General features: G+C 48.0%; 50 protein-coding genes (2 of these 50 cut by a window edge). 19 read left to right on the top strand and 31 right to left on the bottom strand.

Going from position 1 to position 57,671, the window contains the following annotated elements; genetic code table 11:
- On the bottom strand, positions 1 to 918 hold the 5' portion of the coding sequence (locus GC130_RS07480; RefSeq protein WP_151997660.1) for a sensor histidine kinase. The gene continues 198 nt to the left of window position 1, outside the view; only the first 918 of its 1,116 coding nucleotides appear in the window; its start codon is at positions 916 to 918; its stop codon lies off the left edge, out of view.
- A gap of 198 nt (positions 919 to 1,116) precedes the next feature.
- On the opposite strand from GC130_RS07480, the gene GC130_RS07475 reads away from it, so the two are divergent.
- From GC130_RS07475 to GC130_RS07460, 6 genes are all read left to right on the top strand, one after another.
- Positions 1,117 to 1,524 carry a GreA/GreB family elongation factor gene (locus tag GC130_RS07475; protein ID WP_193217800.1) on the top strand — a complete coding sequence of 136 codons (408 nt, stop codon included), beginning with the start codon at positions 1,117 to 1,119 and terminating at the stop codon, positions 1,522 to 1,524.
- A 65-nt stretch (positions 1,525 to 1,589) separates the two neighbouring features.
- A complete protein-coding gene (locus tag GC130_RS07470; protein ID WP_151997658.1) occupies positions 1,590 to 2,219 on the top strand; it encodes an MCP four helix bundle domain-containing protein in 630 nt (209 codons plus the stop codon).
- Positions 2,220 to 2,604: 385 nt separating this feature from the next.
- Positions 2,605 to 2,760 (top strand): hypothetical protein, encoded by a 156-nt coding sequence (locus GC130_RS28555; RefSeq protein WP_193217799.1) that lies wholly within the window; start codon positions 2,605 to 2,607, stop codon positions 2,758 to 2,760.
- A gap of 354 nt (positions 2,761 to 3,114) precedes the next feature.
- The gene (locus GC130_RS28550; RefSeq protein WP_193217798.1) at positions 3,115 to 3,285 is read left to right on the top strand and encodes a hypothetical protein; all 171 of its coding nucleotides are present in this window, start codon (positions 3,115 to 3,117) and stop codon (positions 3,283 to 3,285) included.
- 276 nt (positions 3,286 to 3,561) lie between these two features.
- A complete protein-coding gene (locus GC130_RS07465) occupies positions 3,562 to 4,554 on the top strand; it encodes an aspartate-semialdehyde dehydrogenase (RefSeq protein ID WP_151997657.1) in 993 nt (330 codons plus the stop codon).
- Entirely contained in the window at positions 4,551 to 5,735 is a 1,185-nt protein-coding gene (locus tag GC130_RS07460; protein ID WP_151997656.1) for a class I SAM-dependent methyltransferase, read from the top strand. Before GC130_RS07465 ends, GC130_RS07460 begins: the two co-directional genes overlap by 4 nt.
- Before the next feature lie 135 nt (positions 5,736 to 5,870).
- On the opposite strand, the gene GC130_RS07455 is transcribed toward GC130_RS07460, so the two are convergent.
- On the bottom strand, positions 5,871 to 7,148 hold the full coding sequence (locus GC130_RS07455; RefSeq protein WP_151997655.1) for a hypothetical protein: 1,278 nt from the start codon (positions 7,146 to 7,148) through the stop codon (positions 5,871 to 5,873).
- 232 nt (positions 7,149 to 7,380) lie between these two features.
- On the opposite strand from GC130_RS07455, the gene GC130_RS07450 reads away from it, so the two are divergent.
- The 3 genes from GC130_RS07450 (at position 7,381) to GC130_RS07440 (ending at position 9,038) form a co-directional block, all read left to right on the top strand.
- Positions 7,381 to 7,791, top strand: a complete 411-nt coding sequence (locus GC130_RS07450) for a hypothetical protein (protein WP_151997654.1) — start codon at positions 7,381 to 7,383, stop codon at positions 7,789 to 7,791.
- 194 nt (positions 7,792 to 7,985) lie between these two features.
- The gene (locus GC130_RS07445; protein ID WP_151997653.1) at positions 7,986 to 8,477 is read left to right on the top strand and encodes a hypothetical protein; all 492 of its coding nucleotides are present in this window, start codon (positions 7,986 to 7,988) and stop codon (positions 8,475 to 8,477) included.
- A gap of 87 nt (positions 8,478 to 8,564) precedes the next feature.
- Positions 8,565 to 9,038: an SRPBCC family protein gene (locus GC130_RS07440; protein ID WP_151997652.1), complete on the top strand. Its 474-nt coding sequence runs from the start codon at positions 8,565 to 8,567 to the stop codon at positions 9,036 to 9,038.
- A gap of 57 nt (positions 9,039 to 9,095) precedes the next feature.
- Here GC130_RS07440 and GC130_RS07435 read toward each other — a convergent pair whose 3' ends face one another.
- From GC130_RS07435 to GC130_RS07415, 5 genes are read right to left on the bottom strand one after another with little or no spacing between them, the layout of a single operon-like run.
- Positions 9,096 to 9,695: a hypothetical protein gene (locus GC130_RS07435; RefSeq protein WP_151997651.1), complete on the bottom strand. Its 600-nt coding sequence runs from the start codon at positions 9,693 to 9,695 to the stop codon at positions 9,096 to 9,098.
- A 52-nt stretch (positions 9,696 to 9,747) separates the two neighbouring features.
- Complete coding sequence (locus GC130_RS07430; protein ID WP_151997650.1) at positions 9,748 to 11,229, bottom strand: sodium:solute symporter; 1,482 nt, start codon at positions 11,227 to 11,229, stop codon at positions 9,748 to 9,750.
- A gap of 32 nt (positions 11,230 to 11,261) precedes the next feature.
- On the bottom strand, positions 11,262 to 12,188 hold the full coding sequence (locus GC130_RS07425) for a dihydrodipicolinate synthase family protein (RefSeq protein ID WP_226940399.1): 927 nt from the start codon (positions 12,186 to 12,188) through the stop codon (positions 11,262 to 11,264).
- 36 nt (positions 12,189 to 12,224) lie between these two features.
- Entirely contained in the window at positions 12,225 to 13,613 is a 1,389-nt protein-coding gene (locus GC130_RS07420) for a DUF3748 domain-containing protein (protein WP_201568546.1), read from the bottom strand.
- A gap of 20 nt (positions 13,614 to 13,633) precedes the next feature.
- Positions 13,634 to 14,809 (bottom strand): sialidase family protein, encoded by a 1,176-nt coding sequence (locus GC130_RS07415; RefSeq protein ID WP_151997647.1) that lies wholly within the window; start codon positions 14,807 to 14,809, stop codon positions 13,634 to 13,636.
- Positions 14,810 to 15,014: 205 nt separating this feature from the next.
- Here GC130_RS07415 and GC130_RS07410 point away from each other — a divergent pair, with 205 nt between their 5' ends.
- On the top strand, positions 15,015 to 15,890 hold the full coding sequence (locus GC130_RS07410) for an AraC family transcriptional regulator (RefSeq protein WP_151997646.1): 876 nt from the start codon (positions 15,015 to 15,017) through the stop codon (positions 15,888 to 15,890).
- A 66-nt stretch (positions 15,891 to 15,956) separates the two neighbouring features.
- Here GC130_RS07410 and GC130_RS07405 read toward each other — a convergent pair whose 3' ends face one another.
- From GC130_RS07405 to GC130_RS07385, 5 genes are all read right to left on the bottom strand, one after another.
- Complete coding sequence (locus GC130_RS07405; RefSeq protein WP_151997645.1) at positions 15,957 to 16,778, bottom strand: DUF4097 family beta strand repeat-containing protein; 822 nt, start codon at positions 16,776 to 16,778, stop codon at positions 15,957 to 15,959.
- A 7-nt stretch (positions 16,779 to 16,785) separates the two neighbouring features.
- The gene (locus GC130_RS07400) at positions 16,786 to 17,652 is read right to left on the bottom strand and encodes a hypothetical protein (RefSeq protein WP_151997644.1); all 867 of its coding nucleotides are present in this window, start codon (positions 17,650 to 17,652) and stop codon (positions 16,786 to 16,788) included.
- 11 nt (positions 17,653 to 17,663) lie between these two features.
- Positions 17,664 to 18,452 carry a HEAT repeat domain-containing protein gene (locus GC130_RS07395; RefSeq protein WP_151997643.1) on the bottom strand — a complete coding sequence of 263 codons (789 nt, stop codon included), beginning with the start codon at positions 18,450 to 18,452 and terminating at the stop codon, positions 17,664 to 17,666.
- 4 nt (positions 18,453 to 18,456) lie between these two features.
- Positions 18,457 to 19,023 carry an RNA polymerase sigma factor gene (locus GC130_RS07390; protein WP_226940398.1) on the bottom strand — a complete coding sequence of 189 codons (567 nt, stop codon included), beginning with the start codon at positions 19,021 to 19,023 and terminating at the stop codon, positions 18,457 to 18,459.
- Between the two features lie 82 nt (positions 19,024 to 19,105).
- Positions 19,106 to 20,755, bottom strand: a complete 1,650-nt coding sequence (locus GC130_RS07385; RefSeq protein WP_151997642.1) for a S41 family peptidase — start codon at positions 20,753 to 20,755, stop codon at positions 19,106 to 19,108.
- Between the two features lie 158 nt (positions 20,756 to 20,913).
- Between GC130_RS07385 and GC130_RS07380 the strand changes: the two genes are divergently transcribed.
- Positions 20,914 to 21,735 (top strand): NAD(P)-dependent oxidoreductase, encoded by an 822-nt coding sequence (locus GC130_RS07380; protein WP_151997641.1) that lies wholly within the window; start codon positions 20,914 to 20,916, stop codon positions 21,733 to 21,735.
- A 14-nt stretch (positions 21,736 to 21,749) separates the two neighbouring features.
- On the top strand, positions 21,750 to 23,768 hold the full coding sequence (locus tag GC130_RS07375; RefSeq protein ID WP_151997640.1) for an alpha amylase C-terminal domain-containing protein: 2,019 nt from the start codon (positions 21,750 to 21,752) through the stop codon (positions 23,766 to 23,768).
- 95 nt (positions 23,769 to 23,863) lie between these two features.
- Here GC130_RS07375 and GC130_RS07370 read toward each other — a convergent pair whose 3' ends face one another.
- From GC130_RS07370 to GC130_RS07310, 13 genes are all read right to left on the bottom strand, one after another.
- Positions 23,864 to 25,165, bottom strand: a complete 1,302-nt coding sequence (locus GC130_RS07370; protein WP_151997639.1) for a hypothetical protein — start codon at positions 25,163 to 25,165, stop codon at positions 23,864 to 23,866.
- Positions 25,166 to 25,270: 105 nt separating this feature from the next.
- Positions 25,271 to 27,967, bottom strand: coding sequence for a prolyl oligopeptidase family serine peptidase (locus GC130_RS07365; RefSeq protein WP_151997638.1), 2,697 nt, complete (start codon positions 27,965 to 27,967; stop codon positions 25,271 to 25,273).
- A 74-nt stretch (positions 27,968 to 28,041) separates the two neighbouring features.
- Positions 28,042 to 29,211 carry a DUF4249 domain-containing protein gene (locus GC130_RS07360; RefSeq protein WP_151997637.1) on the bottom strand — a complete coding sequence of 390 codons (1,170 nt, stop codon included), beginning with the start codon at positions 29,209 to 29,211 and terminating at the stop codon, positions 28,042 to 28,044.
- A gap of 19 nt (positions 29,212 to 29,230) precedes the next feature.
- On the bottom strand, positions 29,231 to 30,424 hold the full coding sequence (locus tag GC130_RS07355) for a DUF4249 domain-containing protein (protein ID WP_193217797.1): 1,194 nt from the start codon (positions 30,422 to 30,424) through the stop codon (positions 29,231 to 29,233).
- Positions 30,425 to 30,442: 18 nt separating this feature from the next.
- Positions 30,443 to 31,516: a DUF4249 domain-containing protein gene (locus GC130_RS07350; protein WP_151997635.1), complete on the bottom strand. Its 1,074-nt coding sequence runs from the start codon at positions 31,514 to 31,516 to the stop codon at positions 30,443 to 30,445.
- The gene (locus tag GC130_RS07345; protein ID WP_151997634.1) at positions 31,513 to 32,721 is read right to left on the bottom strand and encodes a DUF4249 domain-containing protein; all 1,209 of its coding nucleotides are present in this window, start codon (positions 32,719 to 32,721) and stop codon (positions 31,513 to 31,515) included. Before GC130_RS07345 ends, GC130_RS07350 begins: the two co-directional genes overlap by 4 nt.
- The gene (locus GC130_RS07340) at positions 32,718 to 33,878 is read right to left on the bottom strand and encodes a DUF4249 domain-containing protein (RefSeq protein ID WP_193217796.1); all 1,161 of its coding nucleotides are present in this window, start codon (positions 33,876 to 33,878) and stop codon (positions 32,718 to 32,720) included. Before GC130_RS07340 ends, GC130_RS07345 begins: the two co-directional genes overlap by 4 nt.
- 66 nt (positions 33,879 to 33,944) lie before the next feature.
- A complete protein-coding gene (locus GC130_RS07335) occupies positions 33,945 to 35,111 on the bottom strand; it encodes a DUF4249 domain-containing protein (protein WP_151997632.1) in 1,167 nt (388 codons plus the stop codon).
- The gene (locus tag GC130_RS07330) at positions 35,108 to 36,841 is read right to left on the bottom strand and encodes a hypothetical protein (protein ID WP_151997631.1); all 1,734 of its coding nucleotides are present in this window, start codon (positions 36,839 to 36,841) and stop codon (positions 35,108 to 35,110) included. The genes GC130_RS07335 and GC130_RS07330 overlap by 4 nt, the downstream gene beginning before the upstream one ends.
- A gap of 4 nt (positions 36,842 to 36,845) precedes the next feature.
- Entirely contained in the window at positions 36,846 to 39,608 is a 2,763-nt protein-coding gene (locus GC130_RS07325; RefSeq protein WP_151997630.1) for a TonB-dependent receptor, read from the bottom strand.
- A 2-nt stretch (positions 39,609 to 39,610) separates the two neighbouring features.
- The gene (locus GC130_RS07320) at positions 39,611 to 40,345 is read right to left on the bottom strand and encodes a hypothetical protein (protein ID WP_151997629.1); all 735 of its coding nucleotides are present in this window, start codon (positions 40,343 to 40,345) and stop codon (positions 39,611 to 39,613) included.
- 202 nt (positions 40,346 to 40,547) lie between these two features.
- Positions 40,548 to 41,468, bottom strand: coding sequence for a hydroxypyruvate isomerase family protein (locus GC130_RS07315; protein ID WP_151997628.1), 921 nt, complete (start codon positions 41,466 to 41,468; stop codon positions 40,548 to 40,550).
- Positions 41,469 to 41,508: 40 nt separating this feature from the next.
- On the bottom strand, positions 41,509 to 44,568 hold the full coding sequence (locus tag GC130_RS07310; protein WP_151997627.1) for a PVC-type heme-binding CxxCH protein: 3,060 nt from the start codon (positions 44,566 to 44,568) through the stop codon (positions 41,509 to 41,511).
- 110 nt (positions 44,569 to 44,678) lie between these two features.
- On the opposite strand from GC130_RS07310, the gene GC130_RS07305 reads away from it, so the two are divergent.
- Positions 44,679 to 45,671, top strand: a complete 993-nt coding sequence (locus GC130_RS07305) for an FAD:protein FMN transferase (RefSeq protein ID WP_151997626.1) — start codon at positions 44,679 to 44,681, stop codon at positions 45,669 to 45,671.
- A gap of 59 nt (positions 45,672 to 45,730) precedes the next feature.
- Here the strand turns inward: GC130_RS07305 and GC130_RS07300 are convergent, their stop codons facing one another.
- The 3 genes from GC130_RS07300 to GC130_RS07290 are packed head-to-tail and all read right to left on the bottom strand — an operon-like array spanning position 45,731 to position 48,710.
- Positions 45,731 to 47,074, bottom strand: coding sequence for a Gfo/Idh/MocA family oxidoreductase (locus tag GC130_RS07300; protein WP_151997625.1), 1,344 nt, complete (start codon positions 47,072 to 47,074; stop codon positions 45,731 to 45,733).
- A gap of 48 nt (positions 47,075 to 47,122) precedes the next feature.
- On the bottom strand, positions 47,123 to 48,100 hold the full coding sequence (locus GC130_RS07295; RefSeq protein ID WP_151997624.1) for an SUMF1/EgtB/PvdO family nonheme iron enzyme: 978 nt from the start codon (positions 48,098 to 48,100) through the stop codon (positions 47,123 to 47,125).
- A 7-nt stretch (positions 48,101 to 48,107) separates the two neighbouring features.
- Complete coding sequence (locus GC130_RS07290; RefSeq protein WP_151997623.1) at positions 48,108 to 48,710, bottom strand: YceI family protein; 603 nt, start codon at positions 48,708 to 48,710, stop codon at positions 48,108 to 48,110.
- A gap of 126 nt (positions 48,711 to 48,836) precedes the next feature.
- Between GC130_RS07290 and GC130_RS07285 the strand changes: the two genes are divergently transcribed.
- From GC130_RS07285 to GC130_RS07265, 5 genes are all read left to right on the top strand, one after another.
- Entirely contained in the window at positions 48,837 to 49,259 is a 423-nt protein-coding gene (locus tag GC130_RS07285) for a hypothetical protein (RefSeq protein WP_151997622.1), read from the top strand.
- 79 nt (positions 49,260 to 49,338) lie between these two features.
- Positions 49,339 to 52,266, top strand: a complete 2,928-nt coding sequence (locus GC130_RS07280; RefSeq protein ID WP_151997621.1) for an FAD-binding and (Fe-S)-binding domain-containing protein — start codon at positions 49,339 to 49,341, stop codon at positions 52,264 to 52,266.
- Between the two features lie 37 nt (positions 52,267 to 52,303).
- Complete coding sequence (locus tag GC130_RS07275) at positions 52,304 to 52,540, top strand: UPF0175 family protein (protein WP_151997620.1); 237 nt, start codon at positions 52,304 to 52,306, stop codon at positions 52,538 to 52,540.
- Between the two features lie 145 nt (positions 52,541 to 52,685).
- Complete coding sequence (locus tag GC130_RS07270) at positions 52,686 to 53,036, top strand: DUF3368 domain-containing protein (protein ID WP_151997619.1); 351 nt, start codon at positions 52,686 to 52,688, stop codon at positions 53,034 to 53,036.
- Positions 53,037 to 53,099: 63 nt separating this feature from the next.
- Positions 53,100 to 53,957: a class II glutamine amidotransferase gene (locus GC130_RS07265; RefSeq protein ID WP_151997618.1), complete on the top strand. Its 858-nt coding sequence runs from the start codon at positions 53,100 to 53,102 to the stop codon at positions 53,955 to 53,957.
- Position 53,958: 1 nt separating this feature from the next.
- On the opposite strand, the gene mnmD is transcribed toward GC130_RS07265, so the two are convergent.
- The 3 genes from mnmD to GC130_RS07250 are packed head-to-tail and all read right to left on the bottom strand — an operon-like array spanning position 53,959 to position 56,380.
- Complete coding sequence (gene mnmD / locus GC130_RS07260) at positions 53,959 to 54,636, bottom strand: tRNA (5-methylaminomethyl-2-thiouridine)(34)-methyltransferase MnmD (RefSeq protein ID WP_151997617.1); 678 nt, start codon at positions 54,634 to 54,636, stop codon at positions 53,959 to 53,961.
- Positions 54,636 to 55,145, bottom strand: coding sequence for a 2-C-methyl-D-erythritol 2,4-cyclodiphosphate synthase (gene ispF / locus GC130_RS07255; RefSeq protein ID WP_151997616.1), 510 nt, complete (start codon positions 55,143 to 55,145; stop codon positions 54,636 to 54,638). Before ispF ends, mnmD begins: the two co-directional genes overlap by 1 nt.
- A complete protein-coding gene (locus GC130_RS07250) occupies positions 55,142 to 56,380 on the bottom strand; it encodes a pitrilysin family protein (protein WP_151997615.1) in 1,239 nt (412 codons plus the stop codon). Before GC130_RS07250 ends, ispF begins: the two co-directional genes overlap by 4 nt.
- A 158-nt stretch (positions 56,381 to 56,538) precedes the next feature.
- Between GC130_RS07250 and GC130_RS07245 the strand changes: the two genes are divergently transcribed.
- Positions 56,539 to 57,671, top strand: partial view of a thiamine pyrophosphate-dependent enzyme gene (locus GC130_RS07245; protein WP_370455760.1) — the 5' portion only. 874 nt of this gene lie beyond the right edge of the window; only the first 1,133 of its 2,007 coding nucleotides appear in the window; the start codon lies at positions 56,539 to 56,541; its stop codon lies off the right edge, out of view.

The following is a 57,671-nucleotide window of genomic DNA, read 5'->3' as shown; positions in this document are numbered from 1 at the left end:
TGTGCCGCTATCTTTTACTTCCAGAAGTATATTTTTTGCTTTGTGGCTTGTGCTTACGGTTATCTTCCCCTCACCAGAGGTGGCATGCACGGCATTGGTGATGAGGTTTACAAGTACCTGGCTCATCTGCACAGGGTCTGCCTCAATCAAGGGGAGGTTCGGATCCAGCCGCTGGATAATATTGATGCCCCGCTCCTGAAAGCGAACATCAATGAAGTACAGTGTGTTGGCGATGGTGGTGTTGAGATTGACCTCCACGATTTGCTGGGGCATTTGCCGGGAGAAAATCATCAGCTTCTTTATTATCTCACGGGTATACAACGATGCCTTGATGATTCGCTCAAGGTCTTGCTGCTGCTGAAAGTTCAGCTCCCCTCCTTTTTTAAGCAACTGAGCGAAGCCGAGTATTTTACCAAGTGGTTCGTTCATCTCGTGTGCGATGCCTGCTGTGAGCTCGCCTACAAATGCCAGTCGCTCGGCATGCTGCAGGTGCGTTTTTAGCCTTTGTTTATCCTCCTCCGCCGCCGCCCTGCGGATAAACGACAAAAGCTCACTGGCCACAATCTTGAGCAGGTTTTCTTCCTCCGGCAAAAAAGCGGAGTGTTTGTCGGTGAGTCCTTCGCCTTCCCTGTAGCCGACCTTGATAACGCCATAATCGGCATCCCCCACTTTCAGGGGCGACGACAAATGCCACCTGCACGCTCCGAAGCGGGACGTTGCGTAGGTTTTCTTATTCACCTTGATTTGAACCTCAGCAAGCTGGGGATACTGCATGGCCTCCGGCAAAATCTGCAATGTTTTTGTGAGTATGGCCTTCAGGTCGTTGTGCTGCTCCCAGGCAATTCTGGAAAGCTCATAAAGGCAGTTCAATTCCTTTACCCGTTCTTTCAGCTGAAAATCTGTCGATTGCTCATTCATAGGTTCTGCTCAAAGCTAGAAATACTTCGCCACAATTTACCCGTCCTTCTGTTGGAAACACGTATTTGAAGCGAGGAATAATTCCCCAGTGGGTATTTTTTGCTCACCATCAAGATATTGAAACTACACTACGGTAGAATAAAGGGGGTTTTATCGTGGCACGCTTCGTGCATGATACATCGTCAATATATTGAAATTATGGAAAAGAGAATTGTAACGATCAGTGATTACGAACGATTGATGTCTCACAGGTACTACGCACTGTACCGTGCAAAAAAGCCAGAGGTGGTGGAACGCTTCCTGATAGATTTGATGGAGGCTGAGCTGGTTGAGCCATCACAAATCCCGGAGGGTATCGTCACGATGAACAGTATTGTGCTTTTAAAAGAGATTGGTGCGGGACGGCAAATCGAACTTAAACTTACGTATCCAAACGAATCGAACGAGCTGGAGCGAAAGATAGCTGTGTTTTCCTCTATTGGCACTGCTCTGCTGGGAAGGCAGGTTGGTCATGTAGTGTCCTGGCAAATACAGGGGAAATCAGCTGAAATGGAAATTCTCCGGGTTACCCGTCAACCTGAACCTGTCGAATATTTTTACCTGTAAAAAGCTCAAAAGGCGGGTGGGTGAAAATCGAAACCATTTGAGTTAAACCATTAAACTAATATGTTATGAGGTGGCAAAAGATACTTAGTAAAAAAAGCAATGTTGGTCTTGCCCTGGTAGGGGTGCTGGTCGTCATGCTTTTACTCACATTTGTGCATAAGAGGCATCTTTCCGAGGTTCAGGCCGCCATGTCGTCCATTTATATGGACCGGTTGGTAGCAGAAACTCACTTGTATCAGCTTTCGCACAAGATTTTTGAAAAAAAGATGCTGATCGACCGCAACGACGACCGTATGCTGGAACAAAGCATACTGGCAAATGACACTATTCAGCAACTAATGAATAAGTACGAGGCCACCTACCTCACGGCAGATGAATCAGTACAGTTGTTGAAGCTCAAGGACTATATCAGGCTATCTCAGCAGTTTGAGAACCAGTTTATTAGCGGTGCGTCGCCCATACAAAGGGACGCACTGAGCCTGGAGCTGGCCAAACATTACGACTCGATACTGGCAAGCTTAAATGGTTTAACTCAGCTCCAGCTTCATGAAGCCCAAAAACTTATTGACGAGTCGAACCGCATTGTTGCTTCCGGCAACATGACTTCTCATCTGGCGGCCGGTATGCTCGTTGTTTTGGGCTTATTGATCTATGCAACGTTGTCCCCGGCCCGACTTCGCCTGGAGCATACCTAGGGGTGGCATAGGAAGCTTAATTTCATGTATGGGAAGTCCTTCATTCAGGGGAGCTTACAGAAGGACACGCAATAAGTGATGGAGTTTGCCGCAGAGGAAATCCTCCGATGCCAAAGGCTTCGGCGGACAAAGGCCACCTACGCCAAAGGCTTCGGCGGACAAGGAGAAGCGCAGAGCGTGAGTCCCGTAGGGACGGAATAGCGGTAAGCCCCGGAACCCATGCCAATGTTCTGCGAGTGCCGTAGGTACGGCATTTGAAATCCGATGAAGACGAGAGTCTACCCTCGAAGCCTGCTCAGAAGGTCGCTCTTCCTAACCTCTCTCGTTTTTAGTAGATTTGACTAACCGAGCCTAAATATTCATTCACCCAAAGAAATTGTAGGTTATGAAAGCGAAGACTAAGGCCCAAGAAAAGGACTTTGATACCGTAAAGACCTTCAGGGGGATTAAAGACAAAATCTCACAAGAGATTAAAGGGATGACCTATGAGCAATTGATGGAGTACTTTGAAAAAACAAAGCTGAAGGCTCCGAAACCTTAATATATTCCAGTACCTGGCTCTTCGGAAGTTGAAAATCGGTTAGATTCCTTCCGGCGGGTTTGTGCCTTGGTCTCCACGCTTATGGCAAGCTTGCTGAAACGAATTGGGAGGCACCCCAGTAGCAATGAAGTTTACCGCAGAGCGAAGGAGGGACACAGAGCAAGAGTCCCGTAGGGACGGAACAGCGGTAAGCTCTGAGTCACATGCGAATGTCCTGCGAGTGCCGTAGGTACGGTATATAAACCCAGGTAAGTGGGCCTGCCAGTCGAAATGCGGTTGCGAGCGTGGCCCTTTGTGATCTGTAGCCTGCCGATTGAGACTATTGGTCACCTCCACCCTCACCAAACCAACGTCATGCCGATTCCGAGGAACGAGGGAGGCATCCCCTTGATGATGGCAGGAGGTGTAATAGGCTCGGCTATAGGTCATGGAGATTTCTCCGTTTCACTGCGAAGTGACGACTGTTATGGAGGTGGTGGCGCATCCTCTGCTTTGGTGGTGAATGCAATCATCTCCTCTGCGTGAGGGATAGCAGCGGAAAGCCCGGAATCGCCCCTTTGGCGGTGAGGACTTGCAGCGGATAGCCCGACCCCCGCCAAACGGTTTTTGTGACTTTCAAACGGAATGTTGTTGGCGGGGGGATTTCTCCGTTGCACTACGAAATGACGTGGGGCTGGGAGCTTAGGTGCGTCAGCAACCACAAAAAATCACCCGATATTTCCCGCATTATCATGGCCCAAACTCGCTGGGCTTTAATGATTTCTTTTACTTTTGCACCTCAGTATTCAAAAATTACATACAATGAAATTAGCGGTAGTAGGGGCCACAGGGCTTGTGGGCTCCGAGATGTTGAAAGTGCTGGAAGAAAGGAACTTCCACTTTGATGAGTTGTACCTGGTAGCGTCCGAACGCAGTGTGGGCACCCAAATAAAATACAAGGGCAAGGACTACAGCGTGATTGGGATGCAAACGGCGGTGGACATAAAACCGGATATCGCTATTTTTTCGGCCGGTGGCAGCACGTCGCTGGAGTGGGCGCCTAAGTTTGAGGCGGCGGGCAGCATTGTGATCGACAACTCCTCGGCCTGGAGGATGGACCCCTCCAAAAAGCTGGTGGTGCCGGAGATCAATGGCAGCACCCTGCGCATCGACGACCGCATTATTGCCAACCCCAACTGCTCCACTATTCAGATGGTGATGGTGCTGGCACCGTTGCATAAGAAGTATGGCATTAAAAGAGTGGTGGTGAGTACCTACCAGTCGGTGACGGGCACGGGCAAAGCGGCCGTGGATCAGATGATGGCCGAAAGGGCCGGAAAATCAGAGCCGAAGGTATACCCTCACCCGATAGATATGAATGTGCTGCCTCACATTGACGTGTTCCTCGACAATGGCTACACCAAAGAGGAGATGAAGATGGTGAAGGAAACCACCAAGATTATGGGCGATGACAGCATCAAAGTGACGGCAACTACGGTGCGGGTGCCTACGGTAGGCGGCCATAGCGAAGCGGTGAACGTGGAGTTCGTGAAGGACTTTGACCTGGCTGAGGTGCGTGACCTGATGAGCCACACGCCGGGCGTGGTGCTGCAGGATGAGCCATCGAAGAATATTTACCCGATGCCGATTTGGGCGCATAACAAAGACGAGGTGTTTGTAGGCCGGATCCGCAGGGATGAGTCGCAGGCGAACACGATCAATATGTGGATTGTGGCGGACAACCTGCGCAAGGGAGCTGCTACGAATGCGGTGCAGATTGCTGAGTACCTGGTGGAGGCCAATCTGGTGTTTTGATTGAAGCGCTGAGCCAACCGGACGTTCAGGCTTTTTTGAAGGCCCATGCTACGGACAGTCCGGCGAAGCTTGCTTTGCAAAGGCACCTGCCTGGGGGCGTAAGTGCGTCCCTGCTGGCATCACAACTGAAGGCCCGACAAAAGGCCAAAGACAAATTGCCATCCTGGCTGAGCCGTGATGGCATTATTTTTCCCCATGGTGTAGCGCTGGAGCAGTGCTCGTCGGAAACAACGGCCCGGTTCAAAGCGGCTCGCTGGGCGGGCCAGTCCTTCGCCGACCTGACCGGGGGCACGGGCGTGGACACGTTTTTTTTCTCCCAGTCTTTTGAAAAAGGGGTGTATGTGGAGGCCGACGCCGAAAGGTGTGCGCTGGCCAGCCACAATTTTAGTGTGCTGGGCGTTGGGCATCTGCAGGTGGTGCAAAGCACTGCCGAGGCTTTTCTGGCTGGCACTACTGACCATTTCGACCTTATATATATCGACCCCGACCGCCGGGCGGGCCACAAGCGGGCCATGGGCTTTAGCGACAGTACCCCCGATGTGGTGCAGTTACTGCCGGAGTTGTTGAAACGAGCAGCCACGGTGCTGATCAAGGCCTCGCCGATGATAGACATCCGCCAGGGTATTCGTGACCTGGGCGCCGTGCGCAAGGTGACGGTGCTGGCGGTGAACAACGAATGCAAGGAGGTGCTGTTTGAGTGCGGAGCGGCGGCGCAGCCGTTGCAGATTGAGGCGGTTCATTTGCTGCATGGGCAGGAGCAGCGGTTTGTGTTTGATCCGGAGGAGGAGGCGACTGCCGAAATGACGTTGGCTGGTGTGCAGGCCTACCTTTACGACCCCAATGTGGCCATTACCAAAGCCGGAGCTTTTAAAACAGTGGCGGTCCGGCACGGGCTGGGCAAGCTGCATGTGAATACACATTTGTATACTTCTGACACACTCAAGCCTGACTTCCCCGGCCGGACGTTTCGGGTGCTGGAGGTGCTGCCTTTTTCGTCGAAGGGACTGAAGAGCTTGAAGCTGCCTTTTGCCAAAGCCCATGTGATGAGCAAGAACTTTCCCCTGGAGGCGGCAGAGTTACAAAAGCGCCTGAAGCTGAAAGAGGGCGAGGAGGGTTTTGTGATGGGAGTAACGGTGGGGAACGGGGAAAGGGTGTTGGTGGTGGCGGAGCGGGTGAATTAAGTCGAGTGTGGAGACACACACGAGGACTTGTGGGCGGGTGTGAAGACACACCCGAAAACATCAGTTGAGCGGCGAGAGGCCGAAATGAGGAACTCACAAGCTTGCTCGACTGGGGGCCTTGGGGGATGGGAGGGGCTAACGAACCCTGACACCAAAGCCTACCAAAAAGTCTTTCCTGTTCATTTTAAAACTGAGATTGCTCTTTATCTGGCTGTCATCAATATTATCGTACCGGCCAGCGTCACCAAATACATTCGCTTGCATCTGAGCAAAAATACCTATATGCCTCCCAAGCTTTCCTTCCAGACCAGCAGCAGCCAGAAAACCAGGCTGAGGGCTTGCCGGCTCAAACTCGTAATATTCTTCATCGTAGTAGCCTTCATATTGTACGTACCGTTTTCGACTAACATCGCCCCCGTATTTCATTGATCTAAGAACCATGCCCGCCCGGATATATGGTGTGATTTTACTTTTTGAGAATAGCTCATAGTGGATTACCAGAGGGATTTTTGTCATTTTTCCGTCGATAACTACATCATTAACAGCTTCCGCAATGTTTCCATTTGGGAAAACATATGGTACGTTATGCAAAAACGAATAGTCAAATTGCGAGAAGTTCATCCCTATCTCTACCATCAACCTCTCGCTAATTCTCGGAAGTAATATACCGATGGCAAAACCGGTTTGGCGAATCGAACTTTCTATAGGGCCACTGCCTAGCAAGGTTTCGTCCCCTGTGGTGTTACCTGAATAATCGAATTTCATCTGCATCTGCCCAAAGTCGGTGTACACAGAAGGCGCAAGCCTGAAAATAGGTTTCTTTTTGAAAACTACCTCGTAGTCTGATCCTCGGCAGGTGTTGTATTGTTTAGTCAGAGCGATGAGTTTATCACGATTGACATTTGTAGATGAGGGAGAAAGCTTAATTTCTGGACAATCTTGAAACAAATAGTTGAGAATACCATAGTGCACAAGGTTGGCTTTTGCATTGGTATATACACCATTCTGTTCCCGTATCATCGGAGTTGCCTCAAGCACTATGTAGGAGAGCGTGTCCTTTTTGAAAATGAAATGCTCTTTGTACATATATAAAGAGGTTTGCCCAACTACCAGCACCTCTATAAATTTCTTAGGCCGGTCAGGATCCACCTCCGTGATACTTTCGGAAACGAAAAAGTTGAGACCTTCAATGCTAAAACCTGAAATATCACCAGGTTCATACTTTACAGCCTTATCTCCTACTTCGGCCTTGAACTGGCACTGAGAGAAGTTGAGGTAAAAATCCTTCTCGTTGATCTTTCCTTTGATGGTATCTCCCGCCAGAGTGACTATAAATCCATCAGTGAAGCTTTTTTGGCTGAAAAGTGGAAATGACAGAATTGATAGAATCAGTAATAGCAGCGGCTTTTTCATGTAATTTCAAATTGAAAGGCCAATAATAGCTATTGTAAGATAATTTTTGTCTTGAGAAGGCTGCTTTTTTTGACTTTCTTATGCAGTTTTTTGCCGGCCACTTTCTGGTCATAGGGTGTTACCTAACCGAAGAGGGAAATTTTTTCGGAAGGGTGACTGTGGGGAGTGGAGGGTAACGCAGCCGTTGCAGATTGAGGCAGTTCATTTGCTGCAGGGGAAGGAGTAGCAGTTTGTGTTTGATCCGGAAGAGGAGGCTACTGCCGAAGTGACGTTGGCTGGTGTACAGACCTACCTTTATGACCCCAATGTGGCCGTTACTAAGGCTGGAGCCTTTAAAACAGTGGCAGCCCGGTACGGACTCGGTAAGCTGCATGTGAATACGCATTTGTACACTTCCGCCAAGCTGGTGGAGGACTTCCCCGGCCGGACGTTCAGGGTGTTGGAGGTACTGCCCTTTTCTTCGAAAGGGCTGAAGAGCTTAAGGCTGCCTTTTGCCAAAGCCCATGTGATGAGCAAGAACTTTCCACTGGAGGCGGCAGAGCTGCAAAAGAGGCTGAAGCAGAAAGAGGGGGAGCAGGGTCTTGTGATGGGAGTAACGGTGGGGAGTGGGAAAGTGTTGGTGGTGGCGGAGCGGGTGAATTAAGTTGAGTGTGGAGACACAAACGAGGACGGTGATTTGTGGGCGGGTGTGAAGACACACCCAGAAACGGTAAAGCGGCGAGACGCCGATAGAAGAAACTCACAAGTCTGCCGGCCGGGGGAGACCCTTGCGAGATGGGGAGTGCCTACGCATTGAATTTGCTTGTATATTTATCCGATAAACCTTTCATAATCAAAATGAAAAAGGTCTGGCTTCTGATTTTCGTATGTGGTTTTCACAGTTTTTTTTCTTGCTCGCAGAGCGAGACTGGATCTGACAACCCAAATTATTTCAAAGTCATCAAAGACCTTGATTACAAGAACCCGTTGAAACAAAGAATTACCAGCTCTATCGAAGCATTTTGCAATGAATTTGGGCGGCCACCGCTGGACGTTACTGAACTGTTAGAATTTTGCGTCGAGGCAGATTATGCAGATGAAGACATGATCCTTGATGATTTTAAAATCAACCTTCTTAGAGTCAGAGAGGACTATAACGGCTTTTTTGTAGTTTATTTCATAGGACCAGACTTCGTTGACAATCAATGCGAAAAAATTCTTTTTCAGGAGGACATTGACAAGCTGGACTTTGACATGTACCTTAAATTCAAAGGTGATATTATTTTGGGAGGCATCGAAAATGAAGTTATTCAGTTGTATCGTGAAAAATTCTTAAAAAGTGGAGGATAACTAGAAACAGAGTAGCGTCTGCTATCTTGAGGCTTAGGGTAGACTACCCGCTGTCGTTGTGTGCTAATAATTGTTCAACTTTCGACAATGCCAACAATAACGCTAAAGTTAGAGATAGGAGCTCCAGTTCAAAGATGCTTTGACCTTTCGAGAAGTATAGACCTGCATAAAATATCCACCAGTCAAACGGGCGAGGAAGCGATAGCGGGCGTGACTTCGGGCCTTATTGGTTTGGGTGAAACAGTGACCTGGAGGGCGAGGCACTTTGGCATCAGGCAAACGCTGACAACAAAGATCACGGAATTTGAATCACCGAATTTCTTTGTGGACGAGATGCTGGAGGGTGCTTTCAAGAGATTTCGTCATGAACACCACTTCAGGGATGTTGATGGAAAAACTGAAATGCGGGACTGTTTTGATTATGATTCGCCACTTGGCATCCTTGGGAAAGTATTTGACTCGATTGTGCTTAAGAGGTATATGCAGAACCTTTTGGAGCAACGGAATTTGATCATTAAGGAATATGCGGAGTCGGATAAATGGATGGAAGTGCTGGATTAGCGGGTAAGAGTCAGTTATCATGTGTGAAGACACATACGATAACTGTAGGGGGTCACCTTAAGCTTTATTCTTCTTTATCATCTCCAACTCGGTCACATCAAGCAGGTCCTTAGGTCGCCCGCAGAGTGTCTTTTCTTTGATCAGGTCGTTGATATGGATGACAGTTATCGGCGTCTCGTCGAAGTGCCCTTTTCTTGCTTTGGCATAACATGCCTCAAAATCCTCTGGCTTGAAAGCTTTGGTGTAGCCCATAAAATCAGCCACAAACCTGTCATCGCCAATGCTGATTGTTGACCTGCCTGGTATCATGGGCACGGTTAAGTAGTTTTCTGCTCCTGCGACATCAATGGCTTTCAGCGCATTTACGAGGCGTTGTTTGTTCTCAGGCACCTCTTGCACCCATAAGTCCAGATCCTGAGTGGTTCTGACAAAGCCATGGTAAACTGTAGCAATTCCGCCAACGAGCATATATTTCACCTCATGATCATAGAGGCTTTGTAGAAAAGCCTTTACCTCTTTGCTCGAAATATCCATAAACGCTTTAGGGGGGTTCTCTGGATTAGACTGATAGACTGTTTTGGCGACAAAATTCAGCTTGGCAAACCTGGTTAGGTTGCTACTTGCTTCCGAGTCGGTTGCTGCTGGTATATGTGCCATCAAGTAAATTTAACCAGAAAATGTCCGGATGTGCTATTTTCTGGACTGATTGTTAACGTTCTTTCTTCACAAGAGCTGTCAACCCAAACCCCACGCAAAATATTGCCGTCGTACTCAAAATGATGGTCAGGTTGGCATGAAAGGGGCTTTTGAAGGCCAGCCAGCCGTCGGAGGTGAAGAATACAGGGGACAGGCTCAACCACATAATCACGAGCACACCTACTACCACACCAATAGCCGCATGCACACTTTTGGCTCTTTTGGAGATCACGCCCAAAAGGAAGAGTCCGAGGACACCTCCGCTGAAGACGGATGACAGCGCCCACCACGCATCAAGCGCACTGGTCACGCCATTGAGGGCCAGGGCCACAAAAATGCTGGTGCCGCCCATCGCAAAGGAGGCAGTGAGCAACACCCGCATCGACTCTTTTTGGGAAGGTGTTCTGTTGAAGAACTTCTTATAGAAGTCGGACAGGATGACCGTGCCGGAGCTGTTAATGCTGGTGGAAACCGTACTCATGCCCGCTGCAAAAATGGAGGCGATGAGCAGTCCGGTGACGCCGGCAGGCAAGCCCGTGACGATGAAGTAGGGAAATATTTTATCACCTGCACCTTGCAGTTCGGTGGGTAGCAGGTCGGGCTGAGCCTGGTAGTAGGCGAACAGGGCCGTGCCGATAAAAAAGAAAAGCAGGGACACTGGTACGTACAGGAGGCTGCCCAGCCAGGTCGATTTCTCCGCTTCTCTTTGGGTGCGGGCACTGAGGTAGCGCTGCACGTAGTTCTGGTCGATGCCGAAGTTTTGCAGGTTGATGAACAGCCCATAAATCAGCAGCAGCCAGAAGGTGGACGTCGTAAAATCGAAGTCGAAGCTGCCCAGGCTAAACTTGTTGGCTTCGGAGGCAATGGTGAACACCTGTCCCGGTCCATCCGGCATAGAAAACATGATGACGAGCAGGCTGGCCAACGCACCGCCAATCAGGATGATGCCCTGGATGGCGTCCGTCCAAACGACCGCCTCAAAGCCACCGAGGGTAGCATAGACAATCACGCTGATGCCTGTCACCACAATGATCAGTGGAATGCTCCACCCAAGCAGGGCATTCATGGGCAGGGCCAGCAGGTACATGATGGCACCCATGCGGGCCAGCTGTGTGAGGAGGTAACAAATGGAGGCGTAGGTGCCAGCCCAGGGGCCAAAGCGCTGCTCCAGGTAGTAGTACGCCGACTCGCTTTTTAGCTTGCGGTAAAGCGGCACGAAGTACTTCACAGCGACAATGGCTGCCAAAGGGATGGAAAGGCTGAAGACAAAACCGTTCCAGTTGCCCATGTAGGCGTTGCCGGGCAAGGCTAAAAAGCTGATGCTGCTGACAAACGTGGCAAAGATGGACATGCCAATCGCCCAGGCCGGTAATCTGCCGCCACCCAGGGTGTAGTCTTCGGCGGTTCGTTTCCGAAACGAAAACGAGATGCCGAAGCCGATGATCAGCAGCATGTAAACGAAGAAGATGGCCAGGTCAATAATTGGCAAGTCCATGGTAGGTAGGTGTTAGTTGAGCGTTGGTATGGTTAAAGTAAGTCTCTTTTCTTAAGCGTCAATTTAAACTGTTCAATGATAGGCGTCACATGTTTTGTTTCAGCGGCATCGAAGGCAGCCAGTGGCGGAGCCATGTGGCTATGGCAAATGTTCATCAGGGATAAGGCGGTTTTGATGCTCTTCAGGTAGCTGGAGCTATACATGCCCACACCATAAAGGCTGTTGCTGATCTCCATCACTATGGCCTGTAGACTGGCCACCGTGGCAAAGTCTTTTTGTGCGGCAGCCTCGTACAGCTTCACAAACAGCTTTGGAAACATATTTGCTCCTCCGCTCACGCCTCCGCGGCCCCCCATCAACACCGACTCGGCCATGGCTTCCTCCGGCCCGACCAGCAAGGTGAAGTCAGGTTTTGTTCGCAGCGACTGATACAAGGACTGAAAGTAAACCGAGTTGGCAGAGCTGTCTTTGAGTCCGATGATATTGGGGTGCTCGGAAAGGCGTACGGCCGTGCCTACCTCAATGTGCACTTTGCACAGCCCTGGCATATTGTAGAGGAACAGGGGCAGTGTAAGGCTTTCGGCCAGCTTTTGGTAGTAATTGAAGAGCTCCTTTTGGTTCAGGTTGAAATAATAAGGTGGTGCGGCTACTACTGCCGACGCCCCGGCCGCATGTGCTGCTTCCGCCAGACTGAGGCTCTCGGTCAGCGAGGTGTCTGTAATGCCCACCAGCACAGGCACTCTACCCGCCGCTGCCCGGCAAGTTTCTTTGATCAGCTGATGCCGTACCGCATAGCTAAGGCTTGTCGATTCACCGGTGGAGCCCAGTATGAACAACCCGCTGACTCCCCCTGCTATCAAATGCTCCACCACTTTGTTGAGGCCTGTCAGGTCGAGGCTCATGTCTTCGAGCAAAGGCGTCACCATGGGTGGAATGATGCCAGTGAGGGGTTGTTTCAATTTTTTGTTCCCAGTCATATAGTTGCTATCAAAAAGTTATTTCAAAATGAATACCTGGTACCAGGTGCCGCCAGCGGTTACCACCTTTCGGTTGTAAGCCAGCACATGCCCTTCGTTTGACCAGTTGATGTTTTCGAGATCAGTGCTGTCGTAGCTCCTGTCAGGTGATACCTTCGATGTTTCGCCTGTTTGAATATTGGTGAGGTACACGTCCTGGTTGTAGCCGTACGCTAAATATTTTCCATCTGCACTTATGCTGAACGAGGTGTCAAGGGAAAAGCCATTGTGCGTGATTTGCCTTATTTCTCCGCCGTTTGGTGAAACAGCATGAACTTGCACGAAGCCGTTGTCATCTTTCATAGGGAAGAAAATCAGTGAGCCATCGGGCAGGCAGCGCAGCCATTGACGGGGGCCTTGTACGCCTGGATTTTTCCGGTCGGTGGTGTAAGTGACCCTTCTTTGCCTGACACCTGCCGGGGGAAAAGGACGTTGTGTGGTGGTACCTTCCAAAGGCCTTTCACGATCAGCCATTGCCAGGTTGGTGTCCAGGTCTACAATGAATACTTCTGCCACGAGCTTGCCATTGGCAGCCCTTGTGTCACCCAAAAAAGCCAGCGCCTTGCTGACATGGCTACCGTCCGCTTTCACATAGCCATTTGTTCCGATCCAGCCTTCTTCATAGGCTTTTTCTATTTCGTCGCTGCCTGGCCGGGGACTTTCGGTGGTTTCGCTGACGATCACTGAAAACATGGTACCACCAAAGCTTTCGGCTGTTTCACTTTCTACTGCCACCGGCCCCTTGTCGATCATGACACCGATATTTCTCAGGTCTTTTTTTGAGGAATCCGTTTTGGACAGCTCTGCGATGACGTCGTCGTTATACGTAAAGCTGACCCATCGGCCGTCGCCACTGTAAGAGTGAGCGTGCGTACCGCCTCTCAGCGCCCCCGGAGTGAAGGGCGGAACTACGTCACGGGCGTCCTTTCTGACAAGCTGGTTGTTCTTGCCGAGGTCAACAGCCAGGCCGGTGCGCCGGGTAAAGTCGTAAGGCCTTGTGGCGTCGTGGTTGCTTAGACCATGGATGAAAAGGACTTCATTTCGCTTCGGACTGAAAGCAACAGCACCTACTCCGGGGCCGAACGCATTAGCGTTCGGGGCACTATAGACTTGCTTCACTTCTCCATGGGCAATATTGACCATTTCAACAGAGGAGTTCAGCCCAATTAGGGAACCGTCGTTTCTGTTATCGTACACCAGCCATTGGTCGTCTGGCGAAAAGGCTTGTCTTTGATTTAGATAATGGCCTTTGGCGTCGGAAGTAAGTTGATATTCTTTCAGGTTCATATTGATTTCAGGTGTCCTGGGCGATCCGCAGGCGGCCAGCGTTAAAGCTACTCCCAGAAAATATAACCGGCTGCGTATCATGGCTGTCATTTTTGCAAGGCTTACTTCTTCCTGAATTTCTTGATCCTGTGAAAGGTTAGAAAGTTGGCGTCGTGGCTTCTGTGAGCCCCTCCCTGCCCATCATCGTAGGCTGTTCTCGACAGGAAGATGATGTCTTTACCGTCAAACTGCCAGTCGACATACTGGAAACCATGGTTCACCGGGTCTTCATGTTGAAGGAGGACTTTCCTCAATGTCCAGTCGTGCAGATTTTCGGAACTGAAGAGTGCCTGGGTATTTCTCAGGCTGGCCGGGTTCTTTCCCTGGTTGGCAGCTTTTACTTCAGCGGGCACATCATTAGCAATTGTCCAGTATAATTGACTTTCTGGGTCAAACCGAATGGCGAACTTTTTACTCCCTCCGGGAAAGGGAACAAAGCCGGTTGCTTCGTCAAATGTTGCCACTTTTCCGTCGTCGCTAATAGAAATAAAAGCAGCTTTTTCTTCCAGCGTAGAGCGGTCGTCGACCCGTAAAATATCCAATATTTTTCCTTCGGGCGACACAACGGCATTGCCTTCCAGCCAGCCTCCAAAGTTGCCTTCGAGGTAGGTAGAGTCGTAGTAGAGAGTATTGCTAAACGTCCAGTTGTCGGCTACCAGTGGGTCTTGTCCCACAGGAATCGACATCATAAAGGCCCCGTAACGCTTGCCCCATTGTTTGATCGGGCCCATGGCGCTTTCCATGCCTTTCCACAGCCGTCTATTGTGTTCAATCACGGGAACGGGGGCATTGTGGTATTCGCCTTCCAGCAGCAGTCCGGTTTTGTTGTCGACCGGTTCAGTCCATGTGGTGCCGTTGTCGGCCGATGTTCTGATGATGGTGTGGCCGTGGTGCCTGTCGGTGCCGATGAAATACAACTTGCCCTCGCTCACAAAAAGCTTCGACCAAAAGGCACCGTGAATTTCGGTCACAAATTTCCACGATTTCCCTCTGTTCGTTGACCGGTAAATCCTGGAGTCGGCTTTCACATGCTCGTTGGAGCTGGGGCCAAAAAAGTCGTGAGAGGCAAGGTAGTCACCATTTGGCAGCACTGCCAGGCTCGGGGAGCCGATGTATTTTCCCGATGAGGCGGGACTATGAGCGACAACAACGCCAGGCACCTTCGATACATCAGGTGCCTGGGCTGTCACCAAACTACATATGAGAACAAAGAGAATTACTGTACTAATTCGGTGCATCTTTCAGTGTTGCTAGTCGCCTTTTACAAAAGGAAAGTGTACGCTTACGAAGATCAGTCTTTAAATCGATCAACCACTGTCTGCTTTTACCAATAAATTGTATGATTTTAACATGTTGCTGTTTTAAATCTGATAAAAAGTGACAACTTTATACTTAAATAGGCTAGCCGCCATCGTTTGGCAAGCAACGAGCAGCATAGTATTTATGAAACCTCATTTTCACAAAGTACCCATCGGTGCTGAGGACTCCTTTAGCATCAGACACGATAGCCGGCCCAACTTTGGTACCTTGTGGCACTACCATCCCGAGCTCGAACTGCACTATATCGTGAGGGGAGAAGGAACACAATACATTGGCGACAATGTGACCAACTTTGGTAGTGGTGACATGGTCTTTTTAGGACAAAACCTGCCCCACACCTGGCGCTGCAAAGAAGCGTATTTCGCAGGGGATGAAAATGTGCAGGTGGAGGCCTATGTGCTGCATTTCCATCCAACTTGCTTCGGAAAGGACTTCCTTTCGTTGCCGGAAGCCTACCTTATTCCGAGGCTTTTTGAGAAAGCGAAGAAGGGGCTCAAGATTCACGGGGAAAGCAAGGCAAGACTGATTGAACTATTGGACGATGCCGCTCATGCCGAAAGCCTCGACAGGGTGATCTACCTGCTATCCATTCTCAAAGTGCTGTCAGAAACTGACGAATTCGAGACCATCGCACCAGCCTACGCCTTCAGCCACCTGTCCAGCGAGTCAGAAATGGTGCGGCTGGAAAAAATTTACTCTTACGTGCTGGCACACTACAAGGAGAAAATCACCCTGGAGGAGGTGGCATCGCTGGCCAACCTGAGCACCACCTCCTTTTGCAGGTATTTCAAAACGATGACTAAGAAAACTTTTTCTGACTTCCTGACAGAAATACGGATCTCCAACGTTTGCCGGGCGATTATTGAGGACAAGCTGCCCACAGAGGTGATCTGCTTTGAGTGCGGCTTCAACAACGTCTCCAATTTTTACCGGCATTTCAAAAAGGTGACTGGCATGACGCCTTTTGAGTATAAAAAGAAATACCTGGCGGAGGGATAACGCCAGTTTTTACAAAAAAGCCCGGCACCATGTTGGCGCCGGGCTTTCGTCCCGCTTTTATCTCTACTACTTCTTCCTGATATACACGTCACCCTGCATGGTCTTGAAAAGGTATTCCTTTCCGCCGCCATTGATTTTGCCAAATACCCAGTCTTCGATAGATACTTTATATACCCCATTGGACGAAGACTTGTCCACCTTTGGTGCCGACTTCTCAATCACCATGTCGAAGTCGCTGAAGATGTCACCCCTGTCGGAGCGCATTTTGGCCGTCGCCTTCACGGCTGCTGGGAATGTCACATCCACGTCGCCGTTTAAGGTGGTAAAAGCCATTTGGGCTTCTGGGTTTACACTTTCAAGCGTCACTTTGATGTCACCATTCACGGTATTGAGCACAGTTGACCCACCCACCTGCGTCATAGTGATTTCACCATTCACATTGCTGATCTCGTGGGCGCCGGTAACCCCTTTCACGTCGATGTCGCCGTCGTTCACTGTTGACAGTTTGAGGTCGAAGTTTTTCGGCACTTTGATGTTTAAAGTCATCGTAACTGCCCAGGAGTTGGTGGAAACTTTTACTGTGTTGCCTTTCTCGGTTGCCTCCAGCTCCATGGGGTTGCTGCTGATGCGTTTCATGCCAGTGGGTGTTACCACGCCCCGGTCGTCGTTTTTACCACCACCGGATACTGCCTCAATGATCACGTCCTTGCCGTCGTAGGCGGCCACATTGATGGACCCGTTGACCAGGCCTACCTCAAGCTTACCTTTTTCACCAGGTGAAGAAAGTGGAATAGCAATGGTTTCTTTGTTTCCCTCCTGTGCTTTGGCTGGCAGGGAAATGGCCGCCACTAACAGGCCGATAAATGATAATTTGATTAACTTTTTCATTGTCCAATTATTTTGATTTTTTGACATAAATATCTCCGTTGAAGGTTTCGAAGGCCAGCAGATTGCCGCCCTTGCCCACCTTGATGTTGTTTTTCTGTGTTAGCTTGTACCTGGTGCTGCCATTTTTCTCAGTCACCTCTTTGGTCCATGCGGGTGGCATTACTTCCAGCCTTTCCATATCAGTATAGAAAGAGCCATTGAAGCTTTTGAAGGTAATGTCGGCATCGGGCTCTCCTGGGTAGTACACGTTCACATCGCCATTGAGAGAATAATAGCTGTTACCACCCACGGGAGCTTTGGTATGTCGCACCAGCAGCTCCCCGTTAATGGTTCTTGCTTCCACGCTTCCTCCCATTTGTGTGAGGGTAACATCACCATTGACATGATGCGCCGATACGTTGCTGTTCATTCCATCGATGGCAATAAAGCCGTCGTTCACCGTGCGCACGTGCAGATTCACGCCTCTTGGCACCTTCACTTTGAAGTCGAAGCTGAATTTATAATCGACGTCCTTGCTCCAATTCCAATGGCAGTTGCATGGACCTTCAATTCTTTCGTTGTGAATGAAAGGTGCCTTATTGTAGAGTACCAGGGCAGAGTCATCCTCCAAAATACCGAGGCTCATTTCACTCTTCCCTTTTTCGAGCAATGTCTGTGTCTTTGCTGAAATGGTGAGCTCCGCCGTTACCATAATTTCCTGCCCGTCGTAGCCTTCAATTTGCAGGGAGCCGTTGATGTTGTAGATCTCAAGCACATTGTCCGGCGAAGGCGTTGCAAACTTCAACGTTTTCTCAATTTTTATTTTTTCTGTTTCAGTTGCCTGGGCATAGCCGAAGCAGCCAACCAGGAATATGATTAACAATAGATTCTTCATTTGATTAGTATTTAAGTCAATACCTCAATGCTCTGTTGTACTTTTTGCCGCACAATGTCATTCAGGTCGTCTTTCTCTAAAAGCCCTTTGAGGGCCTCCACCGCTCCTTTTTCGTTGAGCGCTACCATGGCCTCCGCCAGGGCAATCTGCACCATGGGCGACGATTGCCTACTGATGGAGCTCACCAAAGCTTGCCGCACTTCGGGATATCGCCCGAACCTCGCCAAAGCCTCTACGGTGACCATTCGCACATTCACATTTTCATCGCTATTCAATGTTTGAACAAGTGCCTCGATAACCCTGCTGTCTGCCTCTGGCAGCTCTGATGATAAGCTCACAGCCCTTAGCCGGTCCTGAACGGCTGGTTTCTCAAGCAATGTCAGCATCATCATTTCCTTCATGTCTTTCATTTCGCTGGAAAGAGAGCTGATTTCTTGTTTGTACTCACCAGAAGGTGACAGCACGTATCCAAAACCACCCCCGACGGCGAAAATGAGCATGCCAAGTGCCAGCCTTCGCCACGACAAGACTTCCAAAATACTGGCCCAGTTCACAGTCCCTCTTGGTGCCGTTGCCTCTTTACGGAACTCACTCAGGGTAGCGTAGAAACGCTCATCCATCGTGGCTTCCGGCTCTGGTGTGGCAGGGAGTTCATCCATGGCCAGCCAGATTTTCTCAAGGCCTTCCAGTTCCGATAGCTGTGCCGGGTCGGCCTGGCTCTTAAAGCTTTCCCACTCTTGCAAAGTGATGGACCCATTCATGTAGTCCATCCATTTCTCTTTTAGTTGTTCCTGGCTCATGACGTTATACCTTTTCCAGCTTTAAATAAACCTCTCTCAATTCCTGCAGCACCCTGTGCATCCGCACCTTTACTGCCCCTTCAGTGATCCCGAAGATGTCAGCCACCTGCTCGTACTTCATCCCCTGATATTTAGTGAGGATGAGCATCTCCTGCTTTTCAGGCGCCAGGTGTTTGATCGCTTTTTGCAAAAGCTCGAGGTCTTGCGATTTGGCCATTTGAGAATGCGCATTCTCATCCACCTTGAGCTTTCTTTCCCAGGGCTCCATGTCGTCGGTGTAAGAAACCTTCTTTTGTTTTTTGAAATGGTCGGCGTTTACATTCCTTGCCAGGTGATACATCCAGGCAGTAAACCGATGACTGCCGGAGGTGTCCTCCGTAAAGGTGTAGCGGTACTTGAGCATTCGGTAGAAGACATTGTGCACAAGGTCTTCGCTCACCGATCCGCTGCCGGTTAGCTTATAAAAAAAGCCAAAAAGATTTCTGTTGTGTCGCTCATACAGCAAAGCCATCTTGTCAAGATCGCCGGCCTTGACTTTCAGCATGAGCGAGTTGTCGTCCAAAGCATTCAAACCACCTGGGGTTATCGATTCATGTTCGGCGGGAAAACCTTGGTCGGAGAGAAAGGTTACATAGAATTACCTAAAAAGTTTTTCAGCCTAAAATTCTTTTGTACTCAGCAGGGTTATTCAGCACCTGAATCGCCTTTTGAATATCCGGATCGTCGGGGAAGGTCACTTCGATGAGCCCTTTTTGCAGGTAGTAGCGGGTAATGATTTCCTGCTCCAACAGCCCTTTGATGTCGTCTTTGAACTTGGTGAGGTCTTTTTCTTTCAGCGCATTGATTTTTTCTTCCAGGGATCCGAGTTGGTCTTCAAGGCTGGCGTAGGTCTTGTCTCTCTTGGCTGCGGCAAGCAGGTGACGATAAGCCCTGTCCACGGAAGTTTCGTAAGAAAGCTCCTTTTTACGAACCCAACTTAGAAAATCGTTGTAGTCGGAGTCGCTTAGCTGAAACTCTCTGGCGGCCGAAATTTGTGGATGCTGGTAATGGTAAAGCGTGGCATACTGGAACAGATAGCCTTTGGAAGACAATACAAGTGCGATGCTTGGATAGTCTTCTACCTCAACCACCACGTCAGGATCCAACCCGTCGCCATCATATACCACCCGGCCATTTCCGGTTTTGAATGCTACTTTCAAAGAATCAGGCAGCTTGTTGACAGTGCCATCGGCATTGCGGTGAGCATAGTCCAATGCCTGAATACATCTGCCGCTAGGGATATAGTATTTGGCGGTAGTGACTTTGAGCTGGGCATTGTAGCTCAGCGGGCGTGTGGATTGTACGAGTCCTTTTCCAAAAGTCTTTTCGCCAATCAAAACGCCTCTGTCGAAGTCCTGAATAACGCCAGCCACAATTTCGGAAGCCGATGCGCTGCCGCTGTTGGTAAGAATGGCCAATGGGATTTGAGTGTCCACCGGCTCATCCAGTGTCTTATAAGTTCTGTTGAGGTCGGTGATTTTGCCTTTTGTGTCAACTATTTTTTTGCCCTTGGGAAGAAAAATATTCGAAATATTAACTGCCTCGTGCAGTAGCCCGCCCGGGTTGTCTCTTAAGTCAAGAATAATAGAAGTGGCGCCTTCTTTCTTCAATTTGATCACCGCCTTTTTTACTTCGTCCCCGGCATGTGTTGTAAACTCAGTTAATTTGATCAGCCCAATATTCTCATTCACCATGCCTGAGTAATACACATTGTCAATGGTGATTTTTTCACGATCCACCTGAAACACCATTGGCTCCTTTTTGCCGTATCGGTTAACGGTGATGCCAAAGTTTGTTCTTGACTGCCCTTTGAGCAGCTTGCCCAAATCGAAGCTTTCTTTTTGTTCTACTTCAATGCCATTGATGCTCAGAATTTGGTCACCTATTTGCAAGCCAGCTTTGTGAGCAGGGTAACCTTCCTGCAGCATGATGATGGTGTGGTGTCCTTCAAGAAATTCTGTGCTTGCACCTATGCCCCCGTATTCACCGGTTGTCATGGTGCGGAAGTCTTCTATGTCGTCTTCAGGAATATATACTGTATAGGGGTCGAGGCTTTCCAGCATCGCATCAATACCTGTTTTGATCAACCTGTTTGGGTTCACATCATCCACATAGTAGGTGTTAATTTCCTTGTAGATGGAAGCAAACAAATCGAGATTTTTGGCTATTTGAAAAAATTTGTCGCTGTAGCTGGAAAAACCAAACCAGCCGATGGCCAGTACTAGCAGCGTAGGTATAAAGAGGCGTCTTTGAAATTTACTCATTGTGCGGGCGTTTTGCGAGCGTCTACTTGAACGAATTATTTATTGAAGCAACGTTGCGGAGTTATTCTTTACAATCATTCTTAAATTATGAATAATTCCCTTAATTTAAACAATAACGTTACCCCTTTCTAAATGATGCAGATCGAACCCATAAATATATGACATATTTTAAGAATAAAACAGTTTTTATCACCGGTGCCAGCAGAGGAATTGGCCTCGCCATAGGCAAAAAATTGGCCAGTGAAGGTGCCAATATTGTAATCGCAGCCAAAACAACCGAACCTCATCCGAAACTGCCAGGCACTATCTATACTGCAGCCGAGGAAATCGAACAGGCGGGAGGTAAGGCTTTGCCGTTGATGGTGGACATCCGCTTTGAAGACCAGGTGCAGGCCGCGGTGGAGAAGGCAGTGGAGACGTTTGGCGGGATCGATATACTGATTAACAACGCCAGTGCCATTAGCCTTACACCAACGCTGGCCACCGAAATGAAGCGATACGACCTCATGCATCAGGTAAATACCAGAGGCACTTTTTTGATGTCGAAGACGTGCATTCCCTACCTCAAAAAGGCAGAGAACGCACACATCATGAATATGTCGCCGCCGCTCAACATGGAGGCTCGCTGGTTTGCGCCTCACGTGGCCTACACCATGGCCAAGTTTGGCATGAGCATGTGTGTGCTGGGCATGGCCAAGGAGTTTAAAAAGGATAATATTGCTGTTAACGCTTTGTGGCCCCGAACAACCATCGCCACCGCTGCCGTGCAGAACTTGCTGGGAGGTGATCAGATGGTGAATCAATCGAGGAAACCGGAGATACTGGCCGACGCTGCTTATTATATTTTAAGGAGAAAGTCATCAGAAGCCACCGGCAATTTCTATATTGACGATGAAGTGTTGAAGGCGGAGGGCATTACCGATCTCGCTGGTTATGCTGTCGACCCTTCTGCCAACCTCATGCCTGACTTCTTTATTTAAAACACCCCGCAACTATGGCCAAAAAGACTACCACTCCGATACTTGTTAAAAATGACCCCTGGCTGGAACCTTATGCTGAAGAGGTGAGTAATAGGATCGAAAGGTTCAATGCAGCCATGGGGGATATCAAAAAAGCTTCCGGCTCTTTGGATCAATTTGCCTCGGCCTACGAGTATTTTGGCCTTACCTACGACGACAAGGCCGACGGCTGGTGGTATCGTGAGTGGGCGCCTGCCGCCCATGCGCTTTCAGTGGTGGGCGACTTTAACGGATGGGACAGAGAGGCGCACAAGCTGAAGAAAAACAAGGAAGGCATTTGGGAGATTTTCATTGCTGAAGAAAAGAAGGGCGAGAAATTTCAGGACGGCACTAAGTTTAAGGTGCACGTGAAATCTGAGGCAGGCGAAATGGATAGGATTCCAGCCTATGCCACCTACGTTGTGCAGGATCCTACCACTTATGATTTCTCTGCTTGCGTTTATAAGCCAGCAAAAAAATTCAAATGGTCGGATGCCAAGTTTTCATCGGTGGCTGCCAGCAAGTGTCCGATTATTTACGAGTGCCATGTGGGCATGGCTCAGGAGAAGGAGGGAGTGGGTACGTACCGGGAGTTTGCTGAGCTTACTTTGCCGAGGATCAAAAAGCTGGGCTACAACACCATACAAATGATGGCCGTGCAGGAGCATCCTTACTACGGCTCCTTTGGCTATCATGTGAGCAACTATTTTGCACCCACCAGCCGCTTCGGTACACCGGACGACTTGCGCTATTTGGTGAACAAGGCGCACGAAATGGGCATAGCAGTGATCATGGACATTGTGCATTCTCATGCCGTGAAGAATATTGCCGAAGGACTCAACAAGCTCGATGGCACCCAAACACAATACTTCCATGAAGGGGGCCGGGGCTTTCACGAGCAGTGGGATTCCATGCTATTCAATTATGGCAAATGGGAGGTGAAGCAGTTTTTGTTGTCGAATGTGAAATACTGGCTGGAGGAGTTTCATTTTGATGGATACCGCTTCGATGGCATTACGTCGATGCTCTACTTCCATCATGGCAACGTAAGCTTCGACCACTACGACAAATATTTCGCTGCTGGGGTCGATTGGGATGTACTCACCTATCTACAGTTGGCCAACGAAATTATCCACTCCAAAAAAGGCACTATTTCTATCGCCGAAGACATGAGTGGCATGCCTGGCCTTTGCCGACCGACGAAAGAAGGCGGCCTTGGTTTCGACTATCGGCTGGCCATGGGCATTCCTGACTATTGGATCAAGTTGCTGAAGCACAAAACCGATGAAGAGTGGAATATCCACGAGATGTGGAGTACGCTGCAGAACCGACGGTTTGGGGAGAAAAACATCGCCTATGCCGAGTCGCACGACCAGGCCCTTGTGGGTGATAAGTCGCTCGCCTTTTGGCTGATGGACAAGGAGATGTACACCCACATGCACAAGGAACTTCCAAGTCTGATCATCGACAGGGGCATTGCGCTGCACAAAATGCTACGGTTGTTTACTCTGTCTTTGGGCGGTGAAGGCTATCTGACCTTTATTGGTAATGAGTTTGGGCACCCTGAGTGGGTCGACTTCCCGAGGGAGGGCAATGGCTGGAGCTACAAATATGCCCGCAGGCAGTGGAGCCTTGTGGATCATGCCGATCTGCGCTATCAGTACCTCAACAGTTTTGACGAAGCCATGGTGCACCTGGCTACTGCGGAGGCAATTCCCGACAGCCTACCGGCTCAGCAGCTCAATATGGATGATACCAATAAGGTCATCATTTTTGAGCGCAAGAACCTGATCTTCCTGTTCAACTTTCATGGACAAAACTCAGTGCCAGACTATAGGTTCAAAGTGCCGCAGGGTGGTGACTACAAAATCGTGCTCAACAGTGACCATGCCAAGTTCGGAGGTTTCGGAAGAGTGGACGACAAAATGACTTATCCAACAGTGAACCTGTATGGAGAACACTTCCTGAGTGTATATTTACCGGCAAGGGTTTGTTTGGTGATGAAGAGGGTGTGAGGAGGTAAATGGTAAACAGTGATTGGTTGGTAGTCAATACGGAAATTGATAACCGATCACTCGCCTGTTGTAGGAGAGGATAAAAATGATGTTGACTATCTTTTCTGCAATACGACACTTTCCTTTACCCAGCAACTCAGGGTTATTTTATCTCCTTCCTGCATTCCTTCTTCGAATATCTCTCCTATAGAAGGGAACTGGCTTTTCGCTTCCTCCATTCCTTTTGAGTTGCCTGCCTTCCGGTACATGTCGTACGCTGCGATGAAAACCGCCCTGTCTTTCACCCGGCTCACACCTTCTTTGCAGTCTTCATAGCTATGGTAGTAAAGGTTGCCTATCAGGTTGTAGGCTTCAGGCATTTCCTCCTGGTATCCGAGTGCCTTTCTCGCATGTGTTCGAGCCATCGCCTTTTGTTCCTGAGCTGCATAAATCCGGGCAATGTCCAGCGACGTCTCAGCCTTTTTTTCATTTTCATCGGTGAGGTTTAGCGCCTCGTTGTAGTATTTTAGTGCAGCTTCATGATCATCGTCAGCAGCTCTTTTTGCCGCCAGAATTCTGGCAAAACCATAGGATGGAGCTTCGTCCTGGATGATTTTGGCGGATTCAAAGAAGAGAGGACTGTTTGTGCACTTGCCTGTGAGCAAAAGATGAAAAACCTTCTTTGCCATCTTCAGGTTCGAGGGATCTTCTTTCAGTTTACTTCCCAGGGTATTTTCCACAAAACTGCAATCCAGCGGAACAATTTCGATGAGAATCTGGTCAATCGTTTCCTGTATTTTTATCAACCACTCCGATGGTTCCTTGGCAATCTTTGCCTCAAGAATTTCGCTGATCCTGTCATAGTACTCTAGTACCTCTTCGTCGGAAATTGCACCGCCAGTCAATTTCGACCTTTTTAGCACGTCCATAAAGGCGATCAGATTATTGTCAAATGCTGCCACTCCATTTAGGCTGTTTGCCTTATCAAACAATTCAATCAGCTGCGGGTATTTCGCTTTGTTGTCCTTGTAGAATTTGTAGGCTGAAAATGCCTTTCGGTTGAGCACGTCTCCTTCATGGTTGAAGTACTCTATGCGTTTGTCGTAGATGGCCAATACCTTTTCCTGGTAAGACACCTTAATTGCTGCGTCCTCCGCTTTTTCTGCCAGGTCTTCATAAGTTTTGGCAGCACCAATGTAAAGGCCCACATTCAAGTTCGCCACTTCTGTAAGCAGCCACTCAAGGTATGGCAGTGCTTCCTCAGAATTGCCCAGCTTTGACAGGTCGGAATAGAGCGCATAGTACTCTTTTGCTTTGGCAGCTTTGGTTGAATCTTCCGGCCAAATCCATCCGGGTTGGGCACTTAATCGGGTACAGCAAAGAAAAAAGACGAACAGCAGGAGGGCTTTGGTAGTCATAACAGGAAATGATTGGTAGGTGATGTGTAATATAATTTAATCCTACAGGCGATCATTTCCAAACTTGTACGGTGATAGCCCTATTTAAGCGGAAAGCGGGCGTATTTACTCCCTCACCACCCTGAACCCAACACTCCTCTTGTCTACAGCCATTGCCCCAGCCTTTTCATCGGCAAAATCATAGGCACCAAAACCGTAGGTAGTTCCATCGGAAGCATATTCAGCCACGTTGCCGCCGAGGTCGTAGATTTCAGCTTCTTTTACTTTGGAGGCTGGGAAGGAACCTGCCTCTTTCAGGAGGGAGCTTTTTACTTCAGCTAACTTTGCTTTGAAGTCGGTCAGGTCGTCGATGGTGATGTCGTAGCCTGCCCAGTAGTTGAGCGTATTTTCCTTCGCAGCCGACTTGAGCGCCAATTCATGCAGCTTTTTGGCTTCACCCGTTGAGGGCAACCGGTAGGTTTGGCCGGTTTGAGTGCTTAGCCAGGAGACGTAGCCCTTCGCCTGCTCCAGACTCACCACCGCCGGGAAATTGTCCTGCCCGGCCGGGAAGCTGAACTCGGTGCTGTAGGCTTTGAACTGTGCATTGGTCACTTCAAATTTGCCAATGGCTATTGAATCTTTTTTCGTCGCAGCAGTTTCGGGTATCAGGCTGCCCTTCGCCATTTCGCCGTAGGCTCCGTTTGTCGTTTTTGCCTTCTCTTTGCTGATCAGCTGCGCCAGCGGGCTGCCCTTTTTGAAAGCCTCATTGGTTTTGTCTGGCTTGCCCCACAGGTATTTGTCGAACCAGGCAATTTCTTCGGTCATTTTGCGCTGCTGATGGGTAATTTTCTGCAAGCCATGCGGCTGTCCGGGGAACCAAAGGAAGCGCACGTCGGCCTGCCCTATTTGCTGGAGGGCCCGGTAGTATTCCCAGCTCTGGTCCCGGGGTACGGCCCTGTCTTCGCTGCCGTGGAAAATGAGCGTGGGTGTTTTCACTTTCTCCATTTCAAACAGCGGCGACTTTAGGATGTAGGCTTCGTTGTAGGTTTTGCCATTGCGGTTGTCCCATGGCGCACCACCAAAATAGCTCTGATCGAATGTGACGCCGAACTGACAATTGCCATAGTCTGAAGTCCAATTCACATCGCCAGCACCTACTGCAGCCACTTTGAACAGGTGGGGATGCTCAACAGTGAGCATAGTGGCAAGAATGGCGCCGTTCGACCAGCCCATTACTGCCATGGAATCTTCGTAGATATATCCCTTTTCGTTGAGCAGTTTAATGCCATTGATGATGTCTGGCAGTTCGTATTCGTAGTAGTGTCCTTTGATGGACTCGACAAATTTCTGTCCGTGGTTGGATGAACCATGGTAGTTGGGTTTGAGGGTAAACACGCCCTTCTCGGCCATCAGGTGAGGATAATATCCCCAGCGATCGGCCCATCTATCCATGTCCACACCCGACGGGCCACCGTGAATAGCTACGATGAGCGGGTATTTCTTGCCGGCTTTGTAGTCGGTTGGGTAATAGAGAATGCCTGTTACTTCCTCCTCCAGGGCACCTGTCCAGGTAATCACTTCCGATTTTGTCATCGGCTTTTTCGCCAGGTGTGTGTTAAGTTTGGTTAGTTCCTGACCAACGACCAGCGAATTGCCCTTCTTTCCTTTGACAACTTCCGCTACCCGAACTTGGGTGGGAAGAGACGCTGTGGAGTATCCCACTAATAGCTTTGCCCCATTTTTGGCCGCCGCTACCACACTCAAATGATCGGTGTAGTTGCCTGCACTGATGATTTCCTTGCTCCAGTTGCCCTCGTTTTTGCTATAAAAAGCCAGCCCATTATAGGCGCCTTTTGCCAGTGAGCCTATCACGAGAGACCCAGCCACATCGTAGCCTGCACCTAAACCCCAGTCGTGGCCGAGGTTGATTTGCCTAACGCTATTGGTCGAGAGCGTATAAAAATGCAACAGGTCGATGCCAGCTCCCTGCCATTCGGGATCGGACGAAAGGACGCTTGTGAAATAGAATCCGCTGTTGTCGGCAGCAAACTGGAAGTTGCCCTGGGTTTGATAACCTGTAGTCAGTATTTGTTGACTCGTTTTGTCAGAGAGGTTCCAAAGGTGGTGTGTGGGGGAAGGCTTGCCATCCACACCATAATGAGGCGACATTGTCTGCGAGGTAACTACCCATTTGCCATCGGGCGAAATAGCGTAGCTGTTGATGGGGAATTGGTTGTCAGTTACCCTTTGTACTTTTTTCTTGTCCGTATCGAACGTGAATAACCTGCTTGGCTTCACATGCAGGGAGTCTTCAATTACCTGCACATTGTCTTTTTTCTTTTCTATTTCGGACTCATAAAGCGTCTTGCCTTCTTCGGCTTTGAAAATCAGGGTTGTCGCATCCAGCCTTTTTAGCTGTGAAATGGACACGTCAAAAGAGTCGACTACGTACGCCTCTCCACCAAGTAGCGACAAAGCCCACAGGTTTTTGCCCTTGGCTTTGGAGGAAAGAAAGTAGATGGTTTCTCCATCGGCAGAAAAAACAGGATTGCTTTCCGACTCGTCGCCTCTGGTAAGCTGCACTGTTTTAAAGTTGCCATCCTTGTCTTTGCTATTAAGCCGGGTAAGATAAATGTCGGACACGAAGCTGTCTTTGTCGGGATCAGGCCTGCGTTTCACCCAAGCCACCAGGTTGTTGTCGTCAGAAAAAATTGCGTCGGAAAGAGACTCCTGATTGACCACATCATCCACTGTCCACTTTTGGGCGTAGGAAAAATGTGCGGCAGACAATACGGCAATTGCCAGGCCAAATAGCTTCTTCATTTTCAGGTTGGGTTAATTGAGGGTAGGAAATTACTAATTGCGCCCGAAATTCGGCAAAGAAATTTTTGCGGTGGTTAGCGAGGCCAGAAATCAGGCTTGGTAAGCGTACCGTAAAGGCGGCAGTCGGCACATTCCGGTGGTGCCCATAGTAGGCCTTCTGCATCAACGATCATGTAACCCCACTGTATGAAAAGGTTGAATTCATCCTTGAACACATCACCCTCTTCCCGAGGGGTAAATGACTTTGTCTCAAGGATGCAAGACTCAAAAGGGTATGTTAAATGCCTGACTTCGTCTCTGCTAATATAGATTCTTTTTTGGGACACAGCGCTGGCATCAAAATAACCTAATACTGGCTCGTCAGGATTGTCAATATTCTTTATGTTTCCCACCAACTGATACGGTTGAGGGTCGAAGAGAGTGCCCAGGCTTTCTGTGGTTTTCCTTACCTCATTCCAATATCTAAAGCCATCCTCGCTTAGGGTCTGCTGCCTTACAAGGATGCTGTAGAGTGATTTGAGCCGGAACGACTCGGTGCTTACGTAATTTACCTCGAACTGACTTACCCGATCTTCTGTTAGATTGGCGGTGGATGTTACGAGCACCTGACCTGAGGTGTCAGTTTTGAAGCAAAGATTGATTTCAGGATTGCGACGAACAAATTCTGGAGGGTTTACTGCAAAATCCCATTCATAGTAGGAGGGGTAATACGGGCGAACTTCGTAGGTTTCTAGCCAGGAATACCTATAGTACCTTGACCTCGCTTGCGGGTCATGTGTGTCCACCATAATTCTTACACCATCGAGCGTATCTCCAGCATCAGTCAGGCGGATGTCTCTTTCAAAATAAACGCTGTCAATAGGAGGCGAAGGTTTCAAAGTGACCATTTCCGACTCATATTTTTGATTGGATGCAGTGACAATACTTAAGGAGTAGTTTTTTCCAGCGCATCCAATAAAATCAAGTGGGTTGCTTTGATACTTACCTGCTGCAATTTCAGCAAAGTCAAAAGCGGCGCCTTCTTCGTCTTTTACCCGTACAGCGGCATTACTTACAGGAACTGCTCCTGTGGCACCTAGTGGGGCAGTTCTGCTTACAGTAATGAGGTAGGGCTCATGAGCGTCAGAGATGTTTCCCTCCACTACCAGCACACTTTCAAAGTCTCCTGTTTCTGGCTCAAAAGGTTCTACACAGCCCAACAATGTGAGAATAAGAAGGCTGATTAAAAAAGTGTTTCCTTTCAACGTTGAACGTGTTTATCATTTACCAAAAGTCCGGCTTCTCTAACGACCCATAGACTCTACAATCGGCACACCGCCTGGGAGCCATTAGAACATATTCAACCGGGTAAGGCCCTAATACAGATATAAGGTAATTCCTTTGCAAATTGAGAGGGATGTCCTGAAGGGCCACCGTATCAAGCGAGTTCGGACAACCGGTGGACGGAAACGATAAATCTCTTAATTGAATTCCGTCAACAAACAACCTCATTTGTGAAGACTGCGCCGCATCAAAATAACCAACTATGACCTCATCAGGGTCGTCCAAATTTCTAACATTTCCACGGAGCTCATACGGCAGTGGATCAAATAGTGTCCCAAGGTTCTCGGAATTTTTTTGGAGCTCAGACCAGTAGTGGAATGCATCCTCATCCAGTGCAAATTGCTCAACCAGTATGCTGTATCTTTTTCTTAGCTTATAGTCGGCCGTGCTCACATAGTTAATTTCGAACTCACTTACCTTGTCTTCTGATAGCTGGTTGGTGCTCACTGTAAGAATGGAGTTTCCCCGTCGGGAGTTATAGCAATTTCCCGCAAAGACAGCAATAGGCTTTATTGGGAACCTGGGGTCAGGCGCCATAGAGTCATAATCCCAGGGTGCAGCGTATGCCAGCGAAATTTCATAAGTTTCCTTCCACTCATACCTGTAGTAGCGTGTCCCTCCAGTGGCATCATGAGCGTCGACCAATATTTTGATTCCATCCATTTCAAAGCCGTCGTCGTCAATGCGACGCTCTCTTCTGAAATACACGCTGTCGATAGGAGGAGTCACTTTTACCGTTACAGGATCAGATTGATAGTGATTTCCGTTGCCTGTTATAATGTCAAGTGTGTAGGCCTGCCCTGTCAAGGCCACAAACTCGGTGGGGTTACTCACATATCGGCCGGAATCGCCTTCGACCAGGTGATATGTTTCGCCTTCACTTCCGATAATCGACACACTGGCGCCAAGCTCAGGAAGAAACTCTTCATTATTTAGGGCCCTCGACCGTGACAAAGTAATCCTGTAGGGCTCAGCTTTATCGGAGAGGTAACCATCTACTACCAATACGCTTTGGTAGGCAATTACTTTTGGGTCGAACTGTTCAATGCAACTACCAAGAAGGAGCAGAATAAGTGTGTTTCGGCCGCTTGTCAGAAGCCAGTTTTTGAAGGGGCGTGGGTTGAGGTTTTTCAATTTTTTTATTTAAATAGATTAGTTAGGCCAAAAGTCAGGTTTATTTAATGATCCGCCATGATAGGTGCAATCTGTGCATCGCCTGGGCAAAAATCGTGGGTCTGGTGGAGGGCCATCCCACACACTATAGCACGAAGGCAGAGGAAAGTTGAGATCTTTGACATCTCTTCTGGAAATAAAGATTCGCTTGTCCTGTATCGACAACACCTCGAAATACCCTAAAACCACCTCCCCTGCGTCCGACGTATTGTGAATATTTCCCCTGATCGGGTAATGCTGGATGTCAAACAAGGAGCCAGCCATTTCGTTGGACTGTTTGATCTCCGACCAATATTTATAGGCTTTTTGGTCGATGGCTGACTGTCGTACCAGCAGGCTATAATAAGAGCCAAGCCGGAATCCTTCCGTGCTTACATAATTTAGTTCATGCCTGCTTACTACATTTTTCGATAACCCACGGGTGGTGGCAATTTGAATAATTTTGGACGTGTCGGAATCGTAGCATTTCCATAGATTGAAATGGATAGGATATTCTATTTTTATTTCCCAGCTTTCAATAGACGTCCATTTATAGAATCTGGTCGAGTTGTTTTCGTCATGTGTGTCGACAAATAAGGCTATTCCCGACAACACTTCTTCAGCGTCAGTATATCTCTCCTCCAGCTCATAGTAGACGCTATCTATGGCCGGCGTGCTTCGCAGGAGTTCCTCGGAGGACTCAAAATGAATGCCATTTACGTCAATTTCCAGCTTGTAAGTAGTGCCTGGCTGCCCTCGCCATTCTGCCGAGTCGCTAAGATATTTGCCCGGAGCCACTTCTTTAAATGGATAACATGCGCCCTCAAGGGTAGTCACACAAACTGAGGCGCCAGTCTGAGGTAAAGAGTTTGCGGTGCCGAAAGGCCTGCTCCTAGAAAGGAGCACCTGATAGGGGCCAGGCGTGTCGAATATGGCGGCGTCTACTACCAGCGAGTTTTCATAGTCAGTCGACTTCCCGTCAAATGGTTCGATGCAACCTTCGAAAATGAAAACGATGGGTAAAACCAGTGCTAGCTTTCTGGAGATATACGCTGAAACAATCGCTTCGCTCATAATGGCCAAAAGTCAGGTTTCTCCAATACGCCATGAAATCTACAGTCGCAACATTCAGCCGGAGCCAGGTAGTAATGCCCCGAGCCATAATCACCTAATGCCGCAATCAGATACCCAGCTTCTATATAGTTTTGAACGTATTTATTTTCAACATAAGCGAGCTCCTGAGCGCATACGCTGTAGGGGAATTTGATATCAAGAAGTTCGGATCGATTGATGTACAATCTTTTTTTTGAGATGGCACTTGCGCTGAAGTAGCCTAGCACGGACTCGGCGGGATCATTTACACTATGCATGTTCCCACGGAGGTCGTACGGTTGTGGATCAAATAGTGTTCCCAACGATTCTGACAGCTTCTTCAGCTCCGACCAGTAGTGATGCTCCTTTTCATCAAGGGCATATTGCCTTACCTGTATACTATACAAAGAATTCAATTTGTAGCCTTCCGTGCTAACGTAGGTAAGTTCGTATTTGCTGATACGATCTTGCGCCAGCCCAAGCGAAGAACTGAGGAGCAGGCCATTCGACCGTGTGGAGTTGTAACATCTCTCCACATGCCGGTTATTGGGAACTTCGTAACCGAAACGTTCGGCCGTTGGGATTAAAACGGGCCACACCACCCAATCATAGGTGTTTGGGTAAGGTACTTTAATCTCCCAGACCTCTTCCCACTCCCAGCGATAATATGTGGTAGCATTTGAAGAGTCGTGAGTATCCAGCAATATTTCTACCCCTGTGATGGTATCGCCTGTTACATCAGCAAGCCGGGTTGAGGCTTCAAAATAAACGCTATCAATGGTCGGCACTTTTTTTAATTCAATGGCGTCTGATTCGTATTTTCTGCCATCAGCAGTGACGATTTGGAGCGTATACCTGGCACCGGCGGTGCCAGTGAAGTTGGCAGGATTGCTCAGGTAGACGCCTGGCGAGTCTTCTGCAAAAAGATATTCGGCACCGTGCTCAACCCTTACTGACACTGTCGCTCCTACTTCGGGCGTTGGTGAGTAAGTACCAATCGGGTTACTGCGAGTCAGTTTAACCGTGTAAGGGCCAACTTCGTCGGACACCGACCCTTCAACTACCAGCGCTCTAGGAGCTGTTGAGGTCTCCGGTGAAATAAGCTCAATGCAACTCGTACCCAGCCCAATGGAACAAAGGACGATGGTGCCGAAATAAATCTTTGTTGGTTTTATAAGTGCTCTCATTGCGGCCAGAAGTCAGGTTTCTCCAATACGCCATGAAATCTGCAGTCGCAACAATCTTTCGGTGCCATATACAGGGAGATAGCCCCGTAGTCGCCGAGGTAAGCAATAACGTAGCCGGCTTCCAAATGGTCGTACACATACCTGTATTCAACCTCAAGCAGATCCTGTCCACAGGGGTTGGTTGGGTATTTGATGTCCTTAAGCTGTTCACGGGTAATGTAGAGGCGCTTCTCTTCAACCGTGCTGGCACCAAAATAGCCCAGAACGGTTTCGTCGGGGTCGTCAGTGTTAAAAACGTTTCCTCGCAATTCATAGGGCTGGGGATCAAACAAAGTACCCAGTGTTTCAGAGGTCTTTTCGAGCTCCGACCAATACAAGAAAGCTGCTTCATCAAGAGCATATTGCCGTACTAAAATGCTATAAAGAGACCTTAGCTTATAGCCATCGCTGGTTGTGACATAGTTGAGCTCCAACTTGCTTACCTGGTCGCTTGACAGCTGATTGGTAGTGGCAATATGGATGTTTCTGCCTACTTCATGGTTGTAACAAAGGCCGATCTGATTTCCATTTTCTTTTGGAAACCCAAATTTGCCGTCCTCGTAGGTGATCCAGTCGTATGTGTTGGGGTAGGGTACTCTTATTTCCCAGTCTTCCTCCCATTCCCATCGGTAATATTTCGTGGAATTTGTGTCGTCATGTGTGTCAATAAATATGGCTGCTCCCGTAATTGTATCTCCGTCAATATCTGACAGCCTGACAGAGGGTTCGAAATAAACACTATCTATAGGCGGTGATTTTTTTAGTGTAACCGGCCTTGACTGATAGTGATTGCTGTTGCCAGTTAAAATGTCGAGCGAATAGACTTGTCCGACCACACCCTTAAAACCTGCCGCTATGCACTGGTAAATGCCAGGTAAGGTTTCTTCAAACTCGAAACTTGTCCCCTGTTTATCTATTACCGATACAATGGCGTTTGATTCCGGGGTAGGAATGGCAACGTCGATAGGGGAGCTGCGTGTCAGTTTTATAGTTGACCGAGCTTCTGCGTCTGATACAAACCCGTCAACTACAAGAACACCTTTGTAAGCTTTGGACTCTGGAGTAAAAGGCTCGGTGCATCCAACGAGGTCGAACCCTATCAAAAGGGTGAACGTCACTCTGAAGAGATTTTTACCTTTAACAAAGAAGTCTTGGGACGATATGTTACATAATTCGGCCAATTGTCAATCAGGTCTGAATTTTGGGCGCTCCAGCGACCCGTAGAGTCTGCAGTCGCTACAATCTACGGGTGCCATTATTACGTAAGTGGTGCCAAACAGACCTGTGGTATCTATTAAGTAGCCAGCCTGCAGGTAGTCTTGTACAAGCCTGTAAGGCACTGTGTCTTTCTCTTCAAAACATTGCTCCAGAGGATAGACGAGGGAATCAAGTTGGTCACGGATGACTACCAGCGAATTAACTGACACCGTGCTGGCATCAAAATAGCCCAGTACCGGCTCGTTGCCATCACTTGTATTAAAAACATTCCCAGTAAGTTCATAAGGCTGTGGGTCAAATAAGGTGCCTACCCCTTCGCTGCTTGCCCTTAAGGCCTCCCAGTATTTGTAACCCGCTTCGTCAAGAGCATATTGTTTTACTATAATACCGTAGAGGCTCTTTAGTTTGAATCCTTTGGTGCTGGTAAAATTGATCTCATACTTTTTTACACGGTCTTCTGAGAGGGTTTTGGTGCTGGCCACCATTATTCTGCTGGAGGTGTCGGAGTTGTAGCAAATATTCACCGGCAGAATTTTGGGTATGGGATAGCCCATTCCGACTGTGTCTTTGTCGACTTGGAAGTCGAATTTTGAGTTAACAGGCATTTGAATTTCCCAATTTTCTGTCCATTCCCAGCGGTAGTAGTTGGTGTTGTTATTCTCGTCGAACGCATCGAGGTAAATGGCAATGCCTGACAGCGCTCTCCCGTCGTCAGTCAGTCTGGTTTCACTGCTGTAATAGACTTTTTCAATTGGGGGAGTTTGCTTAAGTATAACCGGGCTGGATTGATAGTGACTGCCTCCGGCGGTTACAATATCGAGCACATATTTTTCTCCCACCTTTGCTGTCAAATCTGCCGCCGGGCTGTAATATGTACCTGGTAGCATTTCCTTAAAAAGGTAGTCGTTTGATTGGCCATCTGTCACTTTCACTATGGCATTTTGCTCTGGTACCATGTCTTTCATGCCTATGGCCCGGGTTCTGGAGAGTTTGATTGTGTTGCCCTCCGAACCAGTTGTAAGCTGCCCTTCCACCACCAATAGGTTGGTCAACGTCGTTCCTTGTGGCTCGAATCTTTCGAGGCAGCCAACACTCACGAAAAATATCAGTATGGCCAGGGTGATTATTCTCATTTCTCCACTTTGAAAAACCTTTTTTGAGAGATCAAGTCGCCTGAGTCTGAGATTCCTTCAACGTCAATCAAATATGTCCCGGTATCGTCTCCGGTAAAAAATGCTACTACTCCAAGCCCGTCACTGATCTTCTTGCTATCAGCCCAATACAGAGTGTTTCTGAAGTCGGGCAATGTCGATGTTGAGTTAACATCGTCGTAGTCGGGAAACACATATTTCGCCCCCTTCTGCACCCCAATAAATGAATAGTCCTGACCGACAGTGAGTGCCGGGTCTAGCCCAGCCAAGTCACCCTTATATGAATGAAAGCTTGTGATGCCGTCGAAAATCGCTCCACCCATCAAATACCTTTTTGTCACTACATCAATCCGCTTCACAAGACGAGGATCCAGCTCCATAATGGTGTTCGCCGTTTTAATTGGAAGGCCATCATAGAGCATCAACGGTTCATTGTTCATGATCTCATTTTTTTCTACGTTGACCATCTTAAAATAGAACTCGTCGTTTCTTTTTCTTGGGAAAATACCAGCTACATATTCCCTCAGCACCTCTTCCATCAAAGGAAACCTTGTGTAGTCATCCAGGTAGTATTTCTGATCAGGAATACCGTAAAAAGGTAATGAGTCAGCCGATAGCTGGTGTTCATCAAATGGAATAATACTGGAATACACATTTCTAACCTGCATATTCTGGCTCGCCTGAGTCAGGTAGCCTTCCCACTTTTCGTCAATAGTGAGTGGCGGAACCTCGAGCGCAACAAAGGCCTCCGAAAACGACGGATCAATAATTATATCTACATTGGCCTCTGGATCGGCGCTTTGCAGGTGCACTTCTCCCTGGCCATAAAAATCCACAATCTCGAACCGGATAACGCCCTCGCTGTCAGCTTTTGAAGCATAGAATTCAGGTTGCGTTCCAATGATAGACAAGTAGATCAATTCATTTGCCTTTGGGGTTGTGGTGCCCGATTCATACACTTTACCAGTGAGGAACTGCCCCTTCGTTTCAGGCAAGTAGAGCCTGTCGGGCTTAAATGAACCCTGGGAGGGATTTTTTTTGATAACAACCGGAAGCTTCCCGGAATTTTCCCCGTCCGTCGTGAAGAAATCAGGCACCTTGCTTACAGAAACTGACACCAGCCCACTAGCAGGCCTACCCTCTACACCAGTTAATCCCAGGTCGATGGTTACCTTTTGCCTTGAGCGATATACTTCGCTGGCGATTGATATCGTCAGACCTGCTGTGGGAGCATAGGCTTTTCTGGTGGCTGGCTTTTCGCTGCTTTCTGACAGTCCAAGCGACTTAAATGGATTGATGATGGTAACAATTGAATAAGCATAGTCCTCGGGGGGGAAATTTCTCATCCACTTGGTGTAGGCTCTTAAGATGTAGTTGCCTGAAGTGGCGGTAAATGGTAAAAGAATGTCACCTTTTCCTTTTCCATCATTCAAATCGATGATCGACTGGGCCAGTGGTGTGTTTTCGCTGTCGAGGAGTTCAACATAAGCCAGCCTGCTAAGTGGAGAAAGCAGGTTGTTTGACTGATCGAGACATGTTACTGAAAACCTTAGCCGATCACCCGTTAAATACACAGGTCCGTCGTGGTGTATATGAATCTCTTCCCTGTAGGAAATGTCCTGAGCCTGAATCAAGTTGCTTGTGGCCAGCACCGATAAGAGTATCGATGCCGTTAGTAGCGCTCTTCCAAAAATGGCTTTAAGCTTTCTCATGGAATTAGAATCTGAAATTGTAGGTGATGGTTGGAATGGGTCGGGCAAAGACGGAAAGCTTGTAGCCATTTATTTCTCCCTGCTCGGTCACAAAGTAGATGGAGTACACATTGTTGCGCCCCAGCACATTGAACAAGGCGAAGGTCCATGAACTGTGCGCTAACTTCTTGATTTTGTGATTGCCTTCGAAGTTGATAGACAGATCCATTCGGCTATAATCAGGAATGCGGTAGGCATTTCTGTCAGAATAGTGGACCCGGTTTGCACCCCCTATGGTATACACCGACAAGGGGTAGGTAATTGGCCGTCCTGTGCTGTATGTGTAATTAACCGAAATATTGATCCTCCTGGTGAATTTGTAGTTTGAAACAATCGTCAGGTCATGCGGCTTGTCGTAGCTGGCGGGGAAGTATGTGCCTCTGTTTACTCTTTCTTCCGGAAACTGCCCTGCAATTTGCACGAGCGTTCTGGAGTACGTGTAGCTTACCCATCCGTTGAGCTTGCCAGTTTTCTTTTTCAGCATGATCTCAAGGCCGTATGCCTTGCCTTTGGCTTTTATCACATCAGTTTCGAGGTGCTCATTCAACACAAGCACTGCACCGTTTTTATAGTCAAGCATATCGGTTAGCCACTTGTAATAGGTTTCCACTGACAGTTCCAAACTGTTGGATCTCATATTGCGATAGTACCCTATAGAGAACTGATCTCCAATCTGTGGACTGATATAAGAATCGCTGAGCTTCCAGATATCAGTAGGAGAAATGGCCTGGGTGTTGGACAGCTGATGAATGTACTGTCGCATTCTATTGAAACTCAACTTGGCAGAACTGATGGGATTGAAGGCATACCTCATTGAAGCCCTATATTCCGGCCCGTGATAGGTTTTGATAAAATCGCCTGAAGGATACTGCACAGTGTCCTGCATGGTATTTACATCCTTTGCCCGGGTTGGGTCATATTGAATAACACTTTTTGGCCCAAGAAAAGAGTACATTGAATAGCGCAATCCGAGGTAGACGGAAAGCTTGTCGTTGACATCGACCTTATCGCCCACATAAATGGCTGATTCAATTCCTTTCTCCTTTTCCAAAATCTTCTCCTGAAGGATGGATTGGTCACCTACGGGTTTATTGAAGCCGGGGCTTAGGTCATAATAGATACTGCTTAGCCCAAAGTCGATCTTATGCATGGACTCCGGAAAGTAGCTGAAGTCGGCTTTGAAGTTGTGCTGGTTGATGCCGTAGCCCAGGTTGAAGGCGTTTACAGGAACATCTTCAGATGACAGGCTGTAGTCGTAGTGGCTGGAAACTCCCGTGAAAACCCCATAAAGTCTGCTATTGAATATTTTTTTCCATTTGATGGAAGCGTTGGAGTTGGTGTATTGGTACAGTGAATCCGAGTTGAGACTAAACTTGTCATTGCTCAAATAGCCGGTAATATAGACGCTGTTTTTCTCATCAATGTCGTAGGTCACTCTCGCATTCAGATCGTTGAAACCGGCAGTGGAGTTTTTGAACGTAGCGTTTGGCAGCCTTTTCAAAATCCAGTCTGAGTAACTGCTTCGGCCAGCGATGAGGAACGAGGCTTTGTCTTCTATGATCGGGCCTTCAAGAGAAAGGCGGCCAGTGACCAGCCCTATACCGCCGCTGCCAGCGAATTTTTTCTTGTTGCCATCTTTCATGTCTACCTCAAACACCGACGAGATCCTGCCTCCGTACTCCGCCGGAATGCCCGCTTTGTGCAGTTCCACATTTCTTACCACATCGGCATTGAAAGCCGTGAAGAAGCCAAAAAGGTGGGAAGGATTGTAAATCACAGCGTCATTCAGCAAAATAAGATTCTGGCTCGTGCTGCCGCCCCGCACGTTGAAGCCATTGGAACCTTCGCCAACACTTTGAACCCCTGGCAGCGTTAAGGCTACTTTCATAATATCGGCCTCGCCAAAAGCAGAAGGCATCTGCTTGATCGACTGGATATCGAGCCTGTCGAGCCCCATTTGCATACCTGTAACGTTTACATCTCGTTCTGCTTCGATCACCACTTCCTTCAAAGCCACCACATCCTCTTCCATTTCTATGTTGAAAAGCCCATCAGCGTAGAGTATGATTTGCCGCCTCGTACTTTTCATTCCCACATTTTGGATTTTCAGCAGCTGCTTGCCGTTGGGAATGGTGAGAGAGTAGTAGCCAAACTGGTCGGTAATGGTACCTATTTTTGGGTTTTCGATATAAACTAATGCTCCAATGACGGGTTCACCAGAAGCCATGCTTTTCACGTAGCCGGCAACCGTAGCTTTCCCGGAGGCTAGCACCGCAGTTTTTTTGCCTACTTCGAAAGTCTTGTTTTCTATGGCATCTTCCACAGGCCCCTGATTATTTCTTGTTTTTTCTAATTCCAGGGCAGCTACCTCCATTTTGTCTTCTACGGGCTCCCTCGTGAAAAAATCAACAGGGAGGCTTTCCCGGACCACATAGCCTTTCGAGATAATTACTTTGCCTCCCGAATTAATGAAGAAACTTAAGTCGGAAGCGGACGGAATGAGGGCTGTTAAAGCTTCTCTTAGAGAGGCGGAGTTAAGAGTAGCGTTTACACGTAAAGTGTCTGTCCATTGTGGATTGTAGAAGATCGCTGTTTTTGCCTGCTCTTCAATGGTTTTTACAGCCTGATCAAAGGGTGTTTCACTGAAAATAGCGGTGATGGTTGGGTTTTGTGCCTGAGAATGGAACCCGAGCCCTATTATAAGTAATAAAGTAGCTGCTTTTTTCATTTTCAGTTTTCTGCTTTTAAATCAAAATAATGGCTAACCAACACGGCAGCGGCTCTTTTTGGGTTTTCTCGCCAGTACAGTTTCCTGGCTCTTGAGTACTCAGCGAGTTCTTTCTTTTTGTCTTCGAGAACCTTTAATAGAGCTCGCTTGCTTCTGATGATGACCAATTCATTGTCTTTTTTAAGGTATAATTTGACCTTGTGTTGAAATCCGACCACTGGCGCACCTCTTGACTTATCTATGAACTTTTCTTTTGTGTGCCTGGCAATCAGTTTATATTCTTTGTCTACAATCAGTTCGTAAAAGCGGGATTTTTGCTCGCCGGTAACCTGCGGAGACAGGCGAACAAACTTTACCGAAGCAAGTGTAAAAGAATTGATCTTTTCCTGAGCCGGCATGATGGAAATGGAAATGCCGTTATTGGGATTGTAGTGTTTGAGAACAACCAGGTCATTCACAATGTCATACCGCAGTTCGAGTCCTTTGTATTCTCTATCAAGGAAGTTGATGCTGCCAGGTTGCCACTCAGAAACTAAAAAAGCGTGATCAACAACATCTGCATACTTGATTCCATATTCTGCACCGTTGAATATTCTGCCACTATACCCGACTTCGGCGTCGTACTGATTGCTGAGAACTTCTATGGAGGGATTTTGGCTGACGAGGTTTTGTGCCGGAGCAGTATTGTACAGACAGGCGCCAATGGCCAGCTGAAGCAAGGGTAGTAGTTTTCGCATCAAAGTAGGTAAAACAGATAAAAATCAATACAAATCCAAACCCGGCATTGAAACCAGGAATGGGCTGAATTGTACCAACTTCGAAAGTTGACACAATTCAGCATTCTATAACTATTTAAGTCCAAAAACCCCTCACTTTGCAGCGAGGATATTCCCTAAGTGGTTGTAATGAATGAGTATCGGTAAACGGCTTATTTTTACACTAAAAATTGTCAACTTCTCTATAGGCAGCCACAAGTGCCATTTCTCCTTCTTTTCCTGGTTTTGAAATGCCGTGTTCCATGCCCATTACGCCGCGGTATCCTTTGTCGTAAATATGCTTGAAAACATTCTTGTAGTTGATCTCACCAGTGGTGGGTTCCTTTCTTCCGGGATTGTCGCCAATTTGAAAGTAGGCGATTTCATCCCAGGTAAGGTTGATATTGGCAATAAGGTTTCCTTCGTTCCTTTGCATGTGATAGATATCATAAAGGATTTTGCAGGAAGGGCTATCTACGGCCTTGCAAAGCTCATAGGTTTGGGCGGATGTTCGCATGAAAAGATCTGGTCTGTCACTTAACGGTTCAAGCACCATGATCAGCCCATGGGGCTCCAATATTTCTGCACCAGCTCTTAGTGCGTCGATTACATTAGCTGTTTGTATCCCTATGGGTAAGCTTGCATCGTAGAAGCCCGGAACAACTGTCATCCATTTGGCATTGGCTCTTTTGGCCAGCTCTACGGATCTTTTGCAGGTATCAACAAACTTATCTTTAAATTCTTTTTTCCCTGTGGTCAAGGAAATTTTCCAGTTGTCGCCGCCATCGATCACAAACACCCCCATTCGCATGCCAAGTCTTTCGAGCGTTGCTGCGATTTTGTTTTGCATTTCAACGGGTCGGCCAAGCATACCATTGTCTTCAAGTGACCGGAAACCCTGATCAAACATAAATTTCAGCTCCTCAATTGGGTCATCGCCAACATGGTTTTTAAACATGCCAAAATGCGGCGCATAGTCCATTTTAAATGGCTTACCAACAGCCTGGAGGGGATTCTTGTTTGCTTGCGCAAAGGCACTACCTCCCATAAGCGACACTGCGCCACTTGCCAGGGCTGCTCTGCCAATGAAATCTCTTCTATTCATTTCGTTAATTATTTAGGTGTTCGAGTAGGTATATTTTGTGTTATCGGGCAGCAACTGGCGCTCCATTTTTCAACGAAGACAAATAAGCGACCAAATCGACCAGTTCCTGCTGTGTGAAAGCGTTATGCAGCCCGGTTGGCATCAGCGAGTTTTCCAATGGCTCTTTTGATACGATGTCCTTTTTGGCATAATTTGTTTTGGCACCGCCAATTACTGTTAACTCCAGCGCATCATTGGTTTCGCTGGAAACATACCCCGCTACTTTTTCACCCGCTGACGTCGTAATCAAGTAACCCTCATACCCAAAGCTGATGCCGGCATCGGGATACATAATTGCTTTATAAAGACCTTCCTTTCCAAGCTTGTCACCAATTTCTGACAGCTGTGGGCCAAACTGTGTTCCTTTGTTGTTGACGACGTGACAGGTTGAACAAACTCTTTCAAACATGGCAGCGCCGTTTGTAGCACTTCCATCCAAAGCCACCAGCTCTTCAATCGAGCCAAATTTGGTGTCTCCGGCGGCCAGCATTTTTGCGGCCTCTTTTCTCACAGAGCTTTTAATGCCGTTGAGAAGTGTGTACATCGCAGTCTCTTTCAGCTCTTCGGGCACCTCGTTGGCCAATGCCATGTCCAAAAGATTGTTCTCGGTCGACCAACCTGTTCCGTAGGCTTTGATGGCCGCTTTCCTTACAGCCAGGTCTCTGCTTTCATCAAGCGATATTTCTTTGAAAGTGCTCCAAACTTCCGGCCCCCAAAGGTTGGTCATCGCATTCAGCGTTTCGATTACCTTTTCGTTGTCTTTTTGCTGAAGCTGTTTTTTGAAAAAGTCGATGCCCTCAAATTGGTGCACAAGTTTAATTGCCTCCGGGCCAAATTCACTCTTTGGTGACTGGGTGTAAATACTTACCAATGAAGGCACTTGATCCCTTAGCTGATACCTTTTTACCCAATCCATATACGTTGGAGTGCCCTTCATTTGTGCCAGTGAACCCCTCATGATTTTGTTGACTGCCGGATCCGAATTGATCTTCTCTGGCGAAATATGGCTCAGGGCCAGAATCTTTATGCTGTCCTGCTGGGGATGTTTGATCGTCAGCATGCTGGCAAGCAGATTGTCTTTTGAAGGATCTTTGTGAAAATCGAATGCACGGAAATAGCGGAGATTGTCATGCATGCTGCCTTCCCCATTTGTAGCCAGCTTCGCCAGCATTGGCAGGGCCGACTTGGCCCGGCTTCTCCACACAATGTCGTTAGCTCCTGGCTTCTCCAGGCCACCTTTTTCTATCCAGTTCTTAAAGAATTCTTCGCCTCTGGGATCGACACCTATACCCAATGCTTCCAAATACCACCTGTCCTTTCCGTCGTATTGAAGTGCCAGGTCAGTCCAAATATCCACCGCTTTTGGTGAATCCAGATAGCGAACAGCAATGGCTACTTCCCTTCTTACCTGTGGCGACTTATCAGACGCTGCTTTTGCCAGATAGTCATCCAGGTTTTCAGCCTGCAGGCTTCTGGCAATTTTTAATCCGGTGATCCTGATGTTTTCATCAGGGTCGCTTGTTGCGAGCTGAATGTATTCATCTGTCTTCCCGTCAATCCTTGCCAACAGCCACAGGGCTCTTGCTTTCATTCTTGGATTGCTGCTATTCAAAAGGCCTTTCAGTGCAGCTTCCGCTTCGCTACCCATTGCGACAAGGGCTGTCCAGGCGAGATAGCGAGTGCCCATGTTGGGGCTTTGCAAAGACTTCACTGCCGCTTCAGCGCTGGAAACGTTTACTTTTTCTGCCTCATAGTCAACACCCTTGGGAGCCACACGGTAAATCCTTCCCTGGGCCTGATCGCCCATTTGGTGCCCACCAACTCCAGGATCATACCAGTCGGCCACGAACAATGAACCATCCGGCGCTACGCACACATCCGAAGGACGGAACCATGGGTCGTCATTGCCCTTAAGTATATTGACGATGGAGGCAGTGTAGCCTGCACCCTTTTTTTCCACCGGATACGCCCGAACCACATTAGGCCCTGCATCGGTGTGTATCATCTGGTTCCTAAATTTTTCTGGAAGCAAGTCCCCTTCGTAAACGATCATACCGGTAGGTGATCCAGCGCCGGTTTGTAAAAGGTTGGGAACCGAACCCGGATCGTTTTGGTGCCAATGGCGAAGTGGAATTTCCTTTTCCATGTTGGTGCGGCGGGTGCTCCAGCTCGCACCCGTGAACTCGTCGGTAAAGCCGTAGTTGCCATATTCTAAAATGAAGTTGATGCGAACCCCTCTGTTGCCATCGTCGTCGTTGTCAGATTGCCAGATGGAGCCATATGAGTCGACTGCCGGCTCGTAGTTGTTTCTGAAGTTGAAGCCAAGCACTTCCATGTTGCTGCCGTCGGTGTCGCAGCGGAAGAGCATCCCCTGGCGGTAAGGGTTGCCGGAGCCGTTTACCTCGTTGCCCACCATGTCAATAATCGGGTTGCCATCTTTGTCCAGCAGTTGGTCACCTGCATTGCCAAAGTTAAAGTAGAACTTGCCGTCAGGGCCGAAAGTGAAGGAGTGAATGGCATGGTCATGCTGCACTCCACCTAGTCCGGTAAAAAGTACTTCCTTTTTATCTGGCACGTCATCACCATCTTCGTCGGTGAAAATGAAAACATTTGGGCTACAAGACACGATGACTTTGTTACCAAAAACGCCTATGCCCAGAGCTGCATTGATATCGGTTCCCTGATAAAATATTTTTCGGCTGTCGGCCTTTCCATCGCCATCTGTGTCTTCCAGAATGACGATTTTATCCCCTTTCGCATCTACTTCGTTGCCTGGATTGAGCTCGCTGCGGTAGTTAAAAGCTTCACACACCCAAACTCTTCCTCTGGGATCAACATCGAGGTTGGTAGGGTTCATGATCATGGGCTCGGCGGCAAAAAGTGTTGCTTCCAATCCATCAGCTACCTCCAGCCCCGAAACGGCATACTCCGGCAGCCGCTTTTGGGCTTCGGTTAATATGGAGCGATCCACAGGGGGAGCTTCTGTGGAGCAGTGGGTAAAAAATGCGGCGGCGATTGACAAGGCAATCGCCCTTTTAAACATGGAAATGTTCTTTGCCATAACGAGTTAAGTAGGTGTTTCTGTAAATCAACTTTCAAAATAGATAAAACCTGCGTTTATTCCACGCTTAGTTTGATGATTGAGCGTTGTATTATATAAAGTCACTTGTTTTGAAGCCAACGGTTTTACTTTTCTTACTGCTACTATCTGTTTTGCAGTCCCGGGGCCAGCAGTTCAGTTTCGCTGAGCCGAAAATGGGTGCGATCTTTAATATTACTATTGATGGCTCTGACAGCCTTATGGCTCGAAAGGGGGCATACAAGGCATTTGCCCGAATCGATGAAATTAACCTGGCGCTGAGCGACTACTCAGAACAAAGCGAAACCTGGCAGCTCAATGCTACATCCCCTGCCAACTGGGTAGAAGTGAGTGAGGACTTAGGGAAGGTCCTCAAAATGTCGCAGGCCATGTCTGAACAGACTTTTGGTGCATTTGATCCTACCATTGGTGCGCTGGTACAGTTGTGGAGAAGGGCAAAACGAAAAAATGAGCTCCCCGGACAACAGCAGATTGCGGAGGCTTTGGCCGTCAATGGCTTTGATGCTATTGTGTTTGACACAAGCAGGCTGCCATTCAAAATAAAATACGTAAAAAAGGGGATGAAACTCGACTTCGGAGGAATCGGGAAAGGCTATGCTGTTGACGAGGCACTGAAGGTGCTAAAGGCCGAGGGTTTTGCACGGTCGTTCGTGTCAGCCGGCAGCTCAATCGCAGCGGCGGATGCTCCAGCCAGCAAGCCTTCGTGGGACTTTCTTTTGGAGGACAAAAATAGCGGCGGCCCTGGCATTAATGAGCTGATCAAATGCACCAACTGTTTCATTGCCTCATCAGGCGACATCTATCAATACCTTGAGTTCGGAGGTAGAAAATACTCGCACATCATTGATCCAGAAACCGGGGAGGCGTTGACCAACGGCGCTTTTGTTATTGTTACAGCACCGTCAGGTGCTCAGGCTGATGCGTATGCTACCGCCTTTTGTGTAATGGAAATGGAAGAGATAAGAAGGTTTCTGGAAAGAAACAGCGACGTATCAGCCATGGTGTGGAAAAAAAATGGTGAGGTAATGGAGCAACTCACCTTTGGCCAGTCATTTGTCAATTAAACAAAAAACCCTGACGGGTTTGAAGCCGCCAGGGTCTATGTTAGTTACTCGATTTTATGTCAGATAACCTGAGTTACACCCGGTACCGCAATGGTATAAAAACCATTTTTGTCAGGCATTGACTTAGGGTTAGCATCCCATGCAAGCCTGTCGGGGAATAAGTTCACTTCAGAATTGATTGCTTCTTCCCAGGTAAGTTCTCTTCCAGAATAGGTGGCCATACGCCCCATGATGGCAGTCATGGTTGCCTTGGCTCCATTTTCAAGGTCGTTGATGACTCCACCTTTTCGGATGGAGGCAAATAGCTCGACGTGCTCCTGCTCGTATGGGTTCGGATCGTCTTTGCCCCTGTGCTTGTAAATAATATTTCCTTTGAGGTCAACAATGTTGCCACTGCCGTCGGCACGACCCTTGGTGCCTACAATTTCTTCGGTTACTTTGTCCATGCAGCCTTTGATGTGCCGACACTGGCTGTTCATGATAGCGCCATCTTCATAGGTGTATTCCACATAGTGGTGATCGAAAATTTCACCGAACTCCTTGCCGGTTCTCACCTGACGTCCACCCATGCCCTGCGCCTTCACCGGGTAGCCTTGCTTGGCCCAGTTCATCACGTCTATGTTGTGGATGTGCTGCTCCACGATGTGGTCACCGCACAGCCAGTTGAAATAATACCAGTTTCTCATTTGGTACTGCATCTCCGTCATGTCAGGTTGTCTTTCTCTCACCCATACACCAGCGCTGTTCCAGTAAACCTGGCCTGACGTAACGTCGCCTATTTCGCCACCATGAACCCTCTTCATGATCTCACGATAAGAAGACTCGTAATGACGCTGAAGACCAACGACTATATTGAGGTTCTTTTGCTTCGATTCTTCCAGAAGGCCTAAAACTTTACGGATACCTACCGCATCTGTAGCCAGAGGTTTCTCGCAGAAGATGTGCTTACTCTGCTTGATGGCATACTCCAGGTGGTAGGGGCGGAATCCCGGAGGCGTAGCCAGAATGACAACGTCAGCCAGATCAATAGCGCTCTTATAGCCTTCAAATCCAACAAATTTATTCTTTTCCGGCACGTCGATTTTTGCTTTCAAACTGCCTTTGCCGTCTACATCGTCTTTGGTGATGTTGCTGTAGCAAGCGTCCAGCCTGTCTCTGAAAGCGTCGGCCATAGCCACCAGCTTCACATTGGGGTCGGCAATAAGTGCTTGCACTACGGCACCGGAACCACGGCCGCCACAGCCTACGAGGGCAAGCTTAAGCTCCTTTGGTTTTTGCAGGGTCATGGCATTGGCATCCCATGCCAGTCCGCTGAGCATAATGCCACCGGCGGCCATGGCAGAACCCTTTACGAAATCTCTGCGATTGAGCCCGGAGGTATTTTTTGAATCAATATGAGTCATAACGGTATGTGTTAAGTATGTATTGGTAGTTTCAGAAAATCAATATAGTTAACCTTCGTCAAGAACGGAAGCCCAGAAGGCCGCTTGCTCTGCTTTTGTTGGTTGCTTGGCTGGCTTTACCAGTCTGATGCCCACAAACGGCGCATCCGATGCCCACCAGAAGCTTTTTGGAATCTGGGGGTCTCTCTTTTGCCAGTTGGGGGTAGAGCTGGTTCTGTTGGCCGACCTTAGGTCTTCGGGGTCGTCGTCCCATGAGCCTCCACGGGCCGATCTCGGATGAAGGTTAGTAGGCTTTCTCCACGGATTTGTCTGACCATCGGCAACAGTTGCATAGTAGTCTGCCTGGTATTGGTCGAGCGTCCATTCCATCACGTTGCCATGCATGTCGTAAAGCCCCCAGGCATTCGGCTTCTTACCTTTTACCTCGTGGTATTTGTCGTTGCTGTTGTCGTAAAACCAGGCATAACTTTTCAGTGAGTCCGCATTGTCGCCAAATGAATAAGCTGTGGTTGAACCAGCACGGCATGCATATTCCCATTCGGCTTCCGTTGGCAGACGGTAGAACTCACCAGTGGTCTCGCTCAGCCATTTACAAAAAGTAACGGCTGCATACTGTGTCATGCTGGTAGCCGGAAATCCATACTTGCCCATGCCGTAGCTGGGGTCCAGATAAGGAGTGCTGGGCTTTACCATGGCATCGGCCTTCTTCTGGCTTGCCTCATCCACATACACAAGGGTAGCTCTTTTGTCTTTGTCAGTGAATAGTTCGTACAGTTCCCATGTCACTTCGGTTTCAGACATATAGAATGCCTCAAGGGCCACCTGATGAACAGGGCCTTCGTCTTCCTCTCTGTTTTTTGCGCCTTCGGGGCTACCCACTGTAAAAGTACCAGCAGGAATGGGAACCATTTTAAACGATACTTCACTTCCTTCTATCGTCTTGGTAATGGGCTCCAAGCCCTCCTGAGCGTAAGTGAAACCCGCCACCGAAACGCAACCAATAGTTAGCAATCTTTTCAACAACATAATCTTATCAGTTCTCTACAATTAGTTTAAATGATATTTCCACTTCTTCTCCGGTTACTATCTGTCCAAACATGGCAGTTGGGGGCTCCATGTCGTAGTCTTTCATATTTAGTTTGTAAGAACCTTCGAACGAATACTTTCCACTGGCATCACGCTTTCCTGCTACAGGGAGAGTGATCGCATTTGTTTTGCCAGCGATGGTAAGGTTGCCTTTTGCTTCTACAGCAAAGGTTTCTTTACCCGGCGAGGTGATCCGATTGTCGGTCAGTGAAAAAGTAATGTTCGGATTTTCTTCATACTTGAGCGCATTGTACATTTTCTGCTCCATGGTTTCACCACGTTCGCTTTTGATACTAAGCACGGGCACAGTAATAGACACCGCCGCTATTTTATCGCCTTTCTTGAATTCGCCTTTTTTGAGAATTTTCTCATCTACCTTAACAGTACCGCTTACGTCAGTGACATTGCAGGTCCAGCTATGAAGCGTGGAGGTGCCAGAAATTGACATTTCGGAAGATTTGCTGACTTTCAAATCTGAGTTTTGACCATAGCTCTGGTTGAAAATTGCCAAAAAGGCAACCGCCAGTAGAATCGGGTGTGTTCTTTTCATTTCGTTTAAGTAATTCCTTTCGAATAATAAATTAAATGTAAAATGACGAGAACCAGAAGAATCATTTGACGAATCAGTGTAAAGGCCTGATTAATTGTTTAAATTCATGCAATAAAAAAGAAACGGATGACGATGAAAGGTGTGTGGAGGCAATGGGCCTTACTATTTGTGGCAGTGGCCATGCTCGGATGCAGCAAAGATGAAGACCCCAAGCCGGTGGCTATCACAGCGGCAGACTTTGAAGGAGAATGGTCGATTACAACTTATAAGCTGGCTGGAACTGACGAAACAGCAACACTCTCGGAATTCACATTTGAAATATTTTCGAATGGTGATTTTCTTGTCAATAAGAATGGGCAGAACGATTCCTATGGCTCTTATGAGGTAGATGAGGCCACAAAGGTTTTGACCGTCGATCTTACCAATCCAAAGGAACCATCCAAAGTAATCAATGGTACCTGGCAGGTATATGAAAAAACCGATGACAGCATGACACTAAAAAGCTTCGAGCAGGGTGAAAAGAAAGACTTTGTGCTCACGAAGATTTAGCCCTTTGAGGCAAAGAATATCCCCCTTATTGTTCATTTGTTTGATTCAAGTCATAAATTTGAATTCTTCTTTGTGACTTATGCAAAACACCTTAAAATCCTTCGGCTCAACCCTGGAAGGAGAGTTCTTTATTGACGATGTGCTGCGGAGGTTGTATGCTACAGATGCCTCCGCCTACAAGGAAATGCCGCTCGCTGTGGCTATGCCAAAGAGCATTTCCGACATCAAGAAACTTATTGAATTTGCTCGTCAGCAGAAAACCTCACTGATTCCACGCACTGCGGGGACCTCACTGGCAGGTCAGGTAGTAGGCAGTGGTATCGTGGTAGACGTGTCCAAATATTTTACCCGGATTCTTGAGGTAAACAAGGAAGAAAAGTGGGTGCGGCTGCATCCGGGCGTTGTGCGTGATGATTTGAACAAACACCTGGCACCATTTGGTCTGATGTTCGCCCCTGAGACGTCCACAGCCAACAGGGCCATGGTGGGCGGCATGGTGGGCAACAACTCCTGTGGCTCAAATTCTGTGGTGTATGGCAGCACTCGTGAGCACCTGCTCGAAGCAAAAGTAATTCTAAGCGACGGCTCCGATGCAATTTTTCATTCACTGGACCAGGATGAGTTCATGAAGAAGGTGGAGAGCAACTCTACCCTTGAAAATAAAATCTACGGAGAGTTATTCGGCATTTTAAATAACCCGGAAAATCAGGCAGAAATTGAAAAAGAATTTCCGAAAGTAAGCATCCCCAGGCGCAACACCGGGTATGCCATGGACATGCTCCTGAGGGAAAAACCTTTCAGCGAAAAGGGCCCCGATTTCAACCTTTGCTCTTTGCTAGCCGGCTCCGAAGGCACGCTTGCTTTTATTACCGAATTGAAGCTTAATCTTGTACCACTTCCTCCAAAGGATAGGGCACTGGTGTGCATTCACTATAATACCATCGAAGAAAGCTTGCGGGGTAACCTCGTTGCTCTGAAATACAGCCCAAGTGCCTGCGAGCTGATCGACAAAATCATCCTCGATTGCACCAAGAGCAATATTGAACAAAACAAAAACAGGTTTTTCATCCAGGGTGACCCGGGAGCCATTTTGGTGGTTGAAATCGGAAGAGAGACAGCCGAAGAGAGAGATAAAGATGTTGCGGCAATGATTGCTGAAATGGAGTCGATTGGGCTGGGTTACCATTTCCCGATCCTTTTTGGTGACGACATGGGCAAGATTTGGACTTTGAGAAAGGCTGGACTTGGATTGCTGGCCAACATGCCCGGAGATGCCAAAGCCGTTCCGGTGATTGAGGACACCGCTGTGGATGTGAACGAGCTGCCGGAATATATTAGGGAGTTCAATGAAATTCTGCATAAATATGGGCTGAGCAGTGTGCATTATGCACATGCCAGCACTGGCGAACTGCATCTGCGCCCTATTCTGGACTTGAAGACAGCCGAGGGCCAGCAAATGTTCCGCACCATTGCCGAGGAAATAGCGACCCTGGTAAAAAAATACAAAGGTAGCTTAAGCGGAGAGCATGGCGACGGCAGGTTGCGAGGGGAGTTCATCCCTCAGATGGTCGGGCAAAAAAACTATGAGTTGATGGAGAGGATCAAAGATGTCTTTGATCCGGAAAATATCCTGAACCCCGGCAAGATCGTCCGCACACCGCCGATGGATACATCTCTTCGGTATACAATCGGGCAGGGGACCAAAGAAATTGACACGCTCTTTGATTTTTCCGATACCCTTGGCATCGTTCGGGCAGCTGAGCAATGCAACGGCTCAGGCGACTGTAGAAAAACCCATTTGAGCGGAGGCACCATGTGCCCGAGCTTTATGGCTACCCGTAACGAGAAAGAAACCACCAGAGCAAGGGCGAACATGCTCAGGGAAATGCTGACCAGCAGCACAAAGAAAAACCCATTCGATCACAAAGAGATCAAAGAAGTGATGGATTTGTGCCTGTCGTGCAAAGGCTGCAAATCAGAGTGCCCCAGCAATGTGGACATGGGTAAACTGAAAGCAGAGTTCACACAGCATTATCACGAAGCGAACGGTATCCCTTTCCGTAGCAGGATGGTGGCTGGCTTTGCCAAAGCCAGTAAGCTGGCATCAATTGCCCCTGGCTTGTACAATTTCAGCATCAGCAATCCGGTAACTGCACCTATTATTAAAGCATTCCTGGGTTTTGCTCAGGATCGGCCCATTCCGAGATTAAGCACAACCACTTTCCGTGCCTGGTTTGAGAAGGAGTTCAAACCGACTGTAAACCCATCCGAAGCCAAGGGGAGCGTGCTTATGTTTTGCGACGAGTTCACCGACTACAACGACGCCGAGATTGGAGCAACGGCAGTAAGGCTACTGGACAAGCTGGGCTATGTTGTCGAAATGCCTACCCACGAAGAATCAGGTCGGGCTCACTTGTCGAAAGGGTTGATCAAGGAAGCCAAAGAGTTGGCAGAAAAAAACATCGAGTTGCTGGCGGGTAAAGTTTCAAACGAAAAACCACTACTTGGGATTGAACCGAGTACGATTTTCTCTTTCAGAGACGAATATATTGACCTGACAAGGGGGGAAGTAAAGGAGCAGGCCAGGGAAATTGCGAAAAACACTTTCCTGATTGACGAATTTTTGGCTGCCGAAATGGAAAAGGGCAATATCAAGGCAGAGCAGTTTACGGAAGAGAAGAAAAGAATCAGGCTACATGGTCACTGCCATCAGAAAGCATTGAGTTCAGTAGTTCCTTCGAAGAAAATGCTGAGTCTTCCTAAGAATTATGAAGTTTTGCTCATTCCAAGTGGTTGCTGCGGCATGGCAGGCTCTTTTGGCTATGAGAAAGAACACTATGAGGTTTCGATGCAAATTGGCGAGTTGGTGCTCTTCCCAACAGTAAGGAAAGAAGCTGACGAAACCATCATAGTAGCGCCAGGCACAAGCTGCCGTCACCAGATCAAAGATGGAACTGACAGAGTGGCGAAGCATCCGGTGGAGGTGCTTTGGGAGGCTTTGGTGTAAATTACAATATTTGGCTCAATTTGATTAAATTTGAAGTATGAGTTTGCTTATCACAGACGAAATACTCAACCAGGCGAATATGTCTGAAGAGCAGTTCAAGCTTGAACTGGCGATATTCTTGTTTCAAAGAGAGGTCTTCACTTTGGGCAAAGCATCAGCCTTTGCTGGGATTCATTCTTTTCAACTCCAGAAGATTCTTTCTGAAAGGAAAATATCTATTCACTACGGTGAAGATGACTTGGAGAAAGATATTCAAACAATAAAGAGGCTTTGAGGTGGTAGTAGTTGCAGACACATCCCCTGTGTCCAACTTGATAGTGATACAAAAATTAGATTTGCTCCGTTCTCTGTTTGGGGATGTTTTTATACCCGAAAGAGTGTTTGTTGAAATCGAACAGTTGGCAAATTTCGGAATCGATATGAGTGCTTTTGTCAATGCCGATTGGATAAAGACAAAGAGCCTTGAAGATCTTTCCGTTTATGACCGACTTACGGAAACGCTCGACAGAGGCGAGTCCGAAGCAATTGCCTTGTCTTTGACATATACTAATAGCCTCCTGTTGATTGACGAAAGAAAAGGAAGGGCTATCGCTGAGTCGTATAATATTCGGTGCATTGGCCTTGTTGGCATTTTGATTTTAGCAAAGGAGAAAGGCTTTATCGGTGCTGTCAAACCTCTTTTGGATCAACTGATTGAAGAGGCAAATTTCTTTATTTCAGCAAAAGTTTATCAATCTGCTTTATCGGCTGCCAACGAAGTAATTAAATAGGCGGGATTTAAATTGTCTGTTCCAAAAATCCCCTATCTTTTCTCAATTTAACCACACACCCTTATGTGCCGACTCCTCGCCTACCTGGGAAGACCTATCCTGATGGATAAATTCCTGTATGAGCCTAAAAACTCGATGATCAAACAGAGCTTTAGCGCCAAAGAAATTGAGGAGCCGCTCAATGGAGACGGTTTCGGCGTGGGCTGGTACCACAAAGAAATTTCGCCCGACCCCGCCACGTTTGTGTCGATTTATCCGGCGTGGAACAACCGCAACCTGCGCTACCTGGCTCCAAAAGTAAAGTCGGAGTGCCTGGTGGCTCATGTTCGTGCTGCCAGCGAAGGAGACGTATCGGAGGCTAATTGCCATCCTTTTCATTACCAAAACTACCTGATGCTGCACAATGGTGGCGTCGACGATTTCATCAAAATAAAACGCCGGCTAACCACTTCTCTACATGAAGATCGCTACCGCTGGATTAAAGGCCAGACGGACTCTGAGCACCTATTCGCCGTTTTTCTTGATAAGCTGGCGACAAGAGGCACCAACTTCGACGCCGAGGATGTGGCCGATTCCTTCGAGGAAATGATTGTCGACATGAAGGCTGCCATGCACGAAGCTGAGATTACCGACCCTGCCTACCTAAACATGGTATTTGTGGACGGTGAGCGCATGGTGGGCCTGCGGTACATATCCAACCCGAGCGACAAGCCATTGACTTTATACTACTCAGAGGGAAGCCGCTATGTGTGCGAAGACGGCATGTGCCACATGTTGCCTGCCACGCCAGAAGAAAAGTCGGTGATGATTGTGTCTGAAAAATTGACGGAGTTTGCTGAAGACTGGAAGCCTATCCCCGACAACCACATGATTTTAGTGAAAAAGGATTTGAGTGTGAGCTTGAGAAAGGTGACAGCATAACCTAACTTTTCACAGCCCTTACCATTTCCTTTTTGCCTGGCGGGCCGGGGAGCTCCTCCACTCTGAAGCCTGCTTGCTTCAGGTTTCGTTTAAACTGCCCCTGTGCGCAATAAGTTACCAGAAAACCCCCGGGAGCAAGTGAGTCATACATCTTTTGTATCACTTCCACGGCCCACATCTCGGGCTGCTTGTTGGGAGCAAATGCGTCGAAATAGATGATATTGAAAGGAGTGGTTGGAGAATAATGGTGCACCGGAGTTTCTACTTTTTTAAGTGAAAAATGGGCGGTCAGCTCAGCTTTTTCACCCCACTGAGACGTGTGAAGCTGGCCGAAAAGGTAACCAAACTCGGCTTTTCCGACAGCCTTAGCATAATTAAGTGCTTCATAGATTTCAGCTGGCAAAGGAAAGGTCTCTAATGATTCGAAGTAAACCTCCTTTTGGTGCTCTTCTGCGAAAATCAAACTTAAAAATGCATTGAGCCCCGTGCCAAAGCCAATCTCCAAAATTCTCGGTGAACTGTCGTGATGATCACACCAATGCCCGAGCCCCATTGCAATAAAAACGTGAGCTGATTCCTGAACAGCACCATGGAACGAGTGGTAGGTCTCATTGAGGGCTTCATTCTTCAAGGAATGTGAGCCGTCTTCTGTCAGGATCAGGTGAACATTTGAGTCCATCAACCTCCGCCCTTTGTTTTTTCTACTCTATAAATAAGCGCCACAGCATGGGCGGCAATACCTTGTTCGGTTCCAACGAAGCCCAGCTTTTCGGTGGTAGTGGCTTTTATGGAAATATCTTCCTCAGCTACATCCATTACCTCGGAAAGAACGGCCACCATTTTAGGAATGAACGGATTCACTTTTGGCCTTTGAGCGCAGAGAGTCACGTCAATGTTTCCCACTTCATAGTGTTTATTTCTAATGAGGGTCATCACCTCGTCGAGCAGTTTTTTGCTATCAATTCCCTTGTATTTTGGATCTGTGTCAGGGAAGTGATAACCAATATCCCGCATGTTGGCAGCACCCAAAATGGCATCGCAAATTACGTGAATGATCACGTCGGCGTCTGAGTGCCCAACGGCACCTTTTTCATGGTCGATTTTTATGCCCCCAAGCCATAGGTCGTAGCCTTCCTTTAGCTGGTGCACATCGTATCCGTAACCGATCCTGATAGTTGGCTTTTTCATTTTATTGCCTCGTAGTAGAGCGTGGAGCTATTGGCTTTGGTGAGAATGTTGTTGGCTTCGTCAAGAATATTGTCGGTGGTCACTGAATCGATTTTATCAGTTTCCTTGTTCACCCAGTTTGGGTCTCCCAGAAACGACATGAAAGCCACATTCATTGCCTGGTTCAGCAATTCCACTTCAGAGAAAACAAGAGATGAAAGTGCTTTGTTTTTCACTTTGACTAACTCATCGTCGTTAATCTTTTTCGATTTTATTTCGCTCAACACCTCATCAATTGCCTTTTCAGCTTCGTCAAAGGTATGTCCTTCATTCAGCTTGCCATCAATCATCAGAAGACCGGGGTCAATGGAGCCCAGCACATACGACTGTATGCTGTTGAATATTTTTTTCTCTTTCACGAGCACATTGTATAACCTGCTCGATTTACCTCTGCCCAAAATGTCACCGAGAAAATCGATCGTTTGGTAGTTGCCGGCTGCCCTTCCACTCATGTGAAAGGTTTTGTAAAGAGCGCTCAAAGGCACTTTTGATTGCACATTCAGTATTCGGGCTTCATTTTGTGTCGGCTCTGCTCGTAAGTGTCGTGCCGGGACATCGCCTGCCGGAATTGGGCCAAACCATTTCTCTGCCAGCTTTCGAACTTGTTCGGTGGTTACCTTGCCCGCCACTACCAGGATAGCATTATTGGGACGATAATATTTGAAGAAAAAATCTTGCACATCGCTCATGGTCGCATTCTCTATGTGAGAAATTTCTTTGCCGATTGTCGCCCATTTATAGGAGTGCTCTTTATATGCCAGGGGTCTCAGCTTAAGCCAAATATCGCCGTAGGGCTGGTTCAGATAGCGCTGTTTGAATTCCTCAATGACGACCTTCTGTTGCACTTCCAGCACTCTTGGGTCAAATGACAAACTCAACATACGATCCGACTCCAGCCAAAAGGCGGTTTCGATGTTGGCGGCCGGCAACGTGATATAGTAGTTGGTGATGTCTGGGCTAGTAAAGGCGTTGTTTTCTCCGCCGACCAACTGAAGTGGCTCGTCGTAGCTGGGAATATGCTTTGAGCCGCCAAACATCAGGTGTTCAAAAAGATGTGCAAAGCCGGTCTTGTGCTCTTCCTCATCTCTTGACCCTACCTTGTATAAGATATTGACCACCGCCAGTTCGGTGCTGGGGTCGGGTATAACGTGCACCTCCAGCCCATTGGCCAGTTTAAAACTTTCGAATTGAATCATTTGCTACAAAATTGTCGCTAAAATAAGCATTCACTGATACTATTGTCCGAAACTACATCGAATAAGTAAAAGGTTCGGTTTTGCGAAGAATTTTCCATCTCCGCTTTCCTCCGCAAAGCTCAAACATTTACATTTGGCTAACAATTAAACAACAGATTATGGCAATTGCGGCCGGAACCCACACCCAAATGAAATTTGACAGGAAGTCGCTTACTGACAAGCAGCTTCTTTCCATATACGAAAAGCTGTTGGAGCCCAGGCTGATCGAAGAGAAAATGCTCATCCTTCTTCGTCAGAACAAAATCAGCAAATGGTTTTCAGGCATTGGCCAGGAAGCGATATCCGTTGGGGCTACACTCGCTCTAAAGGAAAGCGAATACATCCTGCCAATGCACCGCAATCTTGGCGTGTTTACCTCCCGTGGCATCCCTTACGAAAGACTTTTTTCGCAGTTTCAGGGTACGGCCAATGGGTTTACCAAAGGCCGGGACAGGTCGTTTCACTTTGGTACACAAGAATATAAGATTGTGGGAATGATCAGCCATTTGGGGCCGCAGTTGGCCCTGGCAGATGGTATTGCCCTGGCAGGTAAGCTGAAAAAGGAGAATGCCGCAACCGCTGTTTTTACAGGCGATGGTGGCAGCAGCGAGGGCGACTTTCACGAGGCCCTCAATGTGGCAGCTGTCTGGGATTTGCCGGTGCTTTTTATTGTAGAGAACAACGGGTATGGTCTGAGCACACCCAGCAACGAACAATTCAAGTTCAAATCCTTTGTTGATAAGGGGCCAGGCTATGGCATCGAAACCATCAGTATCGATGGAAATAATATTCTGGAAGTTTATCTCAACATATCCAGATTGGCTGAGGATATAAGAAAAAATCCACGCCCAATTCTGATTGAAGCCAACACATTCCGGATGCGTGGGCACGAGGAAGCGTCCGGTACCAAGTACGTACCCAAGGAGCTAATGGACTACTGGGCAACCAAAGATCCCATCAATAATTTTGAGCAATACCTGCTAGAAACTGGCGTGTTGACCGGTGAGACCGCAGAAAAGACCAGGAAGAAAATAAAAGGCCAGGTAGACAAGGCAGTCAAGACAGCTTTCAGCGAGCCGGAGGTGATTCCGTCGACGGAGCAGGAGCTGGCCGACCTTTACAGCCCTTTCGAGCAACAAGTAAATGCGCCAAAAACTAAGAGTACTTCCCCGAAGCGCTTTCTCGATGCTATTACCGACGGTCTTCGTCAAAGCATGGAGCGATACCCCGAGCTTGTGCTCATGGGTCAGGA

The sequence above is a fragment of the Imperialibacter sp. EC-SDR9 genome, from assembly GCF_902498805.1.
In the GTDB taxonomy this organism is placed as follows: domain Bacteria; phylum Bacteroidota; class Bacteroidia; order Cytophagales; family Cyclobacteriaceae; genus Imperialibacter.
The sequence above is the reverse complement of the archived record's forward strand: the minus strand, read 5'-3'. Positions and strand labels throughout refer to the sequence as shown.

What these genes read in the sequence shown, in the direction of transcription:
- GC130_RS07290 (WP_151997623.1), bottom strand. Translation starts at nt 48,710, where the DNA reads ATGAAAAGAACACACCCGATTCTACTGGCGGTTGCCTTTTTGGCAATT.
- GC130_RS07385 (WP_151997642.1), bottom strand. Translation starts at nt 20,755, where the DNA reads ATGAGTAAATTTCAAAGACGCCTCTTTATACCTACGCTGCTAGTACTG.
- GC130_RS28550 (WP_193217798.1), top strand. Translation starts at nt 3,115, where the DNA reads ATGCCGATTCCGAGGAACGAGGGAGGCATCCCCTTGATGATGGCAGGA.
- GC130_RS07470 (WP_151997658.1), top strand. Translation starts at nt 1,590, where the DNA reads ATGAGGTGGCAAAAGATACTTAGTAAAAAAAGCAATGTTGGTCTTGCC.
- GC130_RS07420 (WP_201568546.1), bottom strand. Translation starts at nt 13,613, where the DNA reads ATGATACGCAGCCGGTTATATTTTCTGGGAGTAGCTTTAACGCTGGCC.
- GC130_RS07440 (WP_151997652.1), top strand. Translation starts at nt 8,565, where the DNA reads ATGCCAACAATAACGCTAAAGTTAGAGATAGGAGCTCCAGTTCAAAGA.
- GC130_RS07430 (WP_151997650.1), bottom strand. Translation starts at nt 11,229, where the DNA reads ATGGACTTGCCAATTATTGACCTGGCCATCTTCTTCGTTTACATGCTG.
- GC130_RS07285 (WP_151997622.1), top strand. Translation starts at nt 48,837, where the DNA reads ATGACGATGAAAGGTGTGTGGAGGCAATGGGCCTTACTATTTGTGGCA.
- GC130_RS07475 (WP_193217800.1), top strand. Translation starts at nt 1,117, where the DNA reads ATGGAAAAGAGAATTGTAACGATCAGTGATTACGAACGATTGATGTCT.
- GC130_RS07405 (WP_151997645.1), bottom strand. Translation starts at nt 16,778, where the DNA reads ATGAAAAAGTTAATCAAATTATCATTTATCGGCCTGTTAGTGGCGGCC.
- GC130_RS07280 (WP_151997621.1), top strand. Translation starts at nt 49,339, where the DNA reads ATGCAAAACACCTTAAAATCCTTCGGCTCAACCCTGGAAGGAGAGTTC.
- GC130_RS07375 (WP_151997640.1), top strand. Translation starts at nt 21,750, where the DNA reads ATGGCCAAAAAGACTACCACTCCGATACTTGTTAAAAATGACCCCTGG.
- GC130_RS07445 (WP_151997653.1), top strand. Translation starts at nt 7,986, where the DNA reads ATGAAAAAGGTCTGGCTTCTGATTTTCGTATGTGGTTTTCACAGTTTT.
- GC130_RS28555 (WP_193217799.1), top strand. Translation starts at nt 2,605, where the DNA reads ATGAAAGCGAAGACTAAGGCCCAAGAAAAGGACTTTGATACCGTAAAG.
- GC130_RS07270 (WP_151997619.1), top strand. Translation starts at nt 52,686, where the DNA reads ATGAGTGCTTTTGTCAATGCCGATTGGATAAAGACAAAGAGCCTTGAA.
- GC130_RS07315 (WP_151997628.1), bottom strand. Translation starts at nt 41,468, where the DNA reads ATGAATAGAAGAGATTTCATTGGCAGAGCAGCCCTGGCAAGTGGCGCA.
- GC130_RS07370 (WP_151997639.1), bottom strand. Translation starts at nt 25,165, where the DNA reads ATGACTACCAAAGCCCTCCTGCTGTTCGTCTTTTTTCTTTGCTGTACC.
- GC130_RS07410 (WP_151997646.1), top strand. Translation starts at nt 15,015, where the DNA reads ATGAAACCTCATTTTCACAAAGTACCCATCGGTGCTGAGGACTCCTTT.
- GC130_RS07265 (WP_151997618.1), top strand. Translation starts at nt 53,100, where the DNA reads ATGTGCCGACTCCTCGCCTACCTGGGAAGACCTATCCTGATGGATAAA.
- GC130_RS07350 (WP_151997635.1), bottom strand. Translation starts at nt 31,516, where the DNA reads ATGAGCGAAGCGATTGTTTCAGCGTATATCTCCAGAAAGCTAGCACTG.
- GC130_RS07325 (WP_151997630.1), bottom strand. Translation starts at nt 39,608, where the DNA reads ATGAAAAAAGCAGCTACTTTATTACTTATAATAGGGCTCGGGTTCCAT.
- GC130_RS07400 (WP_151997644.1), bottom strand. Translation starts at nt 17,652, where the DNA reads ATGAAGAATCTATTGTTAATCATATTCCTGGTTGGCTGCTTCGGCTAT.
- ispF (WP_151997616.1), bottom strand. Translation starts at nt 55,145, where the DNA reads ATGAAAAAGCCAACTATCAGGATCGGTTACGGATACGATGTGCACCAG.
- GC130_RS07320 (WP_151997629.1), bottom strand. Translation starts at nt 40,345, where the DNA reads ATGCGAAAACTACTACCCTTGCTTCAGCTGGCCATTGGCGCCTGTCTG.
- GC130_RS07310 (WP_151997627.1), bottom strand. Translation starts at nt 44,568, where the DNA reads ATGGCAAAGAACATTTCCATGTTTAAAAGGGCGATTGCCTTGTCAATC.
- mnmD (WP_151997617.1), bottom strand. Translation starts at nt 54,636, where the DNA reads ATGGACTCAAATGTTCACCTGATCCTGACAGAAGACGGCTCACATTCC.
- GC130_RS07335 (WP_151997632.1), bottom strand. Translation starts at nt 35,111, where the DNA reads ATGAGAATAATCACCCTGGCCATACTGATATTTTTCGTGAGTGTTGGC.
- GC130_RS07275 (WP_151997620.1), top strand. Translation starts at nt 52,304, where the DNA reads ATGAGTTTGCTTATCACAGACGAAATACTCAACCAGGCGAATATGTCT.
- GC130_RS07345 (WP_151997634.1), bottom strand. Translation starts at nt 32,721, where the DNA reads ATGAGAGCACTTATAAAACCAACAAAGATTTATTTCGGCACCATCGTC.
- GC130_RS07295 (WP_151997624.1), bottom strand. Translation starts at nt 48,100, where the DNA reads ATGTTGTTGAAAAGATTGCTAACTATTGGTTGCGTTTCGGTGGCGGGT.
- GC130_RS07300 (WP_151997625.1), bottom strand. Translation starts at nt 47,074, where the DNA reads ATGACTCATATTGATTCAAAAAATACCTCCGGGCTCAATCGCAGAGAT.
- GC130_RS07330 (WP_151997631.1), bottom strand. Translation starts at nt 36,841, where the DNA reads ATGAGAAAGCTTAAAGCCATTTTTGGAAGAGCGCTACTAACGGCATCG.
- GC130_RS07415 (WP_151997647.1), bottom strand. Translation starts at nt 14,809, where the DNA reads ATGCACCGAATTAGTACAGTAATTCTCTTTGTTCTCATATGTAGTTTG.
- GC130_RS07435 (WP_151997651.1), bottom strand. Translation starts at nt 9,695, where the DNA reads ATGGCACATATACCAGCAGCAACCGACTCGGAAGCAAGTAGCAACCTA.
- GC130_RS07250 (WP_151997615.1), bottom strand. Translation starts at nt 56,380, where the DNA reads ATGATTCAATTCGAAAGTTTTAAACTGGCCAATGGGCTGGAGGTGCAC.
- GC130_RS07380 (WP_151997641.1), top strand. Translation starts at nt 20,914, where the DNA reads ATGACATATTTTAAGAATAAAACAGTTTTTATCACCGGTGCCAGCAGA.
- GC130_RS07465 (WP_151997657.1), top strand. Translation starts at nt 3,562, where the DNA reads ATGAAATTAGCGGTAGTAGGGGCCACAGGGCTTGTGGGCTCCGAGATG.
- GC130_RS07455 (WP_151997655.1), bottom strand. Translation starts at nt 7,148, where the DNA reads ATGAAAAAGCCGCTGCTATTACTGATTCTATCAATTCTGTCATTTCCA.
- GC130_RS07395 (WP_151997643.1), bottom strand. Translation starts at nt 18,452, where the DNA reads ATGAGCCAGGAACAACTAAAAGAGAAATGGATGGACTACATGAATGGG.
- GC130_RS07365 (WP_151997638.1), bottom strand. Translation starts at nt 27,967, where the DNA reads ATGAAGAAGCTATTTGGCCTGGCAATTGCCGTATTGTCTGCCGCACAT.